General features: G+C 69.0%; 45 protein-coding genes, 2 tRNA genes and 1 riboswitch. Of the genes, 27 read left to right on the forward strand and 20 right to left on the reverse strand.

The genetic code is table 11. The features are described 5' to 3' along the window. Positions 1–1489 (reverse strand): M28 family peptidase (locus tag IEY93_RS07865; RefSeq protein ID WP_189162312.1); only part of this gene is annotated, 1489 nt, incomplete at its 3' end. A 540-nt stretch (positions 1490–2029) separates the two neighbouring features. Between IEY93_RS07865 and IEY93_RS07870 the strand changes: the two genes are divergently transcribed. Continuing rightward, on the forward strand, positions 2030–3967 hold the full coding sequence (locus IEY93_RS07870; RefSeq protein ID WP_203968411.1) for an alpha-L-fucosidase: 1938 nt from the start codon (positions 2030–2032) through the stop codon (positions 3965–3967). 76 nt (positions 3968–4043) lie between these two features. Here IEY93_RS07870 and IEY93_RS07875 read toward each other — a convergent pair whose 3' ends face one another. Continuing rightward, on the reverse strand, positions 4044–5579 hold the full coding sequence (locus IEY93_RS07875; RefSeq protein WP_229690960.1) for a carboxylesterase/lipase family protein: 1536 nt from the start codon (positions 5577–5579) through the stop codon (positions 4044–4046). Positions 5580–6085: 506 nt separating this feature from the next. Here IEY93_RS07875 and IEY93_RS07880 point away from each other — a divergent pair. The 3 genes from IEY93_RS07880 (at position 6086) to IEY93_RS07890 (ending at position 7521) form a co-directional block, all read left to right on the forward strand. Then, positions 6086–6556, forward strand: coding sequence for a lamin tail domain-containing protein (locus IEY93_RS07880; RefSeq protein ID WP_229690961.1), 471 nt, complete (start codon positions 6086–6088; stop codon positions 6554–6556). A gap of 37 nt (positions 6557–6593) precedes the next feature. After that, positions 6594–7088 (forward strand): NUDIX domain-containing protein, encoded by a 495-nt coding sequence (locus IEY93_RS07885; RefSeq protein WP_189162313.1) that lies wholly within the window; start codon positions 6594–6596, stop codon positions 7086–7088. A 136-nt stretch (positions 7089–7224) separates the two neighbouring features. Further along, positions 7225–7521 (forward strand): 4a-hydroxytetrahydrobiopterin dehydratase, encoded by a 297-nt coding sequence (locus tag IEY93_RS07890; protein WP_189162314.1) that lies wholly within the window; start codon positions 7225–7227, stop codon positions 7519–7521. A gap of 202 nt (positions 7522–7723) precedes the next feature. Here the strand turns inward: IEY93_RS07890 and IEY93_RS07895 are convergent, their stop codons facing one another. Next, positions 7724–8428 carry a thermonuclease family protein gene (locus IEY93_RS07895; RefSeq protein WP_203968412.1) on the reverse strand — a complete coding sequence of 235 codons (705 nt, stop codon included), beginning with the start codon at positions 8426–8428 and terminating at the stop codon, positions 7724–7726. A 524-nt stretch (positions 8429–8952) separates the two neighbouring features. Here IEY93_RS07895 and IEY93_RS07900 point away from each other — a divergent pair. From IEY93_RS07900 to IEY93_RS07910, 3 genes are read left to right on the forward strand one after another with little or no spacing between them, the layout of a single operon-like run. After that, entirely contained in the window at positions 8953–10095 is a 1143-nt protein-coding gene (locus IEY93_RS07900) for an ABC transporter permease (RefSeq protein ID WP_189162316.1), read from the forward strand. After that, positions 10092–10820, forward strand: coding sequence for an ABC transporter ATP-binding protein (locus IEY93_RS07905; RefSeq protein ID WP_229690962.1), 729 nt, complete (start codon positions 10092–10094; stop codon positions 10818–10820). Before IEY93_RS07900 ends, IEY93_RS07905 begins: the two co-directional genes overlap by 4 nt. Positions 10821–10844: 24 nt before the next feature. Then, positions 10845–11435: a TetR/AcrR family transcriptional regulator gene (locus IEY93_RS07910; protein WP_189162317.1), complete on the forward strand. Its 591-nt coding sequence runs from the start codon at positions 10845–10847 to the stop codon at positions 11433–11435. A 134-nt stretch (positions 11436–11569) separates the two neighbouring features. On the opposite strand, the gene IEY93_RS39540 is transcribed toward IEY93_RS07910, so the two are convergent. The 3 genes from IEY93_RS39540 to IEY93_RS07920 all read right to left on the reverse strand — a co-directional run bounded on the left by IEY93_RS39540 (position 11570) and on the right by IEY93_RS07920 (position 12868). After that, on the reverse strand, positions 11570–11719 hold the full coding sequence (locus IEY93_RS39540; protein ID WP_307837578.1) for an alkaline phosphatase PhoX: 150 nt from the start codon (positions 11717–11719) through the stop codon (positions 11570–11572). Then, positions 11652–12044, reverse strand: a complete 393-nt coding sequence (locus IEY93_RS07915) for a hypothetical protein (protein ID WP_307837579.1) — start codon at positions 12042–12044, stop codon at positions 11652–11654. The genes IEY93_RS39540 and IEY93_RS07915 overlap by 68 nt, the downstream gene beginning before the upstream one ends. Before the next feature lie 350 nt (positions 12045–12394). After that, positions 12395–12868 (reverse strand): ArsI/CadI family heavy metal resistance metalloenzyme, encoded by a 474-nt coding sequence (locus IEY93_RS07920; protein WP_189162318.1) that lies wholly within the window; start codon positions 12866–12868, stop codon positions 12395–12397. A gap of 87 nt (positions 12869–12955) precedes the next feature. On the opposite strand from IEY93_RS07920, the gene IEY93_RS07925 reads away from it, so the two are divergent. From IEY93_RS07925 to IEY93_RS39690, 3 genes are read left to right on the forward strand one after another with little or no spacing between them, the layout of a single operon-like run. Beyond that, positions 12956–13327 carry an ArsR/SmtB family transcription factor gene (locus tag IEY93_RS07925; protein ID WP_203968413.1) on the forward strand — a complete coding sequence of 124 codons (372 nt, stop codon included), beginning with the start codon at positions 12956–12958 and terminating at the stop codon, positions 13325–13327. 17 nt (positions 13328–13344) lie between these two features. Beyond that, the gene (locus IEY93_RS07930; protein ID WP_203968414.1) at positions 13345–14109 is read left to right on the forward strand and encodes an aquaporin; all 765 of its coding nucleotides are present in this window, start codon (positions 13345–13347) and stop codon (positions 14107–14109) included. Continuing rightward, on the forward strand, positions 14106–15026 hold the full coding sequence (locus tag IEY93_RS39690) for a GNAT family N-acetyltransferase (protein WP_372444486.1): 921 nt from the start codon (positions 14106–14108) through the stop codon (positions 15024–15026). Before IEY93_RS07930 ends, IEY93_RS39690 begins: the two co-directional genes overlap by 4 nt. Positions 15027–15258: 232 nt before the next feature. Here IEY93_RS39690 and IEY93_RS07945 read toward each other — a convergent pair whose 3' ends face one another. The 3 genes from IEY93_RS07945 to IEY93_RS07955 all read right to left on the reverse strand — a co-directional run bounded on the left by IEY93_RS07945 (position 15259) and on the right by IEY93_RS07955 (position 17434). After that, positions 15259–16230 (reverse strand): quinone oxidoreductase family protein, encoded by a 972-nt coding sequence (locus tag IEY93_RS07945; protein WP_203968415.1) that lies wholly within the window; start codon positions 16228–16230, stop codon positions 15259–15261. Positions 16231–16371: 141 nt separating this feature from the next. Further along, entirely contained in the window at positions 16372–16755 is a 384-nt protein-coding gene (locus tag IEY93_RS07950) for a nuclear transport factor 2 family protein (RefSeq protein WP_189162319.1), read from the reverse strand. A 602-nt stretch (positions 16756–17357) separates the two neighbouring features. Then, positions 17358–17434: transfer RNA gene (locus IEY93_RS07955), tRNA-Thr, on the reverse strand. Positions 17435–17892: 458 nt separating this feature from the next. Then, a riboswitch (cobalamin riboswitch) is annotated at positions 17893–18099 on the forward strand. Between the two features lie 203 nt (positions 18100–18302). Here IEY93_RS07955 and IEY93_RS07960 point away from each other — a divergent pair. Next, positions 18303–20612 (forward strand): ribonucleoside-diphosphate reductase subunit alpha, encoded by a 2310-nt coding sequence (locus IEY93_RS07960; RefSeq protein WP_203968416.1) that lies wholly within the window; start codon positions 18303–18305, stop codon positions 20610–20612. Positions 20613–20614: 2 nt separating this feature from the next. Continuing rightward, on the forward strand, positions 20615–21634 hold the full coding sequence (locus IEY93_RS07965; protein ID WP_229690963.1) for a ribonucleotide-diphosphate reductase subunit beta: 1020 nt from the start codon (positions 20615–20617) through the stop codon (positions 21632–21634). A 45-nt stretch (positions 21635–21679) separates the two neighbouring features. On the opposite strand, the gene IEY93_RS07970 is transcribed toward IEY93_RS07965, so the two are convergent. The 4 genes from IEY93_RS07970 to tmk form a co-directional block, all read right to left on the reverse strand. Then, entirely contained in the window at positions 21680–23218 is a 1539-nt protein-coding gene (locus IEY93_RS07970; protein ID WP_229690964.1) for an alpha/beta hydrolase, read from the reverse strand. A gap of 307 nt (positions 23219–23525) precedes the next feature. Next, complete coding sequence (locus IEY93_RS07975; RefSeq protein WP_189162435.1) at positions 23526–24374, reverse strand: PSP1 domain-containing protein; 849 nt, start codon at positions 24372–24374, stop codon at positions 23526–23528. 178 nt (positions 24375–24552) lie between these two features. Further along, on the reverse strand, positions 24553–25734 hold the full coding sequence (locus tag IEY93_RS07980; protein ID WP_189162320.1) for a DNA polymerase III subunit delta': 1182 nt from the start codon (positions 25732–25734) through the stop codon (positions 24553–24555). A 31-nt stretch (positions 25735–25765) separates the two neighbouring features. Continuing rightward, the gene (gene tmk, locus IEY93_RS07985) at positions 25766–27826 is read right to left on the reverse strand and encodes a dTMP kinase (protein ID WP_189162321.1); all 2061 of its coding nucleotides are present in this window, start codon (positions 27824–27826) and stop codon (positions 25766–25768) included. A gap of 401 nt (positions 27827–28227) precedes the next feature. Here tmk and efeU point away from each other — a divergent pair, with 401 nt between their 5' ends. The 3 genes from efeU (at position 28228) to efeB (ending at position 31620) form a co-directional block, all read left to right on the forward strand. After that, positions 28228–29079 (forward strand): iron uptake transporter permease EfeU, encoded by an 852-nt coding sequence (gene efeU / locus IEY93_RS07990; RefSeq protein WP_189162322.1) that lies wholly within the window; start codon positions 28228–28230, stop codon positions 29077–29079. Positions 29080–29141: 62 nt separating this feature from the next. Beyond that, a complete protein-coding gene (efeO, locus tag IEY93_RS07995; protein ID WP_189162323.1) occupies positions 29142–30281 on the forward strand; it encodes an iron uptake system protein EfeO in 1140 nt (379 codons plus the stop codon). 79 nt (positions 30282–30360) lie between these two features. Further along, on the forward strand, positions 30361–31620 hold the full coding sequence (gene efeB, locus IEY93_RS08000) for an iron uptake transporter deferrochelatase/peroxidase subunit (RefSeq protein WP_189162324.1): 1260 nt from the start codon (positions 30361–30363) through the stop codon (positions 31618–31620). A gap of 99 nt (positions 31621–31719) precedes the next feature. Here efeB and topA read toward each other — a convergent pair whose 3' ends face one another. Then, entirely contained in the window at positions 31720–34383 is a 2664-nt protein-coding gene (topA, locus tag IEY93_RS08005) for a type I DNA topoisomerase (protein ID WP_229690965.1), read from the reverse strand. Between the two features lie 242 nt (positions 34384–34625). Here topA and IEY93_RS08010 point away from each other — a divergent pair, with 242 nt between their 5' ends. After that, positions 34626–34811: a DUF5703 family protein gene (locus IEY93_RS08010; RefSeq protein WP_189162326.1), complete on the forward strand. Its 186-nt coding sequence runs from the start codon at positions 34626–34628 to the stop codon at positions 34809–34811. A 560-nt stretch (positions 34812–35371) separates the two neighbouring features. Here IEY93_RS08010 and IEY93_RS08015 read toward each other — a convergent pair. From IEY93_RS08015 to IEY93_RS08025, 3 genes are all read right to left on the reverse strand, one after another. Beyond that, positions 35372–37117 carry a chaplin family protein gene (locus IEY93_RS08015; RefSeq protein ID WP_189162327.1) on the reverse strand — a complete coding sequence of 582 codons (1746 nt, stop codon included), beginning with the start codon at positions 37115–37117 and terminating at the stop codon, positions 35372–35374. 474 nt (positions 37118–37591) lie between these two features. Continuing rightward, positions 37592–38125: a hypothetical protein gene (locus IEY93_RS08020; RefSeq protein WP_189162328.1), complete on the reverse strand. Its 534-nt coding sequence runs from the start codon at positions 38123–38125 to the stop codon at positions 37592–37594. A 234-nt stretch (positions 38126–38359) separates the two neighbouring features. Further along, positions 38360–39658, reverse strand: a complete 1299-nt coding sequence (locus tag IEY93_RS08025; protein WP_189162329.1) for a M20/M25/M40 family metallo-hydrolase — start codon at positions 39656–39658, stop codon at positions 38360–38362. Between the two features lie 248 nt (positions 39659–39906). Between IEY93_RS08025 and IEY93_RS08030 the strand changes: the two genes are divergently transcribed. Beyond that, positions 39907–39992 (forward strand) — tRNA-Leu (locus tag IEY93_RS08030). A gap of 5 nt (positions 39993–39997) precedes the next feature. Here the strand turns inward: IEY93_RS08030 and IEY93_RS08035 are convergent. Then, positions 39998–40252 (reverse strand): hypothetical protein, encoded by a 255-nt coding sequence (locus tag IEY93_RS08035; RefSeq protein WP_189162330.1) that lies wholly within the window; start codon positions 40250–40252, stop codon positions 39998–40000. A gap of 230 nt (positions 40253–40482) precedes the next feature. Here IEY93_RS08035 and IEY93_RS08040 point away from each other — a divergent pair, with 230 nt between their 5' ends. The 9 genes from IEY93_RS08040 (at position 40483) to IEY93_RS08085 (ending at position 50434) form a co-directional block, all read left to right on the forward strand. Continuing rightward, entirely contained in the window at positions 40483–40704 is a 222-nt protein-coding gene (locus IEY93_RS08040; RefSeq protein WP_189162331.1) for a hypothetical protein, read from the forward strand. Between the two features lie 426 nt (positions 40705–41130). Beyond that, complete coding sequence (locus IEY93_RS08045; protein WP_189162332.1) at positions 41131–41301, forward strand: hypothetical protein; 171 nt, start codon at positions 41131–41133, stop codon at positions 41299–41301. Positions 41302–41739: 438 nt separating this feature from the next. Further along, positions 41740–42408 carry a Crp/Fnr family transcriptional regulator gene (locus tag IEY93_RS08050; RefSeq protein WP_189162333.1) on the forward strand — a complete coding sequence of 223 codons (669 nt, stop codon included), beginning with the start codon at positions 41740–41742 and terminating at the stop codon, positions 42406–42408. 105 nt (positions 42409–42513) lie between these two features. Continuing rightward, on the forward strand, positions 42514–43440 hold the full coding sequence (locus tag IEY93_RS08055; protein WP_189162334.1) for a hypothetical protein: 927 nt from the start codon (positions 42514–42516) through the stop codon (positions 43438–43440). Continuing rightward, positions 43424–45460, forward strand: coding sequence for a hypothetical protein (locus IEY93_RS08060; protein ID WP_189162335.1), 2037 nt, complete (start codon positions 43424–43426; stop codon positions 45458–45460). The genes IEY93_RS08055 and IEY93_RS08060 overlap by 17 nt, the downstream gene beginning before the upstream one ends. Positions 45461–45468: 8 nt before the next feature. Beyond that, complete coding sequence (locus tag IEY93_RS08065; protein WP_189162336.1) at positions 45469–46581, forward strand: hypothetical protein; 1113 nt, start codon at positions 45469–45471, stop codon at positions 46579–46581. Next, a complete protein-coding gene (locus tag IEY93_RS08070; RefSeq protein WP_189162337.1) occupies positions 46574–47902 on the forward strand; it encodes a DUF4407 domain-containing protein in 1329 nt (442 codons plus the stop codon). Before IEY93_RS08065 ends, IEY93_RS08070 begins: the two co-directional genes overlap by 8 nt. 538 nt (positions 47903–48440) lie before the next feature. After that, the gene (locus tag IEY93_RS08080) at positions 48441–49100 is read left to right on the forward strand and encodes an ArsR/SmtB family transcription factor (protein ID WP_189162338.1); all 660 of its coding nucleotides are present in this window, start codon (positions 48441–48443) and stop codon (positions 49098–49100) included. Beyond that, a complete protein-coding gene (locus IEY93_RS08085) occupies positions 49097–50434 on the forward strand; it encodes an MFS transporter (RefSeq protein WP_229690966.1) in 1338 nt (445 codons plus the stop codon). The genes IEY93_RS08080 and IEY93_RS08085 overlap by 4 nt, the downstream gene beginning before the upstream one ends. Before the next feature lie 164 nt (positions 50435–50598). Here IEY93_RS08085 and IEY93_RS08090 read toward each other — a convergent pair whose 3' ends face one another. Further along, complete coding sequence (locus IEY93_RS08090) at positions 50599–51699, reverse strand: GTP-binding protein (RefSeq protein WP_268241542.1); 1101 nt, start codon at positions 51697–51699, stop codon at positions 50599–50601. A gap of 322 nt (positions 51700–52021) precedes the next feature. After that, positions 52022–52411, reverse strand: coding sequence for an ArsR/SmtB family transcription factor (locus tag IEY93_RS08095; protein WP_189162340.1), 390 nt, complete (start codon positions 52409–52411; stop codon positions 52022–52024). Between the two features lie 152 nt (positions 52412–52563). On the opposite strand from IEY93_RS08095, the gene IEY93_RS08100 reads away from it, so the two are divergent. Beyond that, positions 52564–53360 (forward strand): M1 family aminopeptidase (locus IEY93_RS08100; RefSeq protein WP_268241543.1); only part of this gene is annotated, 797 nt, incomplete at its 3' end.

Raw genomic sequence — 53360 nt, forward strand, 5'->3', positions numbered from 1 at the left:
CGCGGTCCGGGATGGTACGCAGGTTGAAGGCGTACCTCGCGGTGGAGTCGGCGATCGCGTCGGCGTTGACGTCCAGCGCGGTCAGGTTGACGTTCGCGATGGTGTCACACGCCTCGTGGTAGCACACGTCGTACGCCACGCCCGCCGTGCCGCCGAACAGCGCGGCCTCCTCGGCCGTCTTGATGCCCTCGGCACCGGTGAAGATGCCGCCGGCCGGAATGCCGGCGTCCATGAACGCCCCGTAGTCGGAGCGCCCGTCGAAGTCGGTGCCGACGGTGGCCAGGCCGCGCCCGGAGAAGAACGTCGCCAGGCGCTTCTCGATCGCGTCCGACCCGGGCGGGCCCGCCGGCGAGCCCTCGGCGTCGGAGTCGTCCCCGTCGTACAGCTTGTAGGCGTAGTTCGGCGAGCCGACCATGTCGAAGTTCAGATAGAGCCGGATGCGATCGCGTTCGGCCGGCGTCAGCTTCGCCACGTACTGGTCGGAGCCGAGCAGGCCGAGCTCCTCTGCGGCCCAGAAGGCGAACCGCACCTTGTGCTTCACCGGGTAGAGGCTCATCTGCAGGGCCGTCTCCAGGATGGCCGCGCTCCCGGAGCCGTTGTCGTTGATGCCGGGGCCCTCCGGCACGCTGTCCAGGTGCGCGCCGACCATGACGACCTCGCGCGGGTCACCGAACCGCGACTCGGCGATGACGTTGTCGGCGGTGGCCAGTTTCAGGTCGGCGTCGACCTTCAGGTGCACGGTCGCGCCGGGCGTACCCGCCAGCTCACTGCCCACGGCGAAGTCGGCGAACACCATCGGAATGCCGGCCCGCCACTCGCCGAGGTCGATCGAGTACGAGTCGGTACGTCCCGGCTGGCCCTCGTTGAAGACGATGATGCCCGCGGCGCCGGCGTCCACCGCGTTGAAGATCTTCTGGACGAACGCACAGGTGCCGCGCTGGATCAGCGCGATACGGCCCGGTACGAACCCGGCGAAGTCCGACGCCTCGCAGCCACTGGTCGAGCTCGGCGTCGGGGCGGGCGGCAGGGTCAGGTCGACGGCCTGCACCTGCGCGGTGACCTCACCCGAGGGCGACGGCGGGAAGGTGAAGAAGTCCTCGTTCGGGACGTAGGTCTTGGCATTCGGCGCGGTCTGGGCGAGCACCGGCGGGCTCTTCTCGCTCCAGCTCCCGACGTAGTTGATGGGCTGCAGCGTGACCTTGTATCCGGCCTTGCGGAGCTTGCCCGCGACGTAGTCACGGGAGGCGTTGTAGCCGGGGGTTCCGACGGCGCGGGTGCCGCCGTTCGCGTTCGCGATCGCCTGGAAGGCGTCCAGATGCTTCTTGACGTTCTTTCCCTTCACCTGCGCGACCAGCAGCTTGGCGAACACGTCGTCGAGCGACGTCGCCGAGGCGGGCAGGGACGGGACCAGGAACAGCGCGAGCACCGTGACCACGGTGACGAGCCGGGCGACACGCTTGCGAGTGGCGGGCGGATGTGGTGAGTGCATGGTTCTCCAAAGCGCCAGATGGGTGCAAGATCCCCAAGACAGTGCTCCAAGGAACGTAACCCCGGCAACGCCCGCCGTACAGATAGTGGATCCTTCCGGCAAGAGTGGTTTCGCCGCGAATTCCGCGACAGAGCCGCCCTGTCAAGCCGGAGAGCTGGGCGCGGCACACCCTGACGCCGGCACTCCAATCGGGCTTCGCCGTACCTCGCGATCATCACCCAGGCCGCCCCGGTCATCACCGGCCACCCGGCTGCGCGGCGGGAGCGCGACTCCCCTCATCGCAGCCGCCGGCGAGCTGAAAATTTCAGGTCGAGGCCGCCGTGCGATGTCGCATTTTTTGTCGCGGAGGCCCGTTCACGGGTGTCGTGGCCGGTTGAACTCCTGGTGAGAGGGGTGGCGAAAGTTCGCGACTTGAAGATCCTATGTCTGCGCGATTAGCGGGCTTATTTAGGGCTTTGACAGCGGGCGAACCGGTTCTAACGTCGGATCTCTGACGCGTCGGACTGTCATGGTCGTCATCGATACTCTTCAGGAGACAGTGTGCCCTCCACCGTGGCGTCGGCATTTCGCAGACGCACCGCGCTCGCCGGCAGCGCTCTACTCATCGGAGCTCTTCTCACGATCCCGAGCCTGACCGGCTCGGCTTCCGCGGCTCCGACGACCTACCAGCCGACCTGGGCGTCGGTGGACCAGCATCCGGCCGCGCCGGAGTGGTTCCAGGACGCCAAGTTCGGCATCTACTTCCACTGGGGCGCCTTCGCCACGCCGGCCTACGGCAGCGAGTGGTACCCCCGGAACATGTACATCAGCGGCTCCAACGAGAACAATCGCCACAAGAGCGTCTACGGCGACCCCTCGACGTGGCCGTACAACAACTTCATCGACGGGGCCCGCGACAAATCCGGAAACTGGGTGCAGTTCGCGCCGAAGCTGAAGTCGGCCGGTGGCAACTTCGACCCGAACGAGTGGGCGCAACTGTTCGTCGACTCCGGCGCGAAGTTCGCCGGGCCGGTGGCCGAGCACCACGACGGGTTCTCGATGTGGAACAGCTCGGTGAACGAGTGGAACTCGGCCGCCAAGGGGCCGAAGCTCGACCTGCTGCAGCTGTTCGCCGACGCCGTCCGGGCCAAGAACATGAAGCTGCTGGTGTCGATGCACCACGCCTACAACTTCACCGGTTACTACGACCACGTGCCCACCCAGTCGTCCAACTCGCTGAAGAAGCTGTACGGGCAGCTGGGGACGACCGCGGAAGAGCAGCTCTGGTACGACAAGCTGAAGGAGGTCGTGGACAAGGTCCAGCCCGACATCATCTGGCAGGACTTCAACCTCAGCCGCATCAGCGAGTCGAAGCGGCTGAACTTCCTGTCGTACTACTACAACCAGGCCAACTCCTGGGGCAAGGAGGTCGTGGCCACCTACAAGGACGGCTTCAACAACAAGGGAGAGGTGTACGACTTCGAGCGCGGCGGCCCGGCCGGCATCCAGTACCCGTACTGGCTGACCGACGACGCCATCAGCGCCTCCAGCTGGTCCTACACCAACGGGATCGGCTACTACAGCTCGCCCGCCATGCTGCACTCGCTGATCGACCGGGTGAGCAAGAACGGCAACATGTTGCTGAACATCTCCCCGATGATCGACGGGACCATCCCGCAGGGCCAGAAGGACGTGCTGAACGCCATCGGCACCTACCTCAAGCGCAACGGTGAGTCGATCTACTCCACGCGCGCCTGGACCACCTACGGGGAGGGCCCGACGAAGATGGGCGGCGGGTCGTTCACGACGCCGCGGGCCGGCACCGCCCAGGACATCCGCTACACCCGCAGCAAGGACAACACCGTGCTGTACGCGACGGTGCTCGGCTGGCCCGGAAACGGCGCGAGCCTCAACCTCGCCTCACTGGCCAACGGGAAGGTCAACCTGACCAACCTGAGCAGGGTCGAGATGATCGGCAACACCGCCGGCAGTTACATCAACCTGCCCACCCGCAACCAGGACGGCAGCGGCCTGCACATCACGCTGCCCAACCAGCCCTACTCCGCTCTCGCCTACGTCGTGAAGCTCACCTTCAACGGCCAGATCGGTTCGACCGGCACGCCGTCGCCCAGCGCGACGCCGTCCCCGTCCGCATCCCCGTCCCCGTCGGCGTCCCCCTCGCCGTCTCCGTCAGGCCCGGTGACGGGTGCGTGTTCGGCGACGGTCGAGACGGTCAACAGCTGGCCGGGCGGGTTCCAGTCGAACGTGACGGTCCGGGCGGGCAGTTCGGCGGTCAACGGCTGGACGGTGAAGTGGACCTGGCCGGGCGATCAGACGATCAGCAGTCTGTGGAACGGCACGCAGACCGTGTCCGGCTCCTCGGTGACGGTCCGCAACGTCGACTACAACGGCTCCCTCGCGGCGGGCGGGTCGACGACGTTCGGCTTCACCGGCAACGGCACCGCGGCCACGCCGACCGCCACCTGCACCAGCCCCTGACCTCTCGGATGAGCCAGAGATGAGATCGGACCGGAGGCCCGCCGCGTGCGGGCCTCCGGCCGACGTCGTGGACGCGTCACCGCGACCGGGCGAGCAGCGGAAGTTCCGGAAAGGTGTGGTCCTGCCACAGCAGCCGCGAGGTCTCTTCCGGGTACGCCGTGACGCTCGACCGCGCGTCGAAGATCTGGGTGAGGCGCCGGTCGGCGTCGTACGGAGGCCAGCCCGGGTCGCCGTGCGCGGCGAACGCCGTCCACGCCCCGCGGATCCGCGCCGACAGCTCCTCGGCCACCGGGGAGGGCGGGTCGCCGATCAGCATGGCGGGCCGCCCGCTGCGCAGGTTGCCGAAGACGAGCGGCACGTCCAGACCGTGACAGGCGCCGAGGCCGCCGCCCACTCCCGGGGCGGGCCAGGTCAGCTCATAGAGGTAGGCCTGCCCACCACCGGCCACCTGCGCGTCCGCGAGGTGCAGGCTCGGCATGCGGAACAGCCAGTCCCCATTGACCAGCTCGTACAGCTCCTCGTCGGCCGCGGCCGGAAACGCCTCCCGGTACCGTCGCGCGCCGTCCGGACCGGGGGCGAGCAGGCGCAGAGCGGTCTCGGTCTGCTCGCGGGTGACCTGGCCGAGCACGCCGTCGATCAGGCTGAACAGCCGGTGCTCGTCCCGGGTATGCCCGACCAGAAGCCCGACGTCCCGGGCGGCACCATCGGCCAGCGCCTGCCACGGGGTCGCCGGCAGGACGTCACCGTCGACGACCGGTGCGAACAGGATCGACCGGTGGGTGATCTGCCCCCAGCGCTCCCGCCACTGAGCCGCCTTGGCGAAGACCGCGTCGCCCGCCGCGGGCAGCTCGGCCGGGGCCACCGCGGACAGGCCGGACACCGTGGGCCGTACGCCCAGCTCGGCGGCGAAGGCCGCGGCGATTTCGGCGGCCAGCTCGGCGGAGAAGAACGTCCCCGGCACGCTCTGCGCGACCGCCCGGCGGAAGAGCCCGGCGGCGCGCGGCATGGCGAGCAGGGCGGCGACCGATCCGCCGCCCGCCGACTGCCCGAAAACCGTCACGTGGTCCGGGTCGCCGCCGAACACCCGAATGTTGTCCCGCACCCATTGCAGGGCTGCGACCTGGTCGAGCAGCCCCCGGTTGGCCGGCGCTCCGTCGATCTGCGCGAAACCCTCGATACCGAGCCGGTAGTTCAGGGTCACGACCACGACCCCGCTCCTGGCCAGGTGCCCGCCGTCGTACTCCGGGAGACCCGCGTCGCCCATGGCGTAACCGCCGCCGGGGATCCACACCAGCACCGGAAGCCCCGCCTCCGGATCCGGCTCCGGCGTCCAGACGTTGAGCGTCAACCAGTCGTCGCCGGCGGCGTCCTGGGACGCTCCGAGCACGCTCGACTGCGGAGGCGGCGGGCCGTACGCCACCGCCGGGCGCACCCCGTCCCAGCCGCGCACCGGCTGCGGCGCGGCGAACCGGAGGGCGCCGACCGGCGGTTCGGCGAACGAGATGCCACGGAAGACCGCCAGGCCCGCCTCCCGGCCACCACGGACGACGCCGGCCGCCGTACGAACTTCCGGCTCGGACTCGGACGGCTTATTGGACGCGGTGACGGCCACTTCGGGTCTCCTCTCCGTTCCTGCCCGGCCGAGCATCGCAGCGCCCCACATCCCCCGGCAAACCATTTAGCAGCCCGCCACCTACGCCGAAAATCACCTCGAGTTACCACAAGCGCCGTTACTCCTGGATTCCGGAAACCATCCCCGCGCACCGAAGCCCTCCGCCGGTCGCCCAGCCGGACTCGTCCGTGATGATCACCCAGCAGAGGCCTGCCGCCTCCAGGGATCGATGCCGAAATCCTCGGCCGGCATCCTCCGCTCCAGCAGGCCAGAACCGCCACTCCACGAAGCGCGTCCGAGCCACCGCTGAGCGGACAACTCATGGTCGGTGACCACTCCTGGCCTGCCCATGTGCCGGGTGACGGCCCGCCCGCGCCGAGCACCAGGTCAGAGAACCATCTCCGCCATAAAAGCCACATAGATCCCGAAGGCCTGGTAGAACGTTCCATTGGCATCAATCGCCACGATTACCGACTCGCCCTAAATCCCTCGCTCTGGAGCATTCTGTGCGTACCCGTTCCCTGCTCATGGGCGCTGCGCTGGCCCTCGGTGTGGTCACCATCTCCCAGCCCGCACACGCGGCCGCCCCGGCCATTCAGATCACCAAGATCCACTACGACTCTCCCGGCTCACCGGACTCCGGGGCGAACAGCAGCCTGAACGGCGAGTACATCCAGATCAAGAACATGACCAGGAAGGCGATGAGCCTCAAGGGGTGGACCATCCGCGACAAGACCACCCAGCCGGACCACGTCTACACCTTCGGTACGTTCACCCTGGGCGCCGCCAAGACGGTCACCCTGCGGACCGGCAAGGGCAGGAACACCGCCACCACCCTCTACTGGGGCCGAAGCGGGAACACTTTCGCCTACATCTGGAACCAGGTCAGCGACACCGGCTACCTGCGCAACCCCTCGGGCACCCTGGTCGACTCCTGTTCGTACAACTCCTCACGAGCCGACTACAAACTCTGCTGACCGCCCGACCACCTGTCGAAGGCAGCGAGGAGGCGCAGTGACCGAGCGAACCAGGCGGGTCGACTACTGGCAGGACCTCGACGCCCCGAAGCCGACCAGCCGCAAAGCCTCGGCCAGCGTGTTCGTCCAGGATGACGCCGGGAGGCTGCTGCTGCTCCGCCGTACCGACAACGACCTGTGGACCATTCCCACCGGCGGGATCAAGAAGGGCGAGACCGTCGCTCAATGCGCTGTACGGGAGTGCCGCGAGGAGACTGGCCTGACCGTCGAGATCATCGGCCTGGTGGGCGTGTTCTCCGACCCCGGCCACGTGATCGTGTACCTGCATGGCGACAAGGTCGATGAGGTCCGCCAGCCGATCAACGTATGCCTACGCGCCAAGGTCGTGGCTGGCGAAGTGCAGCCAGACCCCCGCGAAGCACAAGAGGTCCGCTGGATCGCCCCCACCGGCCTCGACACTTACCGCATGCACCCAGCGATAAAACGCCGAATCGACGTGGGGCTTCGCGGAGGAGATCCCTACATCGAATGACACAGCCCGCACGTGTGTGTACGACCTCCCGGGCAATCCCTGCCCGCATGGAGCTTGGGCCGACTCTGCTCAGCACAGCGTCATGGCTGAGATGCTTGCCAGCGCGTCGCTGTAGATCACGAATGGGAGGTGCGACATGGGTCTCCGAGACCCGCTGTCCGCCGACGAGGTCAGCCGACGGCTGAGCCTGACCGGCTGGACCGGAGACACCAAGCAGATCACCAAGTCCTACCAGGTGAACTACGACACGGCCATCAAGATCGTCACCGACATCGGCAAGGCCGCGATCGAGCTGGAGCATCGCCCCGACATCACCATCCGCTGGGCCGAACTACAGATCTCCATGACCACCCATACCGCCGGCGACGCCGTCACCGAACTCGACTTCCTGCTCGCCGAACGCATAGACCAGATCGTCCAACGGCACCTCTAATGCGCAGGGATACCTCTGCCGACCACGGCGATGCAGGTGGGGCTGCTTCCGGCTCGTAGACGTGAGTTCTGGGGGGCACGGCGACATACCGACGAGGTGCTCGCTGCTGCCGTGCCGACCCGGTCACTCTCTCAGTCGACAGGTCGCGGATGATGGAATCGGCCCACCGTCACGATGAGGCCGCCTTCGCGTCCTGGAGCGGCTACCGTTCGCAGACGATGCCGTCACCGTCGCGGTCTTGGTACCAGTGGTACTCGGGATCCCGGTCGCGGTAGTACGGGCCGTAGCCGTTCCGGTTGGCTTCGGCGCAGGTTTTGAACCGCGGGTCGTTGCCCGACGGCGGAGGCGTCGGCTGTGCAGTGGGCTCTGGTGTCGGCTTCGGCGTTGGTTTCGGGGTCGGCTTCGGGGTCTGCTGGGGGCCCTCGTCGCACCGGCCCGACCAGATTCGCAGCCGTGCGGCCTTGGCCGCGGCCTGGTCCTCGCGCAGCGGCTTGATGTACCTGGCGTTCGTCCCGACCTGAACCGCCTTGGCGTACCCGTAGCGGACCAAGTTGCGGTTGACGAACGTCCCTCCGCTGCTCCAGGCGTAGAACAGGTAGCGGCCGGCGGAGTCCCGGGCCGTCTTATCCCGAAGCAGGCGGACGGTACTACCCACAGGGAGCAGTGCCGTAGTACGCGCGGTGGCGGCCGCCGCCCAGCACTGGCCCTTGTTCGGCGCGTTCACGTCCAGCAGGCGCACCCGGAGCGTCTTGCCCTTGTAGGAGACGTCCACGGTGTCCCCGTCGACCACCGCCTTCACCTTCGCAGCGACGGCCCCACGCGGAGCGGCGGCGGCGACGGCGGGCAGCGAGGAAACGACAAGACCGCCGACGGCCAGGGTCCCTGCGAGTAAGAGGCGGGCGCGCAATGTAGCTCCTCGTGTGAATGAAGTGACGCAGGAGAGACGGAGAGCGCAGACCACCGGTTGTCGCCCTGTCCGGATCCGGACACCCTGCTCTGGCGCGGAACGCGGATGTCAGCGATCTCTCCCAGGGGCGTGGCAGCGGCCATTGGTCAGGGCCGGAAGCCCGGTCGCAGGAGGCTCGACCGGCGCCTTGAGGTCGGCTTCGACGGTGTTGGCCCGAGTCGACGGCAGGTCGATGGGACGCATTTGGGCGTAAGCGATTCGACCAGAGGTGCTCTCGGGCAGATCGGCCGGCCGGACTCGTGTGGCGCTGTGCAGGGACCAGGTCCCGGAGCGTCCAGGGCACCTGCTGTCAGGCGGTGTCGCGGGCCGGTGGATGTGATCACGCGAAGCGGAATCGCTGTATGCGCCGCTGTCCATGGGATGCGACCCATCTTCCCGACGCAGTGTTGGTATCTTACCAACGGTGCGTCGACAAGTTGGCGTGCTCGCCTGTCCCGTGAAATCCCTTCCCGTGAAGGAGTGCCATGTTCCTGGCCTGGCGCGAGCTGGTCTTCGCCCGCGCACGTTTCGGCCTGATGGGCGGTGTCGTCGCCCTCATCGCGACCCTCGTCGTGGTGCTGTCCGGTCTCTCCTCCGGGCTCGTCAACGACGGCGTCTCCGGGCTCCAGCGGTTGCCCGTCACCGCGTTCGCCTTCGCCGAGGGCACCAAGACCGACTCCGCCTTCTCCCGCAGCACCGTCAACGTCGACCAGGCCAAGGCGTGGAAGAGCCGCGCCGACGTCGGCGACGCCACGCCGTTCGGCAACATGCTGGTCAATGCCAAGGCCGTCACCGCCGACGGCGTCCAGGTGCCGATCGACCTCGCCCTGTTCGGCGTCGAACCCGGTTCCTTCCTCGCGCCCGCCGTCTCCGCCGGCGCCGGGCTCGGCGCCCCCGACGGGATCGTGGTCAGCCAGACCGTCCTGGAGCATGGCCTCGCCATCGGCGACACCGTCGTCATCGACCGCCTGGGCACCCGGCTCAAGGTCGTCGGCACCACGGGCGACCAGCGCACCTTCGGGCACGTCGACGTGGCGTACCTGCCGTTGCGCTCCTGGCAGCAGGTGCACGCGGGCGCCGGACCGGGGGACGAGGTGCGTGACGGAGCGTACGCGGAGGCCACGGCCATCGCGCTGCGCGCCCGGGACGGAAACCGGATCGATCTGCCCGGCGGCGACGCCGCGGCGGGCACCACGAGCATGACGCTCAAGGAGTCCTTCGGTGCCTCTCCCGGCTACAGCGCCGAGACCGCCACGCTGACGCTCATCCAGGTGTTCCTGTACGCCATCTCCGCGCTCGTCGTCGGCACGTTCTTCACCGTGTGGACGATCCAGCGCAAGCACGAACTCGCCGTCATCCGGGCCATGGGCTCCTCGACCGGTTACCTCATGCGGGACACGATGATCCAGGCGGCCGTCATCCTGACCGTGTCCACTGCCGTGGGCTTCCTGATCGGAGTGGGCGGCGGCACGCTCCTCACCACGACCCCCATGCCCTTCGCTCTGGAGGTGCCCCCGCTCGTCCTCGCCGCCCTGCTCCTCATCGGCCTCGGCCTCGCCGGAGCCGCGGCGGCCGTGGGCCGCATCGTCCGCGTCGACCCGCTCGCAGCCCTGGGAGGGCAGAGATGACGACCACCAACTCGACGTCACCGCGACCGAACTCCCGCCGGGGCGACGCCCAGGAACGCGGCGGCCTGCTGGTGGAGGGTGTCACCCTGACCCTCGGCGACGGCGACGCCACGATCACCGCGCTCGACGACGTCCACCTCAACGTGGCACCCGGCGAGTTCGTCGCGATCGTCGGGCCGTCGGGCTCCGGCAAGTCGAGCCTGCTCGCCGTCGCGGGCGCGCTCACCACACCGGACGCCGGCCGGGTCCTGCTCGACGGCGTCGACATCTCCCGGGCGAACGGCCGAGAGAAGGCGCGTCACCGCCGGGAAAAGATCGGATTCGTCTTCCAGTCCGGCAACCTCATCCCGGCCCTCACCACGCTCGACCAGCTCCGCTTCGCGCTCGACGTGGCGGGCAAACGCGCGGATGACGGTTACGACCCGCGAGAGCTGCTCGACCGCGTCGGCATGGGGCACCGCGCCGGGCACCGCCCCCATCAGTTGTCCGGTGGCGAGCGGCAGCGCGTGGGCATCGCCCGCGCTCTCGTCACCCGCCCGGCCGTACTGCTGGTGGACGAGCCGACCGCCGCGCTCGACCGCGCCCGAAGCGACGACATCGTCACGTTGCTCGCGCACGAAACGCACGAGGCCAACGTCGCGACGATCATGGTCACTCACGATCACGATGTGCTCCACCACTGCGATCGCATCCTGTCCATGGTGGATGGAAGACTGTCGGAGTAGGCCGACCATGGTGGAGGAGGGCAGGTGCCACGCATCCGGGCGTCGACCGTCGCCGAGCATCGGGCCGCCCAGCACCGGGCGCTGCTCGACGCGGCGAGGGAGATCCTCGCCGAGACCGGCCAGCCACCGACGCTGACCCAGGTCGCGGCACGCGCCGGGCTCGCCCGCCCCAGCCTCTATCAGTACTTCCGGTCATCGGAGGACCTGCTCAACGCGGTGGTGCAGGACGTCTTCCCCCGCTGGTCCGCCCGGGTCGCCGCCGCCATGGACGCCGCGGCGACCCCGGCCGACCGCGTACTCGCCTACGTGCTGACCAACTTCGAGCTCATCACTGAGGGCGAGCACGCGCTGGCCACCGTCCTCGCGGAGGTCGCGCCGGGCGACATGGTCGCCGAGCAGAGCCGTGCCATGCACAAGCAACTCCTGGAGCCGCTGGTGGAGACTCTGCGCCGCATCGGCGTCCCCACGGTGGCCGAGACCGCGGAAATGATCAACGCCATCGTGTTCGCGGGGTCGAGGCTGATCGAGTCCGGCACCGACCTGCGAACCACCTGGGAGTCGGCGCGGACCCTGCTGGAACCGTTCGTGCGCACTTCAGGCCAGACGACCTCCTGAGCCCACCGGCCACCGCGCCACGCCGCCGTTCTCCCCACGCTTCCGCGCCGGCTCAACATCTTGAACCGCCATCGCGAGCCTGGCCACGCGGGGTCTCCGCGGCGCCTCGACATAGGGCTTCGCGGAGGAGATCCCTACATCATGACACAGCCTGCGCGTTCTCCCGCGCGCCCGCCGCCCGGCCAGGTCTCGAAGACCCGGCCGAGCGGGATCTCCTCACACGACAGCCAGGTGCCCCACGGTGTGGCGCCGCCGGCGCAGTTGAGGTTGGTACCCGACAGGATGCGGTACGCGGACACGATGGTGCCGTCGGCGGCGAAGCGCACCGCCGAGGCGCCGCCCGCCAGCGGGATCTCGGGAGTTGGAGACGTAGATCCATCCGGTGCCGTCGGGGAAACACGCCCCACCGTCGGGCGCCCAGTGCCAGGTGTATCCGGCGACCTGCCGTCCCGAGCGGGCGATCACCCGGCTGGTGAATCCGGCCGGGAGCTGGATGCCGTTGCCGTCCGCCGCCTGCAGCGGCCCGTAAGGGCTCGGCCCCGGCTGGGCCACGGCGCCGAACGCCTCGCCCCACAGCGCTCCGGAGAACGCCGCCCCTCCCACTCCCACGACAGCCGCTCTCAGTACCGTCCGACGCTCCGCCGCTGCCTCCAGGTCTCTGGGCCGTTCACGGTCCCCCGGAACGTAAGCCGGTCAGGCGACGAGGAGCGGCCCACGGCGTGAACACCCGATGTCCTGGACAAGACGCACGATCTACGCCTGCCGCCTGCAGGACCTTCCCCAACTGGGCACCGTCGAGTGACCGGTCCTGGGAGCGATCTCGCCCTGTATGCCGAGGACACACACCAGGCGCGCTGCGTGTCGAGTCAAGTGGATCATGATGCGGTGAGGGGCCGTAGTGAGCATGAGCTGAGCGCTGGCAAATCCATGAACGACGCCGGCCAAGCCTCTCCAGGCCGTCAGCAGCATCCCTCTCTAGCGCCGGTCGTAGACGTTTCGGCCTTGTCGTCCTGGCCACAGACGCAGGGCGCTTGCGAGTCGCCCGTGGCCGACTTGCCGAGGGCGTCGGCGTCGGCCTTGACCACGTAGACCTCCCAGGGTTCGGCGCCGGGCCCGTGGACCCACACCTTGTCCTGCAGGGCGTAGCAGCAGGAGGTGTCGTTCTCCTCGAAGGTGACGAGCCCGGCGTCCTGGAGCCGCTGGGTGGCGGCCTGGACCTGGACGGTGTCCTCGACCTCGACGCCGAGGTGGTCCATGCGGGTCTCCTGCCCGGCCTCGCCCTCGATGAGCACCAGCTTCAGCGGTGGCTCGGTGATGGCGAAGTTGGCGTAGCCGGGGCGCAGCTTTGCGGGCTCGGTGCCGAACAGCTTGGAGTAGAAGGCGATCGAGCCTTCCAGGTCGGCGACACGCAACGCGAGCTGAACACGGGACATGGTGGTCTCCCTCGGAGATGACTTGTTTCGACAACCATCGATACAGCGAGCTTGCCACCCTGATTCGACCCATGTCAACATAGACCTATGTCGAAACAAGAGCTGCCGGTCCTCGACCTGGCAGCGGCGTGCTGTACCCCGATGACCCGCGAACCGTTGGGCGAAGCGGACGCAGCGGAACTGTCGCGCATGTTCAAGGCCCTGTCAGACCCGGTACGGCTTCGACTGTTGTCCCTGATCGCCTCACACGAGGGCGGGGAGGCGTGCGTGTGCGACCTGACCGGCCCGTTCGACGTCTCCCAACCGACGATCTCCCACCACCTGAAGGTCCTGCGTGAGGCGGGTCTGGTCGGCTCCGAGCGACGCGGCACGTGGGTCTACTACTGGGTGCTCCCGGTCGCGTTGAACCGCCTGTCCACCCTGCTCCAAGCTCCCGTCTCGACCGCTACCCGCACGTGATCGGTAACGGCGTTCCCTTGGGCCGGCGCCTGGCCGCCGAGGCCATCGGTACGGGCGCGCTGGTCGCGGTGGTGGTCGGCTCGGGCATCCAGGCCGCCGGGCTGACCCGGGACGGCGGCGTTGCTCTGCTGGCCAACTCGCTTGCCACCGTCTTGGGGCTCGGCGTGTTGATCGCTGTGTTCGGACCGGTCTCCGGCGCGCACTTCAACCCTCTGGTCTCGCTCGCCGCCTGGTGGACCGGACGCCGAGACGGTCAAGGGCCGCCGTTGCGCGAGGTGGCCGCCTACGCTGCGGCTCAAGTGGGCGGTGCGATCGGTGGATCGGTGGCGGCCAATGCGATGTTCGCTCGCCCGCTGGCGACCTGGTCCACCCACCAGCGGCACGCGGGTCACCTTTGGCTCGCCGAAGTGGTGGCGACCGCCGGGTTGATCGTGGTGATCTTCGGGCTGGCCCGCACCGGCCATGCGCGCTTCGCGCCCGCCGCGGTAGCCGCCTATATCGGGTCGGCCTACTGGTTCACCTCCTCCACCAGCTTCGCCAACCCGGCCGTGACGCTCGGCCGGGCGTTCACCGACACCTACGCGGGCATCGCTCCGACCTCGGCCGGCCCGTTCATCGTCGCCCAACTCCTCGGCGCCGTCGTCGGCCTGGTCCTGGTCGCCGCCGTCTTCGGCTCCTCTCCCGTGAACGCAGCACCCCACGACACCACGGATTCCCCCCGATCCTCTTCCCGTGACGTCGGCTCCCCCGCCCTCACCGCCCAAGGAAGTTCCCGCCCATGAGCACTACCACCCCGTCCGTGCTGTTCGTCTGTGTGCACAACGCCGGGCGCTCGCAGATGGCCGCCGCGTTCCTCACCCACCTCACGCAGGGCCGCGTCCACGTCCGCTCTGCCGGCTCCACCCCTGCCGAGACGGTGAACCCGGCCGTGGTCGAGGCGATGAAGGAGGTGGGTATCGACATCTCCGCCGAGATCCCCAAGGTCCTCACCACGGAAGCGGTCCAGGCGAGCGATGTGGTCATCACGATGGGCTGCGGGGACACCTGCCCGTTCTTCCCCGGCAAGCGCTACCTCGACTGGCAACTGGACGATCCCGCTGGACAAGGGGTGGACGCCGTTCGGCCGATCCGGGACGAGATCGAGACACGGATACGTGCCCTGATCAGCGAGATCCTTCCCTCTGCCGGGACCGGCACGGGCACGGCCGCGCTGCGCATCGAGGCCATGACGCCCGAACACGCCGCCGAAGTGCTCGCGATCTACCAACTCGGCATCGACGAGGGTCAAGCCACCTTCGAGACAACGGCCCCCACCTGGGAGAAGTTCGACGCGGCCAAGCTGCCGAATCATCGGCATGTCGCCCTGGACGAGGCTGGACGTGTGCTCGGCTGGGTCGCGGCCTCGTCCGTCTCAGAACGCTGCGTCTACTTCGGCGTGGTGGAACATTCCGTCTACGTCCACCCCGACGCCCGAAACCGGGGTGTCGGCCTCGCCCTGCTGAACGCCCTGATCGCCTCCACCGAGCAGGCCGGCATCTGGACGATCCAGTCAGGCATCTTCCCCGAGAACACCGCAAGCCTGGCCCTGCACGCCCGCGCCGGATTCCGGGTCATCGGTACTCGGGAACGCATCGGCCGCCATCACGGTGTGTGGCGGGACGTCACCGCGATCGAGCGACGTAGCCCGGTCATCGCTTGAAAGACTCAGGTGCCGGCGCGCCAGGCGGCCGAGCACAACGAGGCCGCCACCTCGTCGGCACCTGGCCTTAGGCGAGGCCGAGGCTGATCTACCGGCTGCGGACCCATCGCGGAGGCATACAGTCCCCGCGCAGGTGATCCGTGGCCGGTTGAGTTCCATAGGTGTGGAGAAGTGTGTGTCAGGCAACGCGTTGCACTGTACGCGTGTGTCGACAATGTGGGCGGACGGGGGACTACCGCCGGGTGTCCAGCAGTAGTTTCCCCGAGGTGCGCCGAGATTCGATGTCGATGTGGGCCTGTTCGGCGGAACCCAGTGGATAGCGCCCGGTGATGTCGACCTTGAGTTCGCCCGCCCGGATCTTCGCGAAGAGGTCCCCCGCGTGCTTGAGCAGCAGCTCGCGGCTGTGGATGTGGTCCGCGTAGACGGCGTAAGTGATCCGGATGCTCTTGGGCAGGTCGAACATCCGCACCGTGGGGATGTCGCCGATCAGCGGACCGTAGTAGACCAGCGTGCCGACCCGCCGCAGGACCTCGATCGACGCCCAGAACGTGCCGGCACCGCCGCCGTCGAAGACCGCGTGCACACCCTCGCCGTCGGTGAGCGCCAGTACCCGGTCCACGAAGTCACCGTCCGAGGAGACCAGTGCCTCGTCCGCCCCTGCGGCCTTGGCCGCGGCGATCTTGTCCTCGCGGGACACCAACCCGATCACGCGGACGCCGCGCAGCTTGAGAAGCTGGGTCACCATGCGCCCTACGCCTCCTGCCGCCGCGTGCACGAGTGCGGTTTCGCCCAGGGCCAGCGGCGCGGACTCGGTGACGAAGTGGTGCGCGGTCAGTCCCTGCATCATCACGGCGGCGGCGATATCGCTCGGGATGTCGTCCGGAATCGGAACCACCTGGTCGGCGGGCACGGCGATCTTTTCCGCGTAGCTGCCGAACACCGAGACCCAGGCGACCCGATCACCCACCGCGAATCCGCTGACGCCTTCGCCGATGGCGGCGACCCGGCCGGCCCCTTCGACTCCGATGACCACCGGAACCTCACCGACCAGTCCGAAGCCCACGCGAGAGCCGGTGTCCATGAAATTGACGCCGGCGAATTCGATGTCCACGACGAGCTGACCGGGCCCGGGCTCAGGGTCCGGCCACTCTCTCACCTTCAGGACTTCGGGTCCGCCGAGCTCTTCCATCACTACTGCGCGCACGGAACACACCTCACTTCTGCAGGTCGACGGTCGCCTCCGGGAATGCGACGACCGGATGAACAGGCGACTGGATTACCGGGGATGCCTCGTGCTTGGATCGACGGGGAACGAGCAGTGGGCTCCGCCCTGTGAGCGGGCGGCTCAGGCCTGCAAGAGGGAGGAGGCGTAGGCGGGATTCGTGTAGTCGCGCCAGGCTTCGATCCTGCCGTCGCGCAGCTCATAGACGGCCATGTTCATCACCGGGACAAGATGCCCGCCGGGCAGCGCCAGTCCATGGATCTGTTCGGCGATGACGACGTCGCCGTTCACCGCCTGGTGCACGGTTTCGAACCGGATCTCGGAGAAGTTGGCGAAAACCCCCTTCCACAGGGCGATCACCGCTGCGCGCCCGTGTACCGGCTCATCTCCGTATGCGGTGAAGCTCACGTCCTCGGTCAGGAACGGCGCGAGCGCGTCCGCGTCCTTCGCATTGAAGGTGGTGACGAATTCACGGACGAACGCGTCGTGTCGGGTGGCATCGGGCATGGCAGAGACCTCCGGAAGGATACGGCCGGCTGCTTGCCGGCCTACGCAAGCCGTTGCGTACGTCAGGAGCGTAGGAGCGAATTTTTGGACTAGCAAGTCCAGAAAGTGCGGCGACCGGGCTGCGCCGCACGCCCTTGCCAAGGCAGTGGCCGCACGGGCGGGATAACGCCCCGGCGACGCCGGAAGCCCCCGCACCGCCCTGCTTCCTGGCACGTCGAAGCCACAGCGCTCAGAGACGGTCGGCGTCGACGACGACCTGGGCGAAAAGCCGTGCCGTCGTCGGTGGACACCACGGCCACCCCGTCGCCGCACGCGAGACGTACCTCGCGACAGTTGGCGTATGGAGCCCTTTGCCGGGGGTTCGTCACCCGATGGCTCTGCGAAGGCGGCGTCGATGGCCAACTCCGAACGGACGTTCTTCCGCCGAGCACCCGGAAGGTCCGACCGGGGAGGCCCGGATCTTGCTTCGGGCCGGAGGCATGCTGACCGCCGACGAGCTTCTGCTCGCCACCGGCCTGGCGCCCAGCACCGAGGACGTCGCCTCGAAAGCGTGGGCTTGTTGCCAAAAGGGCCCCTTCCGATATCGGGAGGGGCCTGTGAGGTGGAGCCGCCTAAGGGAATCGAACCCTTGACCTACGCATTACGAGTGCGTCGCTCTGGCCGACTGAGCTAAGGCGGCATGCCGCAGGGAGACCCGCAGCGTGAGGAAGTCTACAGGTTTCCGGGCGTTCTCGCTCCCGCCGACCTCCGTGGATCTGCCGTAGGCCTCCGTTGATCCCCTGCCATCGGCCGGGCCCTGACCCCCGCCCAGCCAGCCTTCACCCTCCTGCCCGGCTCCGGCCCGGTCGGTCTCCTGTCTGGCTCCGGCTTCCGGTCTGCTGTGTTGCTCTGGTGTCCTTGATCCATGCCAGGGCCTCGGGGCTGCGCCGGGGGTATCGCACCGGCAGGGGTGGGGCCTGGCATGTTGGGCCGGGGTGGTGGGGGTCTGGTGAGACGTCGGGCTGAGGTGGGCCCGGGTGCGGGGGTCGGTTCCGGGCGCGCGGTCGGGGGTTGGTGGGGCGTCGGGGTGGCGGCGGCTGGTGTGAGACTGGGCTCGACACGAGATGTTGGGTGTGACTATCGCTCCGTCCCCCATATATGGTGTCCCCTGCATCCGGTTCGGCCGTTCACTTCAGGGCGGTCGAGGCAAGAGGGAACCCGGTGGGAATCCGGGACTGCCCCGCAGCGGTGAGTGGGAACGACCGCCGTCATGCGCACTGGGCCACGCGGCCCGGGAAGCGACGGTCATTAGGCATGAGCACTGTGCCCACGAGTCCGAAGACCTGCCGGTAGCGCCGTACACGATCAGGTGTGCGGCTGGTCCGAGGCCGCGCGGGACGGCCGACGGCTCCGGCGCCAGAGCTGTGCGGCGCCCTGGCCGGCGCCTCCTGCGCGTGACCTCGGTTCATGACCGAGTTCGCGAGGAGAGAGCTGTGACGGTCACCGGGGACCGAACGACCGATATGGCACCGGCCGACGGGGTTGTTCCTGCGCCGCGACGGGCGCAGATGCGGGTACGCAAGCGGAACGGCACGTCCGAGCCGGTCGATGTCAACAAGATCGTCCGGGCTGTGGAGCGGTGGGCGGACGATCTGGCCGATGTCGATCCGTTGCGGGTGGCGACGAAGACGATCAGTGGGCTGTACGACGGGGCGACCACCGCCGAGTTGGACCGGCTGTCGATCCAGACGGCCGCCGAGATGATCGGCGAGGAGCCGCAGTACTCGCGCCTGGCCGCCCGGCTGTTGTCCGGCTACATCGGCCGGGAGGTGCGCGGGCAGGGCGTCGCCTCGTTCAGCCAGGCCATCGAGCGGGGGCACGCGGAAGGGCTCATCGGCGATGCCACCGCCGCGTTCGTGAGCGCCAACGCCTCTGTCCTGGACGACGCGATCGACTCGGCGGGGGATCTGCGGTTCGAGTACTTCGGGTTGCGTACGGTCTATGACCGTTATCTGCTGCGGCATCCCTCCACCCGCCTGGTGGTGGAGACGCCGCAGTACTGGCTGCTGCGGGTGGCGTGCGGGCTGGCGGAGACGGCTGAGGAGGCCGTCGGCTTCTACCGCCTGATGTCGTCGCTGGCGTATCTGCCGAGTTCGCCGACGCTGTTCAACTCGGGCACCCGGCACACCCAGATGTCCTCGTGCTATCTGGTGGACTCGCCGCGCGACGAGCTTGGGTCCATCTACGAGCGGTACGCGCAGATCGCCCGGCTGTCGAAGTTCGCGGGCGGGATCGGGGTGTCCTGGTCGCGGGTGCGTTCGCGTGGAGCGCTGATCCGGGGGACGAACGGGCACTCCAACGGCATCGTGCCGTGGCTGCGCACGCTGGACGCGAGCGTCGCCGCCGTGAACCAGGGGGGCCGCCGCAAGGGCGCGGCGTGCGTGTACCTGGAGACGTGGCATCCGGACATCGAGGAGTTCCTGGAGCTGCGCGACAACACGGGCGAGGACGCCCGCCGGACGCACAACCTCAACCTGGCCAACTGGATCCCGGACGAGTTCATGCGCCGGGTCGAGGCCGACGAGATGTGGTCGCTGTTCGACCCGGACGAGGTGCCCGAACTGCCCGACCTGTGGGGCGAGGCGTTCGACACCGCCTATCGCGACGCCGAGCGGGCCGGCCGGTACGTCCGCCAGGTGAAGGCGCGTGACCTGTACGGCAGGATGATGCGCACGCTGGCGCAGACCGGCAACGGCTGGATGACCTTCAAGGACGCCGCCAACCGGCTCTGCAACCAGGCCGCCGAGCCGAGCAACGTGGTGCACCTGTCGAACCTGTGCACCGAGATCATTGAGGTGTCCAGCGACGCCGAGACGGCGGTGTGCAACCTCGGCTCGGTCAACCTCGCCGCGCACGTCGCGGACGGCGGCATCGACTGGGAGCGGCTGCGCGGCACCGTGCGCACCGCGGTCACCTTCCTGGACCGGGTGATCGACATCAACTACTACCCCAGCGAGCAGGCGGCGGCGAGCAACCCGCGCTGGCGGCCGGTGGGGCTGGGGGTGATGGGCCTGCAGGATGTCTTCTTCGCCCTGCGTCTTCCGTTCGACGCGCCGGAGGCCAGGGAGCTGTCCACCAGGATCGCCGAGGAGATCTACCTGACGGCGCTGGAGACGTCCGCCGGCCTGGCCGAGCGCTTCGGCGCGCATCCCGCGTACGAGCAGACGTGGGCGGCGCGTGGCAGGCTCCAGCACGATCTGCAGGGCACGCCGGGCACGCAGGCCGAGCGCTGGACGGCGCTGCGGGCGCGGATCGCCGTCAGCGGGCTGCGCAACTCGCTGCTGATCGCGATCGCGCCGACGGCCACCATCGCCTCGATCGCCGGATGCTACGAGTGCATCGAGCCGCAGGTGTCCAACCTCTTCAAGCGCGAGACCCTCAGCGGGGAGTTCCTGCAGATAAACAACGCGCTGGTGGCGGAGCTGAAGGCGCGCGGGCTGTGGAACGAGCAGGTCAGATCGGCGATCAAGCAGGCGGACGGCTCCGTCCAGGGCATCGCCGAGCTGCCGGAACAGGTGCGCCGGGTCTTCCGTACCGCGTGGGAGCTGCCGCAGCGCGCCCTGATCGACATGGCCGCGGCTCGTTCGCCGTACATCGACCAGAGCCAGTCGCTCAACCTGTTCCTGAGCGCGCCCACGATCGAGAAGCTCTCCTCGATGTACCTCTACGCGTGGAAGTCGGGTCTGAAGACGACGTACTACCTGCGTTCCCGTCCCGCCACGCGCATCCAGCAGGCCACGGTGCCCGTCGTGAACTCCTCCGCGGAGGCCCTGGCGTGCTCGCTGGAGAACCCCGAGTCGTGCGAGGCGTGCCAGTGAGCATGACCGATCCGAAGGAGAACCTGATGCTGCTCGACCCGGGCATGAGCCTGACCCTCCGTCCGATGCGTTACCCGCTGTTCTTCGACCGCTTCCGGGACGCGATCAAGAACACCTGGACCGTGGAGGAGGTGGACCTGCACTCCGATCTCAAGGACCTGTCGAAGCTGTCGCCGGCGGAGCGTCACCTGGTCGGCCGCCTGGTCGCCTTCTTCGCGACCGGCGACACGATCGTGGCGAACAATCTGGTGCTGAACCTCTACGAGCACCTCAACGCCCCCGAGGCGCGGCTGTACCTGTCGCGGCAGTTGTTCGAGGAGGCGGTGCACGTCCAGTTCTACCTGAACCTGCTCGACACCTACGTTCCGGACGAGCAGGAGCGGTTCGCGGCGTTCGCGGCGGTGGAGAACATTCCCTCCATTCGCCGCAAGGCGGACTTCTGCTTCCGCTGGATCGACTCGCTCGGCGAGCTGCGCCGGCTGGAGACCCGGGAGGACCGGCGGGCCTTCCTGCTGAACCTGATCTGCTTCGCCGCCTGCATCGAGGGGCTGTTCTTCTACGGCGCCTTCGCCTACGTCTACTTCCTGCGCTCGCGCGGGCTGCTGAACGGGCTGGCCTCCGGGACGAACTGGGTGTTCCGCGACGAGTCCATGCACATGGCGTTCGCCTTCGACGTGGTCGACGTCGTACGCCGGGAGGAGCCCGGCCTGTTCGACGAGGAGCTGGCCGGGCAGGTCCGCGAAATGCTCGCCGAGGCCGTGGAGTGCGAGGCGCAGTTCGCCGAGGACCTGCTCGGGCACGGCGTGCCGGGCATGTCGATCGCGGATATGCGCGCCTACCTGCAGCACGTGGCCGACCGGCGGCTGGCCCAGCTCGGCCTCCCGCCGATGTACGGGTCGAAGAACCCGTTCGCCTTCATGGAACTGCAGGACGTCCAGGAGCTGGCGAACTTCTTCGAGCGCCGGGTCTCGGCGTACCAGGTGGGCGTGACGGGTTCGGTCAGCTTCGACGAGGACTTCTGATCCGTTCGACCGCCCCGGGCACCGGCTCGGGGCGGTCGGACCGGGTCAGGTGACCTTGGGGCAGAGGGTGCCGGATTTGGGAGCGACCTGGTTGAGCAGGTAACGGTCGACGGCCTGGTCGATGCAGCTGGAGCCGGTGCGGTAGGCCGTGTGGCCGTCGCCGTCGTAGCTCAGCAGCACGCCGGAGGACAGCTGGGAGGCCAGGGCCTTGGCCCACTCGTACGGGGTGGCGGGGTCGCGCAGGGTGCCGACGACCACGATCGGCGGCGCGCCGGCCGCGCGCAGCGGCTGGTCGGTGCCCGTCGCCTTGACCGGCCAGAACTCACACGGCAGCGAGCCCCACATCACGTACGCCCCGAAGAGCGGGGACTCCTTCTGCGCGGCGCGGGCGGCCTCCTCGTAGGCGGCGGTGTCGCGCGGGTAGGGGTGGTCGACGCAGTTGATGGCCATGTTGGCCTCGGTCTGGTTGGAGTACGTGCCGTCCTGGTGGCGGTCGACCAGGATGTCGGCCAGCCGCAGCAGGGTGGTGCCGTCCCCGCGGAACGCCTGGCCGAGGGCGGAGCGCAGCACCGGCCAGGAGCGCTTGTCGTACAGGGCGGTGACGATGCCGAGGGTGACCCACGACTCGTCGACCTTGCGGCTGTCCCCGGTGGTGTTGCGCAGCGGGTGCTGGTCGGCGGACTTGAGCAGGGCCGAGAGCTCCGCGATCGCCGCGTCGGTGTTCTTCTGCTTGAACGGGCAGGAGGACTGGTTGAAGCAGTCGGCGAGGAACGAGCGGAAGGCCACCTCGAAGCCGCGTCCCTGGGCGGCGTTGACCGTGGGGACCGGCGGCAGCGCGGGGTCGATGGCGCCGTCCAGCACCAGGGCCCTGATCTTCTTCGGGAAGAGGTTCGCGTAGACGGCGCCCAGGTAGGTCCCGTACGACTTGCCGAGGTAGGTGATGCCCCGGTCGCCGAGGGCGGCGCGCAGGACGTCCATGTCGCGGGCGGCGTCGGCGGTGCCGACGTGCGGCAGCAGCTTGGCCGAGTGGGCCTGGCAGCCTGCGGCGAACTCCTCGGCCCCCTTCACCAGCGCCTTGACCTCGGCAGGGTCGTCGGGCGTGCCGTCCAGGCCGATGAAGGTGTCGAGCTGCGGCCCCGACAGGCACTGCACCGGCGCGGACTCGCCGACGCCGCGCGGGTCGAAGCCGACCGCGTCGAAGCGGGAGAGGACGTCGGGGGTCAGCACGGTCTTGGCGGCCCGCGCGTACTCGATGCCGGAACCTCCCGGCCCGCCCGGGTTGAGGATGATCGACCCGATGCGCTTCCCACCGGACGCCGGCAGCCTGATCACGCCGATCTGGATGCGCTCGCCGGACGGATTCCCATAGTCGAGCGGCACCGCGAGCTTGCCGCACTCGAAGCCGTCCTTGCACGACGACCAGGAGATCTTCTGAGTGTAGAACGGCGCGAGCGCGGCCGAGGGCGCCTTGGTGGCGGCTTCGGTCGGCTGCGTCGCGGCGGGGGGATCACCCGCGCCGTCCGACGGGCCCCCCGCGTCCCCGGTCGCCGTGCAGGCCGAGACGAACAACAGCGTCGCCGCCACAAGCGCGGTAGCCGTACGGCTAGCGCTGGAAGAGCGCATCATCGCGCCGACCACCCATCCCCCGTTGCCGACAATTCATGAACGCCGCCGGCGCGTGCCGCCGTGCGTCGCGAAAGCCGCCGGCGACCTGGCGCGTCCATCGGACGGCCGCCGCCGGCGCGTGGTGCCGGACGGCCGGGCGACGCCCCGCGTGAACGCCCCACCGGCCCGCGTGGTGCGGGCCTGCCTGGATGTTCCCCCGTCGCCGGGGCGCGCGCCGGTCGATCGACCGTGCGGCTGTTAGGTTCTACCCCGCCGGTGCCGGCTTTCACTCCTCGACGTTATCGCCTCCGCCGTCCCGTTCGCCGTACCTCTCGTCATGCTGACGGCGCGGGGAGCACACGCTGGCGCGGGAGCAGGAGCACCGGCGGCCTCCGTCGGCGAGGCGCACGACGACCGAGTCGGACGGCACGTTGTGGCCGACGACGGTGCCTTCGCCTTCGGGGGTGTCGACCGTGAGGCCGACGCGCGGCGCCGACGCGCGGAACTCCTGGTACAGCGGGTGCTCGTACTTCAGGCAGCACATCAGCCGTCCGCAGGCCCCGGCGATGCGCAGCGGATTGACCGGGAGGTCCTGGTCTTTGGCCATGCGGACCGACACCGGCTCGAAGTCCTTGAGGAAGGTCGCGCAGCACAGGTCACGGCCGCACGGCCCGATGCCGCCCTGGAGGCGGGCCTCGTCCCGCGGGCCGATCTGCCGCAGTTCGACGCGGGCGCGCAGGTTGCGGGCGAGGTCGCGGACGAGCGCGCGGAAGTCCACCCGGTGCGGCGCGGAGAAGTACACGGTGTAGACGTTGTCGGAGTCGAGGTAGTCGACCCCGACGACCTTCATCGGCAGTTCGTGGCGGCGGATCAGCCGCTTGGACACGCTGCGCGCCTCGGCGCGGCGGCGGCGGTTGCCCTCGTCGCGCTCCAGTTGCTCCTCGCCGGCGATGCCCGCGCAGACCGGCAGCCCTTCGACGTCCTCGCTGACCCATTGCGGCGCCCACACGCACTCGGCCACCTCGGGCCCCGCCTCGGTGGGCACGAGCACCTTGTCACCGACCTTGGGACTGTGACCGCCCGGGTCGAGGTAGTACAGCCGTCCGTAGCGGGTGAAGCTCACGGCCATGATCATCCCCACGGAACGCCTCCGCCTCCTCGACCGTCACGCCAGACACGGCCGGCGCGCACCCGAGGACGGCCCAGGCGTACGCGCGGGAGCCCGCGGCGTACGGCGCCGGGGCCTTCCGGCACGCGCCTGCGGCCCACACTACGTGCAGATCGGGCGTGCGGCGCAACACCGCAGGCAGGGCTCACACCTGAGGGCGCCAGAGGGAGATGGTCATGGCCTCGACGGCGATCTGCGGGTTGACGTTGGCGGCCAGCCGCTCACGGCACCGCATGATGGCGTCGACGCGCCGCAGGGTGTCCTCGGGCGAGCTCGACCGGGCCAGCGCCGCAAGGTCGGCCCGGCGATCGTCGCTGGACAGCTCCACCTCGGCGCCGAACTGCACGGCCAGGACGTCGCGGTAGAAGGCGACCAGGTCGAGGAGCGCGGCGTCGAGCGAGTCGCGCTTGATGCGGGTCGCCCGGGACTTCTGCCGGTCCTCCAGCTCCTTGATCGCGCCCGCCCCGCCCCGGACCAGGCCTCTGTTCAGCCCTTTGCCCGAGGACCCCTCACCGTAGATCTTGCGCAGCTCGGTGGTCTCGGTCTCGTTGAGCTGCGCGGTCGCCTCATCGGCGTCCTCGGCCGAGGTCTTGACCAGGCGCTCCGCCGCGTCCACGCACTCGCCGACCCCGGAGAGCGCGCGGGGCAGCGACAGGACGGCCTCCCGCCGGCGCCGCGCCTCGTCGTCCAGGGCGAGCCGCCGGGCCCGGGCGAGGTGCCCCTGGGTGGCGCGGGCGGCGAACTCCGCCATCTCGGGCGGCACGCCGTCGCGGGTGGCGAGCACGTGGGCGACGGCCGCCGTCGAGGGGGTGCGCAGGGTCACGACCCGGCACCGGGACCTGATCGTGATCACCATGTCGTCCGGGGACGGCGCGCACAGCAGCCACACGGTGCGCGGGGGCGGCTCCTCGATGGCCTTGAGCAGGGCGTTCGCGGCGGCCTCGGTCGAGCGGTCGGCGTCCTCGAACAGGATGACCCGCCAGCGGCCAAGCGTCGGCGCGCCGGCCGCGCGCAACACCAGGTCACGGGTCTGTTTGACGCTGTACGAAAGCCCCTGGGGGCGCACGGTCTCGACGTCGGGATGCGACCCGACGGCCACCTGGTGGCACAGGTCGCAGTGCCCGCACCCCTGGTCGGGGCACAGCAGGGCGGCGGCGAACGCCTGAGCGGCCTCCGACCTGCCGGACCCAGGCGGCCCGGTGAACAGCCAGGCGTGCGTCATGCCCGCCCCGCGCCCCCCTTCGAGGGCCTCGGCGGCGGCCGCCGCGGCGCGCCGCAGCACGTCCGCCGCCTGCTCCTGGCCGACCAGGTCGTCGAAGACTGTCACAGACGCCAGACTAGCCGCGCTCGTGGCCGGGTCAGTCGCGGATGATGGGCATGGTGCCGGTGATGGCCTCGGTCTCCTGCGGGACGGGGTCGGGCAGGATCTCGCGCACGCGGTCCTGGATGAGCCGGGAGATCTCCTCCTGGGTCCGCTGCCCGTCCACCACGAAGTACCGGTCGGGCTCGGCCGCGGCCAGCGCGCGGAACTCGCGGCGCACCCGCTCGTGGAACTCCAGCGGCTCGGCCTCGATGCGGTCGGCCGGCGAGGCCATGCGCGCCAGCCCGACCGACGGCGGCACGTCGATCAGCACGGTGAGGTCGGGCATGAGGCCGCCGGTGGCCCAGGAGTTGACCTTGACGACGTCCCGCTGGTCGAGCTCGCGGCCGGCGCCCTGGTAGGCGAGCGAGGAGTCGACGTACCGGTCGCACACCACCATCGCGCCCCTGTGCAGCGCCGGGCGGATGACCTTCTCGACGTGCTCGGCCCGGTCGGCGGCGTACAGCAGGGTCTCCGACCGCGCGGACAGCCCCTGATGGGCGGCGTCCAGCAGGATCGCGCGCAGCCGCATGCCGACCTTGGTCGAGCCCGGCTGGCGGGTCTGCACCACGTCGAACCCCTGGTCGCGCAGCCAGATGGCGAGCAGCCGCGACTGGGTGGTCTTGCCCGACCCCTCGCCGCCCTCGAAGGCGATGAACACGCCGTGGTCGGGCTCGGCGGGCGCGGGGACGTAGCGCTCACCGCGGACCGCGGCCATCAGGTCGGAGGCGATGGGCACCTCGCGCCGGTCGTCCATGTGGCGCAGCGCGAGCGCGCCGACGGCCACGGCGACCAGCGCGCCGATCAGCATGACGAGGTTCGGGCCGTCGAAGTGGTACTCGAGGGCGGCGCCGACCGCGATGATGTGCTCGCCGAACAGGCCGGCGAGGACCGGGGCGACCGCGACGACGAGCAGCAGGGTCACCCGCGCCATGGACTGCAGGAAGGAGAACGTGCGCCCGCGGATGCCGTCCTCGACCTCCAGGCCGATCAGCGTGTACCCGATGATCCAGGCGATGCCCGCGCAGGCGCCGAGCACGACGGTGAGCAGGACGACGATCACCAGGTTGTGGATGAGCGCGATGCCGGCCAGCACGACGCCCGCGGTGATGATCGCCAGCCCGAACAGGCGCCGCCGGGACAGCTCGCCCAGCAGGCGGGGGCCGAAGAACATGCCGGCGGCCATGCCGGCGAACACCGCGGCGAAGACCATGCCGTACGCGGCGTCCCCGCCGCCCAGGGCCACGACGTACACCTTGGCGACGCCGATGACCGCGCCGCCGGCCGCGAAGGCGCCGAGCATGCCGATGACCAGCCCGCGCACCATGCGGTCGCCGCCGACGAACCGCCAGCCGTCGATGATCTGCCGGAGCACCGAGGGGGTGGCGACCCGGAGGGTGTGCTCCTTGGGGATGCTCCTGAGCGTGAAGATCAGGAACGCGGAGACCAGGTAGGCGACGGCGTTCAGGATGAGCGCGGGGCGGGCGGGCTCCACCGCCATGCCGGGGACGGCCTTGCCGAGCACCTCGATGCCCGCCGACAGCACGGCGAACAGGGCCGCGGCGACCGGCGCCGTGCCGTAGGTGACCAGCAGGTTGAGCTGGTTGGCCTCCTCCAGCCTGTCCTTGGGCACGAGGTTCGGGACCGTGGCGTCCTTGGCGGGCACCCAGAAGAGGTTCACGCACTCGACCAGGAGCGTCGCGATGATGATCCACTGGTAGCTGCCGACCAGCGGGATCGACAGCACGAGCACGAAGCGCAGGAGGTCGGCGAGGAACATCGTCATGCGCCGGTCGAACCGGTCGGCGAACACTCCCGCGAGCGGGCCGAGCACGATCGCGGGGAGCATCTTGACGACGAAGACGCCGCCGATGGCGAGGCTCTGCGCCTGGTATCCGGCGCCCCGGGTCAGGAACGCGGCGAAGGCGGTGATCGCGATGATGTTGAGCCAGTCACCGAGGCTGCACACCGCCATGGCCGTCCACAACCGGCGGAAGGGGGCGTTCGCCAGCACATGGGGGGGTCTGCGCCGCGAGGCGGACCGGCCGGAGGTGGTCATGGTGTCAGCGTATCCAGGTGCTCGCTGGGCAAGGGGTGGATCGAGTACAGGACGGAATCGCCCGCCTGTTTCCTCACCTGAGGGTATTACCCCACCCTGCCCCTCGCGGGAAGGACGTGGCGAAAAGTGGGACAGGTTCGTGTTCCCGCTGAACACCTCCTCGCCGGGAGATGACGTTTCCCGGAACCTCCAGGCGCCCGCCTCCCCTGGCCGCGGCTTTGCCCGAACGGGCGGGTCAGGCCGCTGATCTCGGGGAACGGGTTGCCCGAGCGACGGGGACGGGCTGGCGCGACGGCCAGAAAGGGGTGCCCCAGCCACAGTCCGCGCCCTTGCCAAGGCTAAGGTTAGTCTGTCCTAATTTAGGTGAGGCTAAGTAGCAAGCGAGCGTCAGGAGCGCACCAGTGTTCGCCAGTTATCTCATCGGTCTGCGCGAGGGCCTTGAGGCGACCCTTGTCGTGTCCATCCTGGTCGCCTTCCTGGTCAAGAGCGACCGGCGCGACCGGCTGCCGCTCGTGTGGACGGGAGTGGCCGCCGCCGTGGCCCTGTCCGTCGCCTTCGGCGCGCTGCTGACCTTCACCGCCGCCAACCTCGACTCGCGCGCCCACGAGCTGTTCGACGCGATCGCCTCGCTCGCCGCCACGGTGTTCGTCACCTTCATGATCTTCTGGATGCGGAGCGCGGCGCGCCGCATGTCCGGTGACCTGCGCGCCAAGCTCACCGAGGCCCTGGGCCTCGGCGCCACCGCCGTCGTCGTGATGGCCTTCCTGGCGGTCGCCCGCGAGGGCCTGGAGACCGCGCTGCTGTTCTTCGCCGCCGCCCAGGGCGCCACGACCACCGCCGCCCCGCTCATCGGCATCCTGCTCGGCCTCGCCACCTCGGTCGCCCTCGGCTGGGCGCTGTACGCGAGCGCGCTGCGCATCAACCTCACCCGGTTCTTCACCTGGACCGGCCTGCTGCTGATCATCGTGGCCGCGGGGATCTTCAAGTACGGCGTGCACGACCTCACCGAGGCCGGCGTGGTGAACGTGCTCACCGGCCAGGCCTTCGACCTGAGCGGCGCCCTCCCGCCGGACGCCTGGTACACCACCCTGCTCAGCGGCATGTTCAACTTCACCCCGCAGCCGACGATCCTCGAGACGATCGCCTGGCTCGCCTACCTGGTGCCGGTGCTGACGCTGTTCCTCATGCCGGCCCGTAAAGGGGGCGTGACGCGCGCCAAGGCCGCCACGCCGTCCGCCACCCCTGCCTCCTAGCGGCACCGGCCACACCACCGACCACCTCAATGCACCCGATGAACTTCGCGAACTGGAGAAGCATGCGTACCCCCCTCGTCCTCACCGTTGGCGCTCTGGCCTTGGCGGGGCTCACCGCATGTTCCTCGTCCGGCGACGGCGGCGACACCTCCGCCCAGGCCGGGGGCAAGCCCGGGAAGATCGCCGTCGCGGCGAGCGACACCGACTGCAAGGTCTCCACGACCGACCTGCCCGCCGGCACCTCGACGTTCGCCGTCACCAACGGCGGCAGCAAGGTCACCGAGTTCTACGTCTACGCGGCGGGCGACCGCGTCATGGGCGAGGTGGAGAACATCGTCCCCGGCCTCACCCGCGAGGTCCTGATCGAGCTGCCGGCCGGCACCTACGAGACGGCCTGCAAGCCCGGCATGATCGGCAAGGGCATCCGCAACCCGCTCAAGGTCACCGGCGCCGCCGCCCCGCTCAGCGACGACGCCAAGCTCGCCAAGGCGAGCACCGACTACCAGCGGTACGTCAAGAGCCAGACCGGCGCGCTGCTCACCAAGACGCAGGAGTTCGTGGACGCGGTCAAGGCGGGCGACGTGGCCAAGGCCAAGGAGCTGTTCCCCGTCGCGCGGACGTACTGGGAGCGCATCGAGCCGGTCGCCGAGAGCTTCGGCGACCTCGACCCGGCCATCGACGCCCGCGAGGGCGACCTCGCCAAGGGCGAGGAGTGGACCGGCTTCCACAAGATCGAGAAGGACCTGTGGATCAGCGGCGACATCAGCAAGGACGGCCCGGTCGCCGACAAGCTGATGGCCGACGTGCGCGAGATCGTCAAGCGGGCGGAAGCCGAGAAGGTCCCGCCGCTGAAGCTGGCCAACGGCGCCAAGGAACTGCTCGACGAGGTCGCCACCGGCAAGATCACCGGCGAGGAGGACCGCTACTCGCACACCGACCTGTGGGACTTCGCGGCCAACCTCGAAGGCTCCCGGGCCGCCGTCGCCGCGCTGCGCCCCGTCCTGGACGAGCGCGACCCCGCCCTGGCCAAGACCCTGGACGAGAAGTTCGAGGCGGCCGACGCGGCCCTGTCGCAGCACCGCAAGGGCGACGGCTGGAAGCTGCACACCGAGCTGTCCAAGGAGGAGCTGAAGACGCTCTCCGACGCGATCAACGCGCTGGCCGAGCCGATCAGCAAGGTCGCCGCGGTGGTGGCCAAGTGACCCCGGCCACCGGCCTCCGCCGGCCCGGTGACCTGATCGGAAAGGACCGCACGACGAGGCTCGGCCGAGGGAGAGCGCGATGACAGCGATCAACCGCCGCAGACTGCTCGGTCTCGGCGCGGCGGGCGCGGCCGGCGTGGCCGCGGCCGGCGCCGGGGCGTTCGCCACCCGCAGCGTGCTGGAGGGGCCGCCCCCCGCGGCGGCCGCCACGACCTCCGACCCGGTGTCCTTCTACGGCGAACGCCAGGCCGGCATCGTCACCCCCGCCCAGGACCGCCTGCACTTCGTGAGCTTCGACGTCATCACCAAAAAGCGCGAGGAACTCGTCGAACTGCTCCAGGAGTGGACGGCGGCGGCCGCGCGGATGACCCAGGGCAAGGACGCCGGGACGTTCGGCGCGGTCGGCGGCGCCCCCGAGGCCCCGCCGGACGACACCGGCGAGGCGCTCGGGCTGCCCGCCTCCGGGCTGACGCTGACCATCGGATTCGGCCCATCGCTGTTCGACGACCGATTCGGCCTCGCGGCCAAGAAGCCCGCGGCCCTGGCCGACCTGCCGAAGTTCCCCGGCGAGGACCTCAAGCCCGAGATCTCCGGCGGCGACATCTGCATCCAGGCGTGCGCCCACGATCCGCAGGTGGCCGTGCACGCGATACGCAACCTGGCCCGCATCGGCTTCGGCAGGGTGTCGATCCGCTGGTCCCAGCTCGGCTTCGGCCGCACCTCGTCCACCTCGCGCTCCCAGGCCACCCCGCGCAACCTGTTCGGCTTCAAGGACGGCACCAACAACCTCAAGCTGGAGGACGCCGCCCTGCTGAAGGACCAGCTCTGGGTGGCCCCCGGGGACGGGCCCGCGTGGATGGCCGGCGGCAGCTACATGGTCACCCGCAAGATCCGGATGAACATCGAGACCTGGGACCGCACCTCGCTGGTGGAGCAGGAGGAGATCTTCGGCCGGGACAAGGGCGAGGGCGCGCCAATGGGCAAGAAGCGCGAGTTCGACGTGATCGACTTCGCCGCCAAGAAGCCCGACGGCACGCCGGTGATCCCGATGGACTCCCACGTCAGGCTCGCGCACCCGTCCACCCACGGCAACGCCCACCTGCTGCGAAGGGGCTACAACTACGTGGAAGGCTCCGACGGGCTCGGACGGCTCGACGCCGGGCTGTTCTTCATCGCCTACCAGCGCGACCCGCACAAGCAGTACGTCCCGATCCAGATGGAGCTGGCGCGCAAGGACAAGCTGAACGAGTACATCAAGCACATCTCCAGCGGCCTGTTCGCCTGCCCGCCGGGCCTGCGCGACGCCGGCGACTACTGGGGCCGCGCTCTCTTCGCCTGACGGCGACGACGGCCTCGCCGCCGCCCGGTAGCGACGTCAGACCGCGTTCGACGGGCCCTCGCATCCCACAGGATGCGAGGGCCCGTTATGACGCGAGCGTCAGGACTTCGCGGCGGCCTTGGCCCCCGTCTTGGCCCGGGTGCGCTTCGGCGCCGGGCCGCGGGCACGGCGCTCGGCGAGCAGCTCGGCGGCCCGCTCGATCGTGATCTGCTCCACCGAGTCGTCCTTGCGCAGCGACGCGTTCGTCTCGCCGTCGGTCACGTACGGCCCGAAACGGCCCTCCTTGACCACCACCGGCTTGCCGGAGGCCGGGTCGGCGCCGAGCTCACGCAGCGGCGGCGCGGCGGCCGCCCGGCCCCTGCCGCGCTGCTTGGGCTGCGCGAACAGCTCCTTGGCCTGCTCCAGGGTGACCGTGAACAGCTCCTCCTCGGAGCCCAGCGACCGCGAGTCGGTCCCCTTCTTGACGTAGGGGCCGAACTTGCCGTTCTGCGCGGTGACCTCCTCGCCGTCGATCTCGCCGAGCACACGCGGCAGCGACAGCAGGCGCAGCGCGTCCTCCAGCGTGATCGTGTCCAGCGACATGGACTTCAGCAGCGAGCCGGTGCGCGGCTTGGGCGCGTCCTTCTTCGCCCGCTTCTTGGCGCCCGGAGCGGGCGGCTCCTCCTCGGGCAGGATCTCGGTCACGTACGGCCCGAACCGCCCCGACTTGGCGACGATCTCGTGCCCGGTCACCGGGTCGGGGCCGAGCCGCCGGTCGCCGCTGGGCTGGGTGAACAGCTCCTCGGCCTTCTCGGCGGTGAGCTCGTCCGGCGCGAGGTCCTCCGGGACGTTCACCCGCGCGCCGTCCCGGTCAAGGTAGGGCCCATAACGGCCGACGCGGATCATGATGTCGGTGCCCCTGATCGCGAACGAGCTGATCTCGCGCGCGTCGATGTCACCGAGGTCGCTGACCAGCTCCTTCAGCCCGTCGTCCCCCTGGCCGCCGTAGTAGAAGCGGCGCAGCTCGGGCACCCGGTCGGCGCGGGCGTTGGCGATGTCGTCGAGGACCTTCTCCATCTCGGCCGTGAAGTCGTAGTCGACCAGGTGGCTGAAGTGCTGCTCCAGCAGGTTGACCACGGCGAAGGCCAGGAACGACGGCACCAGCGCCGTCCCCTTCTTGAAGACGTACCCACGGTCCAGGATCGTTCCGATGATCGAGGCGTACGTCGACGGGCGGCCGATCTCGCGGTCTTCCAGCTCCTTGACCAGCGTGGCCTCGGTGAAGCGGGCCGGCGGCCGGGTGGAGTGGCCCTCGGCCCCGAGCTCCAGGGCGGTCAGCGCGTCGCCCTCGGCCAGGTTGGGCAGCCGGCTGACCGAGTCGTCGCGGTCGCTGGACGGGTCGTCGGCCCCCTCCACGTACGCCTTGAGGAAGCCGTAGAAGGTGATCGTGCGGCCGGTCGCGCCGAACTCGGCCCGCTCGCCCGCGCTGGAGGTGCCGGCGATGCGCACGCTCACCGACTCGCCGACGGCGTCCTTCATCTGCGAGGCCACCGTGCGCTGCCAGATCAGCTCGTACAGCCGGAACATGTCCCCGGAGAGACCGGTCTCCCCCGGCGTCCGGAACTCGTCCCCGGAGGGCCTGATCGCCTCGTGGGCCTCCTGAGCGTTCTTCACCTTGCTCGCGTACACCCTCGGCTTGTCCGGGACGTACTCCGGGCCGTACAGGCGCACGGCCTGGCCGCGGGCGGCGGCCAGCGCGGTGTCCGACAGCGTGGTGCTGTCGGTTCGCATGTAGGTGATGAAGCCGTTCTCGTAGAGCTTCTGCGCCACCTGCATCGTGTACTTGGCCGAGAAGCCCAGCTTGCGGCTGGCCTCCTGCTGCAGCGTGGTGGTCCGGAACGGCGCGTACGGCCTGCGGGTGTAGGGCTTGCTCTCGACCGAGGTCACCGCGTACGAGGCGTTCTCCAGGCGCTGGGCCAGCGCCCGGGCCGCCTGCTCGTCCAGGTGGAGCACATCGGCGTTCTTGAGCGTGCCGGTGCTGGCGAAGTCGCGGCCCTGGGCGACCTTGCGGCCGTCCACCGAGGTCAGGCCGGCGCCGAAGCTGCGCGGGTCCTCGTCACGGCCGATGTCGAACAGCGCCCGCAGGTCCCAGTAGTCGGCGGAGGTGAACGCGATGCGCTCGCGCTCACGCTCGACCACCAGGCGGGTGGCGACCGACTGCACGCGGCCCGCCGACAGGCGCGGCTTGACCTTCTTCCACAGGACCGGGCTGACCTCGTAGCCGTACAGCCGGTCGAGGATGCGCCGCGTCTCCTGGGCGTCGACCAGGCGGAGGTTCAGGGTGCGCGGGTTGGACACCGCGTCCCGGATGGCCTGCGGGGTGATCTCGTGGAACACCATGCGGTGGACGGGCACCTTGGGCTTGAGCACCTCCTGCAGGTGCCAGGCGATCGCCTCGCCCTCGCGGTCCTCGTCGGTGGCCAGGTAGAGCTCGTCGGCGTCCTTCAGCAGTTGCTTGAGCTTGGAGACCTGCGACTTCTTGTCCGGATTCACGACGTAGAGCGGCTCGAACTCGTTGTCCACGTTGACCCCGAGCCGTGCCCATGCCTCGCTCTTGAACTTCTCGGGGATGTCGTCGGCCTTTTCCGGCAAATCCCGAATATGGCCGATGCTGGACTCCACGATGTAGCCACGCCCGAGGTACCCGGCGATCGTCTTCGCCTTCGCAGGCGACTCCACGATCACCAGGCGGGTTCCGCCGGCGTTGCCGTTGTTGGCTGGCACGCTGCTTCCTACCTCGCTGTTCGCTGTCATTCCCCTGCCGATCGCGCTCGGAACGCCGTGGGAGACGGCCCGAGTGATCTGCCACAGGCATGAAGGTAACCCGCCGCCGGAAACCTCTCCCCGTCGGACTACCCGGTCACTTACCGGTGTTCCACCTACCTGGACCCGATACCCACGAGGACGCAGAATAGAGCCCAGAGAGTGCCAGCGTCCCCTAGCACACCCTTCGGAGACTAACCGCTGTGCTCGAGTACTCCTATTTGGACCTGTATCTGCCACGCGGCACCAGCCGGGAAGCTGCCCGGCAGTTGCTGACAGAACATGCTGAACATGGACACTGGGAGCTGGACCGTCTGCGGCTGTACCCGGACGGCCGTCGGTACGTACGGCTGCGCCGCAAGATCCTACGAGTGGCCAGCACGCTCTGAACCCACGCCGAGGCAACTGTAACCCCGCCGCCAGCCCCCTCGCGCCGCCACGCCCCGGCACCACCCCACGCCGCCCGGTGCCACCAACGCCCCACCGGCTCGCGTCTTCCGCCCCATGATGCCGCGCCACGCCTCAGGCCTGGAACCGGCCACCGAGACTTCCTGGACGGCACGGCCCGCCCCTACGCTCCGGCCGGCTGCCATGACCTCCCTGGGCTCGCACGGCCACGCCCCTACGCCCGAGGCCGGGCGCTCTCCCCTGCGCCCATCGCCACCAGACGACCGATGACCCGGCCGGGGGCGACTTCCGGGTCCGGGCTGCTGCGACGGCTCATGGGCACACCCAGGAGATGGCGTCGGCTCCGGACATGGCTTTGCCCGCTCCGGGCCGCGCCCCCGGAACGGGCAAAGCGTTCAGTACCTCGCCGCGCGAGCGGCCGACGGCCCGGCACCGCGGCCGTCCTCGCGGCGGCGAGGCGTTCTCACTCCGCCGTGCGGAGAACTTCGGGCGGTGCTGTGAGAGTCGTCACGCCCACAGCACCGCGATGCCCGCGGTCAGGTCAGCGCCGGCGGAGGCGGCGGGCGCCCGCGAACAGGGTCGCCCCCGCGGTCAGGAGCACCCCGGCGAGCAGGGCGACCAGCGAGCCGGTGTTCATGCCGGTCAGGCCCAGCGGCTGCTCGGCGCTCATCAGGCCGGGGTTGACCGGCAGGTCACGGACCGTGCGGCCCTCGGCCACCCCGCCGACCGGCGTACCGGCCACGGCCTGGCCCACCGGCGTCTTGGCGACCGTCCCGGTGACCTGCTCCAGCGGGCCGTTCGCCGCCGCGCCCTTGAGCGGCATCCCGGCCGGCTGGGCGGGCGCGGCGGGCAGCATCGGCAGCGGGGCGGCCTTCGGCGGCAGGGCCACGGGGCCGGACGAAGCCGTCCCGGTCTTGCCGACCAGGGCCGGGACCAGCGGCAGCTCGGACAGCAGGCCGGCGCCCTGCGCCTTGGCGCCGGAGACCTGCCCCGAGGCGTGGGCCGACTGGCCGTACCGCCCACCGGGGCCGCCGACCCGCGCGCCGCCCAGGCACCCGGCGGCCGCGTCGCCCAGGACGGCGACGGCGTTGCCGCACACGTTGATCGGCGCGGTGATCGGGGCCACCACCTGGTTGCCGCCCAGCACGCTGTGCCGGCCGTCGGTGCGGTTGCCGCCCGCGCCGCTGCCGCCGCCGCCCTTCACCGAGGCGCCGCCCCGGCAGCCGGAGAACGCGCCGCCGAGCACGGCGACGGAGTTGCCGCAGATGTCGACCGGCGCGGTGATCGGCGCCACCACCTGGTTGCCGCCCAGCACCGACCCGTGGCCGGAGGTGCGGTTGCCGCCCGCGCCGCCGGGCCCGCCCGGGCGGGCCGTGACGCCGCCGGGGCAGCCGGCGTCGGCGTTGCCGACGGCGTTGCCGCACAGCTCGATCGGCACCAGGATCGGCGCGACGATCTGGTTGCCGCCGCCGATGCTGTGCCCGCCGTCCGTGACGTTGTGCCCGGCACCGCCCCCGGGACGCGGGCCGTGACCGCCGTAGCCGTTCCCCGGGCCGCCCTTGACGTGCGCGCCGCCCCGGCAGCCGGAGAACGCCTCGCCGATGAGGGCGACGGAGTTGCCGCAGATGTCGACCGGCGCGGTGATCGGCGCCACCACCTGGTTGCCGCCCAGCACCGAGCCGTGGCCCGAGGTGCGGTTGCCGCCCGCGCCGCGCGCGCCGCCGCCCTTGACGACCGACGCGCCGCCCCGGCACCCCGCGGTCGCCTCACCGAAGATCGCCACGGCGTTGCCGCAGGCGTTGATGGGCGCGGTGATCGGCGCGTTGACCTGGTTGCCGCCGAGCACGCTGTGCCGCCCGTCGGTCGTGCCGCCCGTGCCGCCGCTGCCGCCGCCGTTCTTGACGGTCGCCCCGCCCCGGCACCCGGCGTCCGAGCGCCCGACGAGGGAGACGGCGTTGCCGCAGGCGTTGATCGGCGCGGTGATCGGCGCGTTGACCTGGTTGCCGCCGAGCACGCTGCCGCGGCCCGACGTGCTGCCCTGGATGGCGGCGGACCCGCCGCCGCCCTGGACGGACGCCCCGCCGCGGGAGGAGGCGGAGGACTCGCCGATGACGCCGACCGCGTTGCCGCTGATGTCGACCGGGAGGGTGATGGGCAGGTTGACCTGGTTGCCGCCGGCCACCGAACCGGTGCCGGAGGTGTCGGCGACGGCGGTGCCGCTGCCGAGGGCCATGACGCCCAGCGCGAGAAGAGCAGCGGGGGCGGAGCCCTTGGCCCATGTACGCATAACAGATCGCTCCTTGGTGTTCCGGGGGGTTGGTGTTCCTGACAGATCGCGACGATCCCGGCGGCCACCGCCCGGAGCACCCGAGGGTGACGAGGGGGTGAGCGGTGGCGCGGATCACCGGTGGGGGCCCCGAACGGCCCTGGTCCGCCTACACGCGGTGATGCGGCAGGAAGACCGAGGGAAGGCCGGTGGGGGGCGGTGATCTGCGGATCGGCCGGACCGGATCGGCGCGCACCGCGACCCGGCGGATCAGATGCCGGGTCGAGCGGCGGACGCCTATGGCTCGGTCGGACCGGCATGGCGACCACCGTGCGCATGGTGATCACAACGGGCCCGGCCCGGGAAGATCGCGAGGCTGGAGATGACTGACGTTTCACCCGCGCGGAGGATCGCGCCGCTCCAAGAAGGAGAACAGCGGTGCGCTCCGCGGCCGGCCGGACGGCTCACACGGCCAGGGCCGGCCCGGCGGCGGGATCAGTCGGGGGAGAAAGAAGGGTCGTCCGCTGCCGCACGGACGACAGGAGTGGCCACGCTCGCCGGGTCGGCGGGCGCGACCACGAACCGCGGGTCGAAGACCGGCCGCGCGACGTCGCCGAGGCCCGGCCCGAACGGACCGGAGCCACCTCTCGGCACGATCCCGTTGGCCCCCGCCGAATGATCGGCGGTGGACGGTCGTGGGGAGACGGGCTTGGACTGACTGGTGAGCCCGTCGACCGTCCTCCCGGCCATCGCCCCGGCATCGACGCTCACCGTGGGGAAACCGCCGGCGTACGCCGGCCCGGTGGCGCCATCAGAGGCCGAGGGTGCACGGCGCGAGGCCGCCGCGTCGGGCGGGCCGAGGGCATCGGCCTCGATCGCCGCCACCTGCCCCGCGGGACCATGGCCGTCCGCGGCCGCGGGACCGGCGAAGAAGACACCGAGGACCAGACCCAGGAGCCAACCGGCGGCGATCAGCACACCGGTGGCGAGCAGACGATCGAACCGGGAGCCGGCCACGAACCGTGCCATCCGGCCTTCCCTCGCCATGATCATCTGCACCTGGTCAGCGGCAGGAGGCACGGGCACGCAGGCCGTGACGGAGGGCGCCTGAGCGCCCCGCCGACCTTCCGGCATGCGTGCCACGTGACCTCCCCCAACACCTCGAACGCCCGGCTCTCACAGGACGAACCCTGGGACAACCCTTCAACGGAACGTAACCGTAGCACCACTTCCCGTCATGGCAACGGTTTTCCAGGAAGCCGGTCAGCAGGCGTCAAGGAAACGGTCAAGAACCCGCACCCCGAATTGGAGCGAATCCACCGGAACCCGCTCGTCCACCCCGTGGAACATGCCGGAGAAGTCGAGGTCGGCGGGCAGCTTCAGCGGAGCGAACCCGAACCCGCGGATGCCGAGCCTGCTGAACGCCTTCAGGTCGGTGCCACCGGACAGCGTGTACGGCACCGCCCGCGCCCCGGGGTCCTCCGCCTGCAGGGCGTCGGCCATCGCCCGCACGAGCGGGCCGTCGAACGCGGTCTCGACGGCGATGTCGTGGTACACGAACTCCCTGGTCACGTTGGGGCCCAGCAGCTCGTCGATGGTGGCGAAGAACTCCTCCTCGTAGCCCGGCAGGAACCGGCCGTCCACGTGCGCCGTCGCCGTCTGCGGGATCACGTTGGCCTTGTACCCGGCGTCGAGCATCGTCGGGTTGGCCGTGTTCCGCAGTGTCGCCCCGATCATGCGGGCCAGCGAGCCGAGCTTGGCCACCGCCGCCTCGGCGTCGTGCGCCTCGATCTCGATCTCGAACGCCTCCCGGAAGAACGCCCGCACCGTCGGGGTCAGCCGCACGGGCCACTCGTACCGCCCGATGCGCCCCACGGCCTCGGCGAGCTCGGTGACGGCGTTCTCGCTGTTCAGCATCGACCCGTGCCCGGCGCGCCCGCTGGCGGCCAGCTTCATCCAGGCGATGCCCTTCTCCGCCGCCTCGATCAGGTACAGCCGCCTGGCCTCTCCCACCGAGACGCTGAAGCCGCCCACCTCGCCGATCGCCTCGGTGCACCCCTCGAACAGATCGGCGTGCCGCTGCGACAGCCACTGCGCGCCGTACGTGCCGCCTGCCTCCTCGTCCGCCGTGAACGCCAGCACCACATCGCGTGGCGGCCGGCGCCCCTCGCTGAGCCGCTGGCGGACGACCGCCAGGATCATGGCGTCCATGTCCTTCATGTCCACCGCGCCCCGGCCCCAGACGCAGCCATCGGCGATCTCGCCGCTCAGCGGATGGTGGGTCCAGTCGGCGGCGTTGAAGGGAACGACGTCGAGGTGCCCGTGGAGCAGCAGAGCCCCCCGGCTCGAATCCTCACCCTCGATGCGGGCGATCACGTTGGCCCGCTTGTCGTCGCTCTCCAGAATGTGCGGCTCGAGCCCCACCTCAGCGAGCTTCTCCGCGACGTACTCGGCGGCGGCCCGTTCTCCCGGCCCGGCGTTGTCCCCGGCGTTGGTCGAGTCGATCCGGATCAGGTCGCGGCACAGCTCGGCGACCTCGTCCTCGCCGTTGAACGCGGTCATACCGTGCTCCTTCGGTTCAGTACAGGCTGACCCTCCCCATCCTGCCGCCCGCAAACCCTCACCAGCATCTCCGCCCTAGCCCATCCCCTGCCCCGCACCACCGGCCGATCCCCGTGAGGAACCCCCCAGCCGTTCGACCCCTGCCGCCGAAGCCGGGCTCCGCCCGCTTCTCGGTATGAAGGAGTGCCCGGAGTTTGCTAACCTGGTTCAGCCGACGCGGGAAGACGTTCCAACGTGCAGGCACCACTGTCCGGGTGGCGGAATAGGCAGACGCGCTAGCTTGAGGTGCTAGTGCCCTTTACGGGGCATGGGGGTTCAAGTCCCCCCTCGGACACACACCTATCGCAGCACATGTGGAGGTTCCGGAGCGATCCGGGCCTCCACATACTGCTTTTCTGGGTAGTACGTGAGCTTCAGCCCAAGCTGCGTGTAGAGCTCGGCCTTGTCGTCCGGGCCCGCTTCTGAGACCAAGCGCACCAAGTCGCCGACCTCTTCGATCATCGCCCTGATCTCCGCGACGCTGATGCGCTGCGCCGCTGGAACTGCCTTGAGCTCGCCCTCCAGACGGGTCTCCCCGCCTCTTCGTGATCTCATCCGGCAGGTCATGCACAAGAGCCCGCATGAATGCCCAACGACATCGAATCCCCTTCTACTATTATCACAATAGAAGTGCTTGCATACTCTATTCACAGGCTCTACCCTTCTTGTACGAGATGCGAGGGAGCTGTGATGCGTACTCTGCGAGCAGGACGAGCCATCCACTTACTGGACATCGAGAACCTGGCGGCGTCTCCGTCGCCGCCGCGACGGAGATCGCGCACACCATGTCGGACTACCTGCGACGGGTGCCGGCCGGCTCCCTGGACCAGTTCGTCGTCGGGGTAAATCCGCGATCACTGGCCGAGGTGGGGCGGGTGATCCACGGCGCTCAGATCCTGACCCGCTCCAGCCCGGACGGCGCCGACAGCGTGCTCGCCGAGATGGCCGTCAACGACCGGATCGACCTCCGGTTCGAGCGGATGGTCATCGGTTCTGGCGACGGCTAATTCGCCGACCTGGCCGCCTGGCCGACCGCTCACCACGTGCAGTTCACGGTGGTGTCCCGCACTGCCCTGCTCAGCTGGCGCCTCTACGTCTCGGTCCGCGACATCACTTACCTCGACGCGGCTCTGGCCGCCTGATCCCAGGGAATTCCCTTGACCTACCAGCCCCCATGCCGCCTCCCGCGCGTCGCGGATTCTCAGGCCCCGCGGTCGTTCTGATCGCCGTTCTCGCGCCGGACGCGGGTTGTGTCGGTGGCGTGGCCGTAGGAAGTATCGGCAGCACGCCGACCCGACCACGTCCCCCACTCGGACAGCCGCCGCGGAGGCGCTGCAGGACACCGGTCTTCCTCCCGCCGAGGAGGAGAAGGCCGTCTGGTAAAGCCGCCCTACTTCAAGGGGCAGAACGCCGCGATCGCTCGCCAGTAGCTGGTGGACCGGGGATGGAACGAGTTCAGCGACATCAAGCTCGGCTCGCAGGACCGCTACGAGGCGATGGTTCTCCTGCCGAAGAACTGGACCTTGACCAAGCAGTCCCACAAGGCCGGCAGCAAAGTCAAGGTCGGGACCATCACCGTGCTCACCTGCACGAAGGCGTCCTGACGGCCTCGCTCATCCTGCGCAGGTCCAGCACGAGCGCGGCGCGATCACGCTGTCCGATCCAGAGCTCACGACCGGCGTGTACATCGAGGTGGAAACCGATGCCCACAGCATGTCCACCTGAAGCTGCCACCAGATAAGTACATATGTCACAGAAGACACAATAGACGAGCTAACAAACATATAAGTGACAGATCGGCCCGCCAATGATCACTGGGTTGCACCGATCATAGGAATATTGTTCCGTTCTCACGAAAAATCTCGACCCGTCCTTCGAGGGCAATCCGGACAAGCTACCCCGTACCTGCACTGCGATGACCATCCAAACCTGGCCCCCAGATATTCCAGGGTGTAGCTTCTAACAGCTTCGCATCGATGACCCAAGGCGCTTATTCCGTGATAAATGATCAAGTCCCCGCCAGGTGGCCCATTGGCACTCTCATGGACAGGCTCAGTCCGGAAGAGCGGACAGAGCTGCTGACCCTCGCACCACCGTCCCCAAAGCAGGCTGGCGAACCACTCATATACCAGGGAGATCGAGACAGGTCCGAGGTCTACCTACTGCGTTCCGTCCCAGGTCAGCGACACACGGCATGCGTGAAGGTGACGGCCTACCTGGAATCTGGCGGAGCGGCCATGCTGGGCATCCGCGTCAGCGGCGATGTGGTCGGCGAACTGGCGGCTCTGCGTAGGGTGCCGAGATCGGCCATGGTGACCACGTGCAGTCCGATGTTGGTGCACGCCATCCGCGCCCAGGCGTTCACCGACTTCCTTGATCGCCACCCGGCGGCATGGAACGCATTGGCCAGGATGATCGCCGACCGACTCGACTGGGCCAACCGGAGAAGAACCGACTTCGCTCAGTTCAGCGTGCCCGTACGGGTCGCGAACGTGCTCGTGGAGATCTCTGGCCGACACGGAGTCGACAGGGCCGACGGGAAACGGGATTTGGGAGTCGATCTTACCCATGAGGAGATTGCCAATCTCGTCGGCGCTAGAAAAGACGCCGTCTTCAAGGCCATCCGACGTTTCAAGGACCTTGAACTGATCGATCCCGGTCATCGCCGGAAGCTGGTCATCGATCCAATCGGTCTGGCCAAATTCCGCTAAAGCGTACTGGTACGTCTTGAGGCGATGTGATCTTCGCCAGACTCTATCCCCGGCGATCTCCCCCACCGCTCTGGCGGATCTCTCTCACAACCACAAGGTGACGTGATGCTTGATTCTGATTTCAGCCGCCGCTTGGTCATGGCGGTCGATGCGGAGGGATACGGCAGCGGCGACGACCTACGACACGACTCGATCCAGTTCGGTCTGGCCCAGGTCATGGACCGTGGCGCACGAGAGGCCGGTCTGCGCCGCGAGACCTGGAGCCGTCAGGAAGCCGGCGACGGCGAGGTCATCGTCCTCCCCGAAGGGGAGCCAGAGCTCCGAGTCATCGATGACCTGGTCCGCCGCCTTCGCAAGGCGCTCCACGACCACAATCGCGAGCGCCGGGACGACGCCCGCCTGCGGATTCGCATCTCGATCGGCCACGGGGTCGTGAAGCGGGGCGCCATGGGCTTCGTCGGACAGGTCGTGGTGACCACTTGCCGGCTGCTCGACGCGAACGCCGCCCGTACCGCCCTGAAGACGAACCCGCGCGCCGACCTGGTGCTGATTCTTACCGATCGACTCTACGAGGACGTCATCCGACAGCTTCACACCTCGCACCGACCGGAGTCCTTCACCCAGGTGAAAGTGCCGACCAAGGAACGCACCGAGATCGCCTGGATGTGGATTCCCTCAGAAGACCTGGATCAGAAAGGAACTCTCGACATGGACAACCTGCCCGCGGTCGCCGACACCCTGTGGGCTCTGATCGCTAGTGGCGCCCTCGAACGTCTCGGCGCCTACGGCACCGAGACCGGACTCGGCGGCGCCCGGAGACTGCTCGCGAAGATCAAGGAGTTCCGGTCCGAGCAAGGCCGACCGGCCGACCCGGAGTCGCGCGACGACTTGCTGGAGTCCCTGGAGAAGCTGGTGCGTGTCGACCCCGCTGCGGAGCAGTTCGCGCAGAAGTTCAATGCCGAGCAGATGACCGTCAACCTGATCACCGCCCCCATCTCCGGCGAGGAGATCAACTTTGGCATCCGAAACTGAGTCGCCGGCCGACGGTGTCCTTATCGGCGAGGGAGCCACGCCGATCGACCTGACCGATCAAGCCGAGGTGACAGACGAGAGTTTCGCGCAGGTCTCCCAGGTCCAGACCGTCATCAACCATATCCACGGCAACATCGGAGGAGCCTCTTTCGGCATCTCAGGTTCCCGCACCACCTCCCGCCGCACATCCGGGCCCGTATCCGCATATGAGATGGCGGAGGCCCGCACCTGCTACAAGCGCCACGACACCTACGAAGCCGCCGCCGAGCAGTTGGGTAGATGCAACATGGTGGCCTTGATCGGCACTGCCGGCACCGGCCGCCGGACGGCGGCGCTCAATCTGCTTCATGACTTCGTAGGGGGGCGGCGCGAGGCGGTGGTGGAACTCAGCCCCGCCTACACCTTGGAGAAGCTGGCCGCCCGCGAATACCGGAAGGCTCACGGCTACCTGCTGTGCGACTGGCCCATGGATGACATTGACGGGAGCATCGCCGACTTTCACGTCCGGGAGATCAGGCGCCGCGTGCGCGACGCCGGGGCATACCTGGTGATCACGGGGACGACTACCTCGCTGCCCAAAGGAGACCAAATTCTCTGGCAACCACTGTCGGCCTGCGACGTCCTGCTGGCTCACCAGGTGGCACCCGAGATCGCTGCGGAGGCAGCCGCCCAGATCACCCCCGAGCTTGCTGTGGCCGACGTGGTGGCACTGGCGCGTGACCTGGCCCGAGGGGTTCCGCTGGACAACGCGCTCGGCAGGCTGGAGTCCGTCGGGCGGCGTGACGTGGTCGCCTGGTTCGACTGCCCGCGTACTCGAGGGGAACTCTTCGAGATGGCCGCCATGGCCTTTACCGCCGGCCTCCCAGAGGCCGGCTTCGAGTCGCTACTCGCGCGACTGGAGTCCATCGCCGGTATCGGAGCGGAAAAGACGGATGCCGTCTCGGCGGATGATCCGATGCCGAGCCGCCGCCTGCTCCGGGTGGCAGAGGGTTCGCTTTTCAGCCTGTCACCGGGGCGCAGGCTGGAGTTCAAAGTCGCGAGTCACCGAACGCATGTTATGCGGGAGCTGTACCAGCGACACGGTATGCGGTTGTGGGAGCCGGTCACCGAATGGCTCCATGAGTGCGCCGCTCTGCGCGACAACCCAAGCGCACAGGCGGAAATCGCCAGGGGCGTGGCGATTCTGGCCTCAGTCTCGGACTACTCGCACGTCGACAGCACCTTTCTCACCCCATGGGCCCGCGGCAGGGGCGTCATGCGCAGCCAGGCCACCGCCGCGATGGCCATCTCGTGGTTGTGCCTGGACGAGACGACCCGTCCGGAGGTACTGCGTACGGTCAGCTCATGGACTAGGGCGTCCGCCGCCCGGCCTAAATTCACCGCCGCCCTTGCCTGGTCCGGTGAGCTGGGCATCCGGTTTCCGCTGGAGGCGGTCCGGATGCTTTGGCTACAGATCAGGAACAGTGAGAAGCCTGTCCGGCATGCAGAGATTGCATTGGCCCGCCTGTTCGTCGCGCTGACGGAGGCCACCGGCAACGCTCTTCCGATACTCGACTGGTTGGCGCGGCAGATCAGCAATGACAGGCGGATCGGCCGTGCGGTCGACCCGCTGATTCGAGCGATCTTGAGTATTCTGTCGGCTCCCGCCGACGGCGTCGGACTCCCCACAGTCACCGCTCATCTGCGCAGTCGCCCTGATTCTGCTGCCCCCCTCGCCAAGCTTTGGTCTGCGGCGCTGGTCAAGCGCCCTCATCGCAGGGATGCATTGACTGCCCTGTACGACGCGGTCTGCGCTTTCGATGAGCGCGACGACGACGACCGCAATCATGTTCGCGCCCTGTTCGCAGCGCTAGTGGAGACGCTCCCCGCGAAGGAACGACCACTACTGGCCCATGACCTGCGGCGTTATGCCATCTCCCGCAACACCGACGAGAACCGGCTGGAAATTCTCTTGTCGCTGCTCCGGGTCTTCTTGAACCCGGCTGTACTGTCCCTCGACACCATCGGAAAGCGTCCATGAGCTACCCCGTGATCAGCCAGATTCCCCTTGATCCTGTCGCCAAGCAAGGGTTCCTGAGCAAGCCCCGGCGCCCGATCTCCAGCCTCCCCCGCCAGCTTCCGCACCAGCGGCTCGTCTTCGAGTACGACGGCACGTTCGTGCTGGGCGACCGGCAGCTGCGGGGCGACGACCCACACGTGCTGCACGCCGCCAGCGTCAGCGTCGTGGACGTGGCCAGGGATCATTCCACCACGATCCAGGTTCCGATCAACTCCTCCGGCGCCCACGACTTCACCGTCGCGATTCAGTTCCGCTGCACGGTCGACGAACCGATCGAGGTGGTGCGCGCCGGCCTGACCGACGTCACCGAGCACCTGATCACCTATATCCAGGCCTATCCAAAACTCTTCGAGCTCGGCCGTGGCTACGGATTGCACGAGGCTCACGAGCTGTGGACGCTCGTGCATGCTCAGGTGAAGGCTTACACGACCGTAGTGCCGTGTGCGCTGCCCGGCATGACGGTCGAGTTCGCCGGACTCAACGTGTACGCCCCCGACGAGATCGCCCAGGGGCGGCGACGCTACGAAACCAGCCTGCACAATATCCAGGGCGAACACGGCCTCCGCGACGTCAAACGCAAGCTCGACCGTGACTTCGAACTCGATGAGCAGGATTTCCTGCAGGCCAAGGGCCACAGCGCGAACGATTTCACCCGGCAGGAGGCGGCCCTGGACAGCGATCACCAGATCACCGAAGCCACGAAGATCAGAGACCTCCTCAACAGCGGTCCCGGCGCCGCCGATGGTCTGTACGTCACGGTTCGCGATCTCAGCAACCAGCAGGTCGCCGAACGTTACGCCGCCCTGGGCGACCGGGAATACAGCGCCATCCAGCGCGGAATCCAGCTCGAGCACGACTTGCAGGTCGTTCAGGCCCATGCCCGGGCCGAGGTCGTACGGGCGGCGATTGCCCAGGGCCTGTTCAACGAAACGACCGGCAAGGAACTACTTGCCACCTTCGACGAGATCGAGCCGGAAGCAGAGGTGAGGGACCTCGAAGGCCGCACTTACGAGACCCGTGCCGAGGTGACGGCGGGCGACACCGACGACGACTTCTTCATGGAGGAGGACGTCCGTGGTTGACATCCTCCACGGATCCAAGGCGGCAGAGCAGTACGGACGGAACCCCCGGCGCCGGAGAAAGCTTGGTCTCGGGATGCTCCTACGTCGGTTCACCGGAGTCGACGAGAAGATCCTCGCAAGCGTTCCTCAGGAACGCTCCCGCTACACCAGCCTCGGCGGAGTCGTGGTCAGCACCGCGCTTATAGCGGGCGCCTCCATGCTGGGCGCGCTGACACTGCTCTCGCAAGCGTCTCCGCTGTATCTGTTGCCGGTGGCGGTGCTGTGGGGCCTGATCATCGCCAACGTCGACCGATTCCTGATTACCAGCCTGCACGGCGACAACGACGGCTGGTCCCGCTGGGGCAACGTGCTGATCCGACTCGCCCTCGCCGTCGTCATCGGCGTGTTCATCGCCGAGCCACTAACTCTCAAAATCTTTCAGGAACGGCTCGACCGGCAGATCTTGGTAGAACGCGACCAGGCGATCAGCCTTACCGAGAGCCGGTATAAGCAGTGCAACCCTCTCAACGGGCCGGCTCCATCGGGTGTCGACTGCACCAGCTATCGCCTGGACGGCGGCGACCAAGCACTTGCCGTTGAAGGAAACATGACGCAGCGGCAGGGCAGCCTCGATGCCGCGGAAGCTCGACTGGCGGCGGACATCGCAGAGCATGGAAGGCTGGAGAAGCTCCGAGACCAGGAATGTTATGGCAAGGACACGGACCAGACCACGGGCATACCTGGCGACGGCCCCGAGTGTAAAATCAGGAAGAACGCACTCAACACCTTCCTCGCTAACCATGACATCCCCCAGCAGCAGGCGGATGTGGCGAAACTGAGGACACAGCTCGGCTTGCTCGCGGCCGATCGCGCAGGCGCCGAAAAGGAACGCGCGGCGACTCTCAGCAAGAAGATCGCCGAGCATGTCGAGGAGAAGAAGCGAGCCTACACCGACATCGGCCTGCTGGACCGATGGGAGGCTCTGGGCACGGTGGCAGGCCAGAACGGCATGGTCAACTTCGCCCACTGGTTGCTGCGCATCATCTTCGTCCTGCTCGACTGCATGCCGATCATCTCGAAGATGCTGAACGGCAAGACCGAGTACGACCGCCTTCTCGCACAGGAGTTGCGCGCGGGCTCAGCCTGTCACGAGGCCGAACTGAACTTCACCACTCGGCAGACGACCGGTGAGTACGAGATCAGGCTGCGGGAGGAGGAGCGCCGTCTCAAGGCCGAACGCGGCCGGATCGACCGAGATCAGCGCGTTGACGAAGCCTCTCGGGACGACGAGATCGACCGCCTCGCGCGTACCTTCATGGCCGCGATGCCCACGCAACGATAACTTCCGGCACCTCTCTCCGGTTTGCCTGAACGCAACTGCAGCCGTGCAATCGCAAGCGTCTCCAGCCTGAACCGCTTCGGGTCTGCTGGAGGCTCGATTCCTTGAGAGGATCGAGTCAAGGCACGTGCGGGCTTGTAGAGCAGCCGGAGGCCGAGTCCGGCGTGGACCTTCGTCTTCCGGAGCGGGTCGGCCCGGCCGAGAACGGCGACCATGTCCCCCGGTTGGTGAAGCGCGGCGGCGAGCTGGTCGCGATCGAGCCACCGGGCCCGGCGGGCACACGGCGCAGCCGGTGCTCGATCGGTCGCCACCGGGGTCACCCGATCGTCCACTCGCCGTCGTCCGCCGCCTTGCGGTCGCGTGGGTGCCGGCGGGACCACACGCTGGAACAGCCCCCACAACTCATCGGGCACCAGCCGTTGCAGGAACACATCCATGAACGATCCGACGATCAGTCCCCAATGAGTCCCGGTCCAGACCGCGGAGAGTTGTTCGCGAAGGAGTCTTTGCGAAGAAGTCTTCGCGGTTTAGGGTGCAGGGTATGGCTGACACAGGGGTGGGGCTGGAGGGTCCGCAGGCCGAAGCGGACGCGGTTGTGCTGGATGCCAAGGGGCTGCGCGCCTTGGCGCATCCGGTACGCGTGCAGTTGGTCGGGCTGCTGCGGAAGTACGGCCCGTCCACGGCCACCCGCCTCGCGGAACGGCTGGGGGTGAACTCCGGCACGGCCAGCTACCACCTGCGTCAGCTCGGCGCGGCCGGTTTCGTGGAGGAGGACACCGAACGCGGTAACGCGCGGGAGCGCTGGTGGCGCTCGGTACACCGGACGACCTGGTTCAACGACCCGGAGCTGACCGAGCGAGAGCCCGACGCCGCGCTGGCCTACCTGCGGTCGGTCGCCGCCATCTACACTCTGCGCACTCAGCAGACGCTGAACGAGCTGCCGGCGATGCCGCGCGCGTGGCGGGACTCTTTCGACATGAGCGACTGGGCCCTTCGGCTCACGCCCGAGGAGACCGCCGCCCTGTACCGGGAGTTGCGGGACGTCATCGCCGGCTACCGGCGGGATACGCCGGAGGTGGCGGCGAGTGCCCCCGAGGGGGCCGAACGGGTCACCCTTATCACCTATCTCCTGCCTGAGCTGGACGCGTCGGCCACGGCCGACGCCGGCCCTGGAAGTGCGTCAGGAACGGAGGGGTCGTGAACGAGGGGGTCCCGGGCGCCGGCGGCTTACCCGGCACGCGGTCCTTCCGGCCGCTGGGTGGGGTGCTGGCGGCCATGGTCGTATCGCTGACCGGCACCCGGATCTCGGCCGTGGCACTGCCCTGGTTCGTGCTCGTGACGACCGGCAGCCCCACCCAGACCGGGCTGGTCGCCTTCTTTCAGATGGCTCCCTATGTGGTGGTCAAGGCGTTCACCGGGCCGCTGGTGGACCGGATCGGCCCGCGGCCTGTTTCCTGGACCACCGATCTGGTCAGTGCGGCCGCCGCCGCCCTGGTTCCGCTGTTCCACGCCCTGCACCTGCTGTCCTTTCCGCTCCTGCTGGCCCTGGTGGCGGTGATCGGCGCGGCCCGTGGCCCGGGCGACCTGGCCAAGGAAGTGATGGTGCCGGAAGCGGCCGAGCGCGGTGGGGTACCGCTGGAGCGGGCCACCGGGTTGTCCGGCGTGATCGAGCGGCTCGCTTCCACCATCGGCCCGGCGGCCGGCGGCTCACTGGTGGCGTTGCTCGGCCCTCTGGTCGGGCTGGTCGTCAACGCGGGCTGCTTCGCTCTCGGCTCGGTGGTCATCGGACTGGCGCTGCCTCGCGGCATGGGGCACGCGAGCATCGAATCCTCCACGGAACCGGGTGAGACAGAACCGGGCTACTGGCGACGATTCAGCGAGGGCTTCACCTTCCTCCGGGGCGAGCCGTTGCTGCTGACCGTCATCGTCATGGTGGGGATCACCAACCTGCTGGACGCGGCGATCAACTCGGTGCTCATCCCCGTCTGGGCCAGAGAGTCCGGCAGCGGGCCGACCGCGATCGGCCTGATGGGCAGTGTGATGGGAGCCGCGGCGGTCGCCGGGAGCCTGATCGCCGCGGCGGCCGCGCACAGGCTGCGCCGCAGGGTGGTGGTCATCGTCGGATTCCTGCTGGCCGGGGCGCCGAGATTCCTGATCCTCGCCTTCGATGTCCCGCTGTGGGCGGTGCTGGCCGTCTTCGCCGTCAGCGGCTTCGGTGCCGGCTTCATCAACCCGGTGCTGGGGGCCGTGCTGTTCGAACGGGTGCCGCGCCGCATGCTCGGCCGGGTCAACGCGCTCGGTGACTCCCTGGCCTGGGCGGGGATCCCTCTCGGCGGGCTGCTCGCCGGGGCGGCGGTGGCCGCTGCCGGACTCGCGCCGGTACTGCTCGTCTGCGCGGCCACCTACTTCCTCACCACGAACCTGGCGGGGCTGCGGCCGGAGTGGCGCGAGATGGACCGCGCGCGGAGGCGGGGTGGCCGCAGGCCACCCTCCGAGGAAGACGCCTCGCAAGGCGATGCGAATGCGGTGGCATGACCCCGGGAGGAGGCCCCTCCTCCGGGCCTGCGGACGTTCTCGGCGCTTTCGCCGGTCGCATTCGAGCCTGGCCCGCCTGTCCCACCTGGACCGCGCCCGTCCGGCGCACCTTCTTCGCGTACGGAGGAGGGCGGCGGGGCACCCCGGCCGCCCTCCGGCTCCGCTCAGCCGGCCGCGGCGGGGATTCGGTAGGTGGGACGCGGGTAGCCGGGTTTGAACGACGGGACGCCGGCGCTCTGGACGGAGGATGTGCCGGTCGCGCCGGACACCTCCTTCACGGCCTCGGTCACCGCGGCGTCGAGTTCGGCGGGCTCACACGCGACGCGGGCGTTGAGCCGTGCCTCCGCCGCGGTGAACGTCCTGCCCGCCACGGCGTCCACGGTCGGCTCGGCTCCGCCGGCGGTCACGCTGACCTTGCTCAAGGCCTCGGCGGACTCGAGGCTGACCTTCACGTGGCCGATCATCCAGCCGTTGCGGGCGGCGGTCGCGGACAGGTGCTCCAGCAGCGCACGGGCCCAGGCGTCCGGGTCGAAGCCCTCCGCCGCCGTCACGTCCAGGCTGAGGTTCAGCCATGCCAGCGCGGCCTCGGCGTTGGCGTAGCGGTCGTAGTCGATGTCGAGGCCACGCCCGGCGGGCTCGGAGCCCAGCCAGGCGGAGACCAGTCGTTCCAGCCCTTCGCCGGTTCTCGCCGAGTAGCCGAGCACGGTGGCCGTCGGATATCGCTCGCGCAGATCCGCGGTGATGGCGTCGGCTTCCGCCGCGTCGAGCAGGTCGATCTTGTTGAGCGCGATGACATCGGCTTCCTGTAACTGCTTGCCGAACAGGTAGGACATGTCCGACTCCGTGTCGTCCAGCGGCAGCGACGTACGGAGCGCGGCGAGCCTTTCCGGTTCGACGATGACCAGGAGAGGAGCGGGCGTGAAACGTTCACCGTAGTGAGCGCTGAGCGGCCGGATGACGGTGGCCTGCAGGTCGGTGCAACTGCCCACCGCCTCGGCGAGGAGGGTGTCCACCCGGTGGTCGTCGACCAGGCGCTGCGCGACGGTCAGCAGGTCTTCGAAGCGGCAGCAGAAACATCCGCCCGTGACCTCGCCGGCCTCGGCGATCGCGGACTTGGCGAGCTGGGTGTCCACCAGTTCGGTGCCCTGGTCGTTGGTGATGACCGCGACCCTGCGGCCCTGTGACTGGAGATGTTTCGCGACTGCGACGAGAGTGGTGGTCTTGCCCGCCCCGAGAAAACCGCTCAAGGTCATGAAGGTGATCAACCGGGTTTCGCCTCACTTCTGGTAACGGTGCTACGTGCAGATATCGCCGTATGGCACGGCACGAGTGAGTAGTCGCGTCAAAGGATGTCGAGGCGTCGGCGATCCGCCATCCGCAGTCAGCTAACATCCTCTGTTCCAGCAGGTCAAGATGCTTGACGCTGGGCAACAAATGATTAACAATGCCGCAGGGCCGCACCGAAAATGGGTATTGATGGCGGTCAATACGGGTGCTACAATCAGCCCGAGGATATTCGTGTGCGGTATTATTCGCGCATCATTTCCGCAATGGCGGCATCGATAAGTGGCCGCACGCCGGAGTCCTCTACCGCGCGGCGACGGAAGGCAGGGCGATGATGTTCGTCAGTGCGGTGAGCGCCTCGGGCACGACCCGGTAGTAGACCCAGGTGCCCCGACGAGTCGACGTGACGAGCCCGGCGTCCCGGAGAACCCTGAGGTGATGGCTGATGGTCGGCTGGGTGAGGTCGAAGGCCCCGACGAGGTCGCACACGCACGCCTCGCCGTCGAGGTGCGAGGCGACGAGGGAGAGCAACCGCAGCCGTACCGGGTCGCCGAGCGCCTTGAAGCCCGCGGCGAGCGTGATGCTCTGCTCCCTGGTCAGCGGCTCCGTGACCTGCTCCGGGCGCGGCACACCGGCTTCGACCACGGGAAGGTCCTCATGCGGCAGCAGCACGGGCTCGTCGTGCTCGGCCATGGCGATCGGGTCCTCTCCCTAAGCACCCCGGGCGTGGGTCACCCGGCCGCATCACGCACGAGTCTAGACGTCCCTTCCGCGCAGGAGGTCTTGTCATATCGCGTCCTCCGCTGACCCACGCCGAGGCGGAAGAGCGTGGCGCCCTGCTGCGCGTGCGGTCGTACGACCTCCACGTCGATCTGAGCCGGACCGGGGAGCCCGGCTTCCGATCCAGGAGCACGATCCGCTTCACCTGCGCCCGGCCGGGCGCTTCCAGCTGGGCGGACGCACTGCCCCGGCGGGTGCGTTCCGCCGTGCTCAACGGGCGGCCGGTCGAATACGACGGCGCAGGACGGATCCCCCTGCCCGATCTGGCGGCCCGCAACGAGCTGACCGTGGAAGCGGACTACGACTTCTCCACCGGTGGCGAAGGCCTGCACCGGTTCACGGACCCGGCCGATGAGCAGGTGTACGTGTACAGCCACCTGCAGCCCGGCCATGCCCCCCGGGTGTTCGCCTGCTTCGACCAGCCCGACCTGAAGGCGCCCTTCGAGATCAGCGTGACCGCACCGGACGGATGGACCGTGCTGTCCAACGCCCCGCCCGGCCATCCGCCGGTGGCGGGCGTCCACAGGTTCGCGGCCACTCCGCCGATCAGCACCTACCTGGTGGCCGTGGCGGCCGGCCCGTGGGCGTCGTGGACGGCGGACCAGGCAGGCGCGGTGCCACTTGGGGTGCACTCCCGGCGTTCCCTGGCGACGCACCTCGACCCGGACGTGCTGCTGGAGCGGCTCAGGCAGGGGGTGGCGTTCTTCGCCGAGGCGTTCGCGACGCCCTATCCGTTCCGGAAGCTCGACCTGTGCTTCGTCCCCGAGTTCAACTTCGGGGCCATGGAGAACGCCGCCTGCGTGTTCGCCGCGGAGACGTTCGTGTTCGACCGCGCGGTCACCCGGTACGCGCACCGCCGCCG

Source organism: Sphaerisporangium melleum, from assembly GCF_014646695.1.
In the GTDB taxonomy this organism is placed as follows: domain Bacteria; phylum Actinomycetota; class Actinomycetes; order Streptosporangiales; family Streptosporangiaceae; genus Sphaerisporangium; species Sphaerisporangium melleum.

Excerpts from the sequence above, each read along its gene's own strand:
- IEY93_RS07890 (WP_189162314.1), top strand. The coding sequence starts at position 7,225 with ATGGGTCTCCGAGACCCGCTGTCCGCCGACGAGGTCAGCCGACGGCTG.
- IEY93_RS07900 (WP_189162316.1), top strand. The coding sequence starts at position 8,953 with ATGTTCCTGGCCTGGCGCGAGCTGGTCTTCGCCCGCGCACGTTTCGGC.
- IEY93_RS07905 (WP_229690962.1), top strand. The coding sequence starts at position 10,092 with ATGACGACCACCAACTCGACGTCACCGCGACCGAACTCCCGCCGGGGC.
- IEY93_RS07920 (WP_189162318.1), bottom strand. The coding sequence starts at position 12,868 with ATGTCCCGTGTTCAGCTCGCGTTGCGTGTCGCCGACCTGGAAGGCTCG.
- IEY93_RS07925 (WP_203968413.1), top strand. The coding sequence starts at position 12,956 with ATGTCGAAACAAGAGCTGCCGGTCCTCGACCTGGCAGCGGCGTGCTGT.
- IEY93_RS39690 (WP_372444486.1), top strand. The coding sequence starts at position 14,106 with ATGAGCACTACCACCCCGTCCGTGCTGTTCGTCTGTGTGCACAACGCC.
- IEY93_RS07950 (WP_189162319.1), bottom strand. The coding sequence starts at position 16,755 with ATGCCCGATGCCACCCGACACGACGCGTTCGTCCGTGAATTCGTCACC.
- IEY93_RS07960 (WP_203968416.1), top strand. The coding sequence starts at position 18,303 with ATGCGGGTACGCAAGCGGAACGGCACGTCCGAGCCGGTCGATGTCAAC.
- IEY93_RS07965 (WP_229690963.1), top strand. The coding sequence starts at position 20,615 with ATGACCGATCCGAAGGAGAACCTGATGCTGCTCGACCCGGGCATGAGC.
- IEY93_RS07975 (WP_189162435.1), bottom strand. The coding sequence starts at position 24,374 with ATGATCATGGCCGTGAGCTTCACCCGCTACGGACGGCTGTACTACCTC.
- tmk (WP_189162321.1), bottom strand. The coding sequence starts at position 27,826 with ATGACCACCTCCGGCCGGTCCGCCTCGCGGCGCAGACCCCCCCATGTG.
- efeO (WP_189162323.1), top strand. The coding sequence starts at position 29,142 with ATGCGTACCCCCCTCGTCCTCACCGTTGGCGCTCTGGCCTTGGCGGGG.
- efeB (WP_189162324.1), top strand. The coding sequence starts at position 30,361 with ATGACAGCGATCAACCGCCGCAGACTGCTCGGTCTCGGCGCGGCGGGC.
- IEY93_RS08015 (WP_189162327.1), bottom strand. The coding sequence starts at position 37,117 with ATGCGTACATGGGCCAAGGGCTCCGCCCCCGCTGCTCTTCTCGCGCTG.
- IEY93_RS08020 (WP_189162328.1), bottom strand. The coding sequence starts at position 38,125 with ATGGCACGGTTCGTGGCCGGCTCCCGGTTCGATCGTCTGCTCGCCACC.
- IEY93_RS08025 (WP_189162329.1), bottom strand. The coding sequence starts at position 39,658 with ATGACCGCGTTCAACGGCGAGGACGAGGTCGCCGAGCTGTGCCGCGAC.
- IEY93_RS08035 (WP_189162330.1), bottom strand. The coding sequence starts at position 40,252 with ATGAGATCACGAAGAGGCGGGGAGACCCGTCTGGAGGGCGAGCTCAAG.
- IEY93_RS08040 (WP_189162331.1), top strand. The coding sequence starts at position 40,483 with ATGTCGGACTACCTGCGACGGGTGCCGGCCGGCTCCCTGGACCAGTTC.
- IEY93_RS08050 (WP_189162333.1), top strand. The coding sequence starts at position 41,740 with ATGGACAGGCTCAGTCCGGAAGAGCGGACAGAGCTGCTGACCCTCGCA.
- IEY93_RS08055 (WP_189162334.1), top strand. The coding sequence starts at position 42,514 with ATGCTTGATTCTGATTTCAGCCGCCGCTTGGTCATGGCGGTCGATGCG.
- IEY93_RS08080 (WP_189162338.1), top strand. The coding sequence starts at position 48,441 with ATGGCTGACACAGGGGTGGGGCTGGAGGGTCCGCAGGCCGAAGCGGAC.
- IEY93_RS08095 (WP_189162340.1), bottom strand. The coding sequence starts at position 52,411 with ATGGCCGAGCACGACGAGCCCGTGCTGCTGCCGCATGAGGACCTTCCC.